Annotated in this window: 62 protein-coding genes (2 of these 62 cut by a window edge); 23 read left to right on the top strand and 39 right to left on the bottom strand. The window is 70.5% G+C overall.

Annotated features, from left to right (window positions below; genetic code table 11):
- Nucleotides 1–700 carry the 3' portion of a transglutaminase TgpA family protein gene (locus tag AD72_RS16340; RefSeq protein WP_051898680.1) on the top strand. It extends 1,280 nt beyond the left edge of the window, so only the last 700 of its 1,980 coding nucleotides appear in the window; its start codon lies off the left edge, out of view; it ends in the stop codon at nt 698–700.
- Nucleotides 690–1,274 (top strand): hypothetical protein, encoded by a 585-nt coding sequence (locus AD72_RS16335; protein WP_037346082.1) that lies wholly within the window; start codon nt 690–692, stop codon nt 1,272–1,274. Before AD72_RS16340 ends, AD72_RS16335 begins: the two co-directional genes overlap by 11 nt.
- Before the next feature lie 16 nt (nt 1,275–1,290).
- Here the strand turns inward: AD72_RS16335 and AD72_RS16330 are convergent, their stop codons facing one another.
- The 4 genes from AD72_RS16330 to AD72_RS16315 all read right to left on the bottom strand — a co-directional run bounded on the left by AD72_RS16330 (nt 1,291) and on the right by AD72_RS16315 (nt 4,830).
- Nucleotides 1,291–1,683 (bottom strand): DUF3040 domain-containing protein, encoded by a 393-nt coding sequence (locus AD72_RS16330; protein WP_031467380.1) that lies wholly within the window; start codon nt 1,681–1,683, stop codon nt 1,291–1,293.
- A 118-nt stretch (nt 1,684–1,801) separates the two neighbouring features.
- A complete protein-coding gene (locus tag AD72_RS16325; protein ID WP_051898679.1) occupies nt 1,802–3,079 on the bottom strand; it encodes a DNA polymerase IV in 1,278 nt (425 codons plus the stop codon).
- Between the two features lie 31 nt (nt 3,080–3,110).
- Nucleotides 3,111–4,112, bottom strand: a complete 1,002-nt coding sequence (locus AD72_RS16320) for an MBL fold metallo-hydrolase (RefSeq protein ID WP_051898678.1) — start codon at nt 4,110–4,112, stop codon at nt 3,111–3,113.
- Between the two features lies 1 nt (nt 4,113).
- A complete protein-coding gene (locus AD72_RS16315) occupies nt 4,114–4,830 on the bottom strand; it encodes a class I SAM-dependent methyltransferase (protein ID WP_031467377.1) in 717 nt (238 codons plus the stop codon).
- 23 nt (nt 4,831–4,853) lie between these two features.
- Here AD72_RS16315 and AD72_RS16310 point away from each other — a divergent pair, with 23 nt between their 5' ends.
- Nucleotides 4,854–5,636: a ParA family protein gene (locus AD72_RS16310; protein ID WP_031467376.1), complete on the top strand. Its 783-nt coding sequence runs from the start codon at nt 4,854–4,856 to the stop codon at nt 5,634–5,636.
- Between the two features lie 8 nt (nt 5,637–5,644).
- Entirely contained in the window at nt 5,645–6,712 is a 1,068-nt protein-coding gene (locus AD72_RS16305; protein WP_031467375.1) for a quinone-dependent dihydroorotate dehydrogenase, read from the top strand.
- Here AD72_RS16305 and AD72_RS16300 read toward each other — a convergent pair.
- The 8 genes from AD72_RS16300 to rimO all read right to left on the bottom strand — a co-directional run bounded on the left by AD72_RS16300 (nt 6,628) and on the right by rimO (nt 13,754).
- Nucleotides 6,628–7,926, bottom strand: a complete 1,299-nt coding sequence (locus tag AD72_RS16300) for a uracil-xanthine permease family protein (protein ID WP_031467374.1) — start codon at nt 7,924–7,926, stop codon at nt 6,628–6,630. The genes AD72_RS16305 and AD72_RS16300 overlap by 85 nt on opposite strands.
- A gap of 134 nt (nt 7,927–8,060) precedes the next feature.
- Nucleotides 8,061–8,861, bottom strand: a complete 801-nt coding sequence (gene pspM / locus AD72_RS16295; protein ID WP_051898677.1) for a phage shock envelope stress response protein PspM — start codon at nt 8,859–8,861, stop codon at nt 8,061–8,063.
- A 9-nt stretch (nt 8,862–8,870) separates the two neighbouring features.
- On the bottom strand, nt 8,871–9,719 hold the full coding sequence (locus AD72_RS16290) for a PspA/IM30 family protein (protein WP_031467372.1): 849 nt from the start codon (nt 9,717–9,719) through the stop codon (nt 8,871–8,873).
- A gap of 181 nt (nt 9,720–9,900) precedes the next feature.
- Nucleotides 9,901–10,599 (bottom strand): hypothetical protein, encoded by a 699-nt coding sequence (locus AD72_RS16285; protein ID WP_031467371.1) that lies wholly within the window; start codon nt 10,597–10,599, stop codon nt 9,901–9,903.
- Between the two features lie 16 nt (nt 10,600–10,615).
- Nucleotides 10,616–11,089, bottom strand: a complete 474-nt coding sequence (locus AD72_RS16280) for a helix-turn-helix domain-containing protein (protein WP_031467370.1) — start codon at nt 11,087–11,089, stop codon at nt 10,616–10,618.
- Nucleotides 11,090–11,221: 132 nt separating this feature from the next.
- Nucleotides 11,222–11,749 (bottom strand): CinA family protein, encoded by a 528-nt coding sequence (locus tag AD72_RS16275; protein ID WP_037346079.1) that lies wholly within the window; start codon nt 11,747–11,749, stop codon nt 11,222–11,224.
- 6 nt (nt 11,750–11,755) lie between these two features.
- A complete protein-coding gene (pgsA, locus tag AD72_RS16270; protein WP_031467368.1) occupies nt 11,756–12,355 on the bottom strand; it encodes a CDP-diacylglycerol--glycerol-3-phosphate 3-phosphatidyltransferase in 600 nt (199 codons plus the stop codon).
- Nucleotides 12,348–13,754: a 30S ribosomal protein S12 methylthiotransferase RimO gene (gene rimO / locus AD72_RS16265; protein WP_031467367.1), complete on the bottom strand. Its 1,407-nt coding sequence runs from the start codon at nt 13,752–13,754 to the stop codon at nt 12,348–12,350. Before rimO ends, pgsA begins: the two co-directional genes overlap by 8 nt.
- A 107-nt stretch (nt 13,755–13,861) precedes the next feature.
- Here rimO and AD72_RS16260 point away from each other — a divergent pair, with 107 nt between their 5' ends.
- The 3 genes from AD72_RS16260 to AD72_RS16250 all read left to right on the top strand — a co-directional run bounded on the left by AD72_RS16260 (nt 13,862) and on the right by AD72_RS16250 (nt 15,821).
- Nucleotides 13,862–14,362, top strand: a complete 501-nt coding sequence (locus AD72_RS16260; RefSeq protein WP_156365229.1) for an amino-acid N-acetyltransferase — start codon at nt 13,862–13,864, stop codon at nt 14,360–14,362.
- Nucleotides 14,363–14,436: 74 nt separating this feature from the next.
- Entirely contained in the window at nt 14,437–15,129 is a 693-nt protein-coding gene (locus AD72_RS16255; RefSeq protein ID WP_156365227.1) for a hypothetical protein, read from the top strand.
- A 32-nt stretch (nt 15,130–15,161) separates the two neighbouring features.
- Nucleotides 15,162–15,821: a hypothetical protein gene (locus AD72_RS16250; RefSeq protein ID WP_156365226.1), complete on the top strand. Its 660-nt coding sequence runs from the start codon at nt 15,162–15,164 to the stop codon at nt 15,819–15,821.
- Nucleotides 15,822–15,896: 75 nt separating this feature from the next.
- On the opposite strand, the gene AD72_RS16245 is transcribed toward AD72_RS16250, so the two are convergent.
- Nucleotides 15,897–16,478: a snapalysin family zinc-dependent metalloprotease gene (locus tag AD72_RS16245; RefSeq protein ID WP_063890759.1), complete on the bottom strand. Its 582-nt coding sequence runs from the start codon at nt 16,476–16,478 to the stop codon at nt 15,897–15,899.
- Nucleotides 16,479–16,670: 192 nt separating this feature from the next.
- Here AD72_RS16245 and AD72_RS16240 point away from each other — a divergent pair, with 192 nt between their 5' ends.
- Nucleotides 16,671–17,099: a phospholipase gene (locus tag AD72_RS16240; protein WP_031467362.1), complete on the top strand. Its 429-nt coding sequence runs from the start codon at nt 16,671–16,673 to the stop codon at nt 17,097–17,099.
- Nucleotides 17,100–17,106: 7 nt separating this feature from the next.
- On the opposite strand, the gene AD72_RS16235 is transcribed toward AD72_RS16240, so the two are convergent.
- Entirely contained in the window at nt 17,107–19,674 is a 2,568-nt protein-coding gene (locus AD72_RS16235) for a DNA translocase FtsK (RefSeq protein WP_231644861.1), read from the bottom strand.
- Between the two features lie 124 nt (nt 19,675–19,798).
- Here AD72_RS16235 and AD72_RS16230 point away from each other — a divergent pair, with 124 nt between their 5' ends.
- The gene (locus tag AD72_RS16230; RefSeq protein ID WP_037346077.1) at nt 19,799–20,608 is read left to right on the top strand and encodes a lysophospholipid acyltransferase family protein; all 810 of its coding nucleotides are present in this window, start codon (nt 19,799–19,801) and stop codon (nt 20,606–20,608) included.
- Entirely contained in the window at nt 20,605–21,546 is a 942-nt protein-coding gene (locus AD72_RS16225; RefSeq protein ID WP_031467359.1) for an EamA family transporter, read from the top strand. Before AD72_RS16230 ends, AD72_RS16225 begins: the two co-directional genes overlap by 4 nt.
- Here the strand turns inward: AD72_RS16225 and AD72_RS16220 are convergent.
- Genes AD72_RS16220 through AD72_RS16210 form a run of 3 tightly spaced genes read right to left on the bottom strand, consistent with a single transcriptional unit; the run spans nt 21,543 to nt 25,053 of the window.
- Nucleotides 21,543–23,243, bottom strand: coding sequence for a ribonuclease J (locus AD72_RS16220; RefSeq protein WP_031467358.1), 1,701 nt, complete (start codon nt 23,241–23,243; stop codon nt 21,543–21,545). The two genes, AD72_RS16225 and AD72_RS16220, sit on opposite strands and share 4 nt — an antisense overlap.
- Nucleotides 23,240–24,262, bottom strand: a complete 1,023-nt coding sequence (gene dapA / locus AD72_RS16215) for a 4-hydroxy-tetrahydrodipicolinate synthase (protein WP_037346074.1) — start codon at nt 24,260–24,262, stop codon at nt 23,240–23,242. Before dapA ends, AD72_RS16220 begins: the two co-directional genes overlap by 4 nt.
- Nucleotides 24,259–25,053, bottom strand: a complete 795-nt coding sequence (locus AD72_RS16210; RefSeq protein WP_031467356.1) for an NAD(P)H-dependent oxidoreductase — start codon at nt 25,051–25,053, stop codon at nt 24,259–24,261. The genes dapA and AD72_RS16210 overlap by 4 nt, the downstream gene beginning before the upstream one ends.
- Before the next feature lie 98 nt (nt 25,054–25,151).
- Here AD72_RS16210 and AD72_RS16205 point away from each other — a divergent pair, with 98 nt between their 5' ends.
- Nucleotides 25,152–26,141 carry a GlxA family transcriptional regulator gene (locus AD72_RS16205; RefSeq protein WP_031467355.1) on the top strand — a complete coding sequence of 330 codons (990 nt, stop codon included), beginning with the start codon at nt 25,152–25,154 and terminating at the stop codon, nt 26,139–26,141.
- On the opposite strand, the gene AD72_RS16200 is transcribed toward AD72_RS16205, so the two are convergent.
- From AD72_RS16200 to thyX, 3 genes are read right to left on the bottom strand one after another with little or no spacing between them, the layout of a single operon-like run.
- Nucleotides 26,136–26,759 carry a TIGR03085 family metal-binding protein gene (locus tag AD72_RS16200; RefSeq protein WP_031467354.1) on the bottom strand — a complete coding sequence of 208 codons (624 nt, stop codon included), beginning with the start codon at nt 26,757–26,759 and terminating at the stop codon, nt 26,136–26,138. The two genes, AD72_RS16205 and AD72_RS16200, sit on opposite strands and share 6 nt — an antisense overlap.
- Nucleotides 26,749–27,153 carry an ACT domain-containing protein gene (locus AD72_RS16195; RefSeq protein WP_031467353.1) on the bottom strand — a complete coding sequence of 135 codons (405 nt, stop codon included), beginning with the start codon at nt 27,151–27,153 and terminating at the stop codon, nt 26,749–26,751. Before AD72_RS16195 ends, AD72_RS16200 begins: the two co-directional genes overlap by 11 nt.
- A gap of 13 nt (nt 27,154–27,166) precedes the next feature.
- Nucleotides 27,167–27,919, bottom strand: a complete 753-nt coding sequence (thyX, locus tag AD72_RS16190) for an FAD-dependent thymidylate synthase (RefSeq protein WP_031467352.1) — start codon at nt 27,917–27,919, stop codon at nt 27,167–27,169.
- A gap of 146 nt (nt 27,920–28,065) precedes the next feature.
- Between thyX and AD72_RS16185 the strand changes: the two genes are divergently transcribed.
- Both AD72_RS16185 and AD72_RS16180 read left to right on the top strand, forming a co-directional pair.
- The gene (locus AD72_RS16185; RefSeq protein WP_031467351.1) at nt 28,066–28,560 is read left to right on the top strand and encodes a toxin-antitoxin system HicB family antitoxin; all 495 of its coding nucleotides are present in this window, start codon (nt 28,066–28,068) and stop codon (nt 28,558–28,560) included.
- Nucleotides 28,557–29,540, top strand: coding sequence for a DUF4097 family beta strand repeat-containing protein (locus tag AD72_RS16180; protein ID WP_231644860.1), 984 nt, complete (start codon nt 28,557–28,559; stop codon nt 29,538–29,540). The genes AD72_RS16185 and AD72_RS16180 overlap by 4 nt, the downstream gene beginning before the upstream one ends.
- Before the next feature lie 41 nt (nt 29,541–29,581).
- On the opposite strand, the gene AD72_RS16175 is transcribed toward AD72_RS16180, so the two are convergent.
- Entirely contained in the window at nt 29,582–30,796 is a 1,215-nt protein-coding gene (locus AD72_RS16175; protein WP_031467349.1) for a winged helix-turn-helix domain-containing protein, read from the bottom strand.
- Nucleotides 30,797–30,845: 49 nt separating this feature from the next.
- Between AD72_RS16175 and AD72_RS16170 the strand changes: the two genes are divergently transcribed.
- Complete coding sequence (locus AD72_RS16170; protein WP_031467348.1) at nt 30,846–31,400, top strand: GNAT family N-acetyltransferase; 555 nt, start codon at nt 30,846–30,848, stop codon at nt 31,398–31,400.
- A gap of 114 nt (nt 31,401–31,514) precedes the next feature.
- Nucleotides 31,515–32,051, top strand: a complete 537-nt coding sequence (locus AD72_RS16165; RefSeq protein WP_343123717.1) for a hypothetical protein — start codon at nt 31,515–31,517, stop codon at nt 32,049–32,051.
- Here the strand turns inward: AD72_RS16165 and AD72_RS16160 are convergent, their stop codons facing one another.
- The 8 genes from AD72_RS16160 to AD72_RS16125 form a co-directional block, all read right to left on the bottom strand.
- A complete protein-coding gene (locus tag AD72_RS16160; RefSeq protein ID WP_031467346.1) occupies nt 32,052–32,489 on the bottom strand; it encodes a hypothetical protein in 438 nt (145 codons plus the stop codon).
- On the bottom strand, nt 32,486–33,253 hold the full coding sequence (gene dapB / locus AD72_RS16155; RefSeq protein ID WP_031467345.1) for a 4-hydroxy-tetrahydrodipicolinate reductase: 768 nt from the start codon (nt 33,251–33,253) through the stop codon (nt 32,486–32,488). Before dapB ends, AD72_RS16160 begins: the two co-directional genes overlap by 4 nt.
- Nucleotides 33,250–34,614, bottom strand: coding sequence for a M16 family metallopeptidase (locus AD72_RS16150; RefSeq protein ID WP_031467344.1), 1,365 nt, complete (start codon nt 34,612–34,614; stop codon nt 33,250–33,252). Before AD72_RS16150 ends, dapB begins: the two co-directional genes overlap by 4 nt.
- 9 nt (nt 34,615–34,623) lie before the next feature.
- Nucleotides 34,624–36,903, bottom strand: coding sequence for a polyribonucleotide nucleotidyltransferase (locus AD72_RS16145; RefSeq protein ID WP_031467343.1), 2,280 nt, complete (start codon nt 36,901–36,903; stop codon nt 34,624–34,626).
- Nucleotides 36,904–37,127: 224 nt separating this feature from the next.
- Nucleotides 37,128–37,397 carry a 30S ribosomal protein S15 gene (gene rpsO, locus AD72_RS16140; protein ID WP_020498397.1) on the bottom strand — a complete coding sequence of 90 codons (270 nt, stop codon included), beginning with the start codon at nt 37,395–37,397 and terminating at the stop codon, nt 37,128–37,130.
- 118 nt (nt 37,398–37,515) lie between these two features.
- Nucleotides 37,516–37,971, bottom strand: a complete 456-nt coding sequence (locus AD72_RS16135) for a 2'-5' RNA ligase family protein (RefSeq protein ID WP_051898674.1) — start codon at nt 37,969–37,971, stop codon at nt 37,516–37,518.
- Between the two features lie 4 nt (nt 37,972–37,975).
- Nucleotides 37,976–38,482, bottom strand: coding sequence for a helix-turn-helix domain-containing protein (locus AD72_RS16130; protein WP_031467341.1), 507 nt, complete (start codon nt 38,480–38,482; stop codon nt 37,976–37,978).
- Nucleotides 38,483–38,553: 71 nt separating this feature from the next.
- Entirely contained in the window at nt 38,554–39,516 is a 963-nt protein-coding gene (locus tag AD72_RS16125; protein WP_031467340.1) for a bifunctional riboflavin kinase/FAD synthetase, read from the bottom strand.
- Nucleotides 39,517–39,744: 228 nt separating this feature from the next.
- On the opposite strand from AD72_RS16125, the gene AD72_RS16120 reads away from it, so the two are divergent.
- Nucleotides 39,745–40,428: a thermonuclease family protein gene (locus tag AD72_RS16120; protein ID WP_055731203.1), complete on the top strand. Its 684-nt coding sequence runs from the start codon at nt 39,745–39,747 to the stop codon at nt 40,426–40,428.
- 22 nt (nt 40,429–40,450) lie between these two features.
- On the opposite strand, the gene truB is transcribed toward AD72_RS16120, so the two are convergent.
- Entirely contained in the window at nt 40,451–41,341 is an 891-nt protein-coding gene (gene truB / locus AD72_RS16115; protein WP_051898681.1) for a tRNA pseudouridine(55) synthase TruB, read from the bottom strand.
- Nucleotides 41,342–41,355: 14 nt separating this feature from the next.
- On the bottom strand, nt 41,356–42,675 hold the full coding sequence (locus AD72_RS16110; protein WP_031467337.1) for an MATE family efflux transporter: 1,320 nt from the start codon (nt 42,673–42,675) through the stop codon (nt 41,356–41,358).
- Between the two features lie 132 nt (nt 42,676–42,807).
- Between AD72_RS16110 and AD72_RS16105 the strand changes: the two genes are divergently transcribed.
- Entirely contained in the window at nt 42,808–43,662 is an 855-nt protein-coding gene (locus AD72_RS16105; protein ID WP_051898673.1) for a class I SAM-dependent methyltransferase, read from the top strand.
- Nucleotides 43,663–43,714: 52 nt separating this feature from the next.
- On the opposite strand, the gene rbfA is transcribed toward AD72_RS16105, so the two are convergent.
- The 6 genes from rbfA to rimP all read right to left on the bottom strand — a co-directional run bounded on the left by rbfA (nt 43,715) and on the right by rimP (nt 49,647).
- On the bottom strand, nt 43,715–44,152 hold the full coding sequence (rbfA, locus tag AD72_RS16100) for a 30S ribosome-binding factor RbfA (protein ID WP_031467335.1): 438 nt from the start codon (nt 44,150–44,152) through the stop codon (nt 43,715–43,717).
- A gap of 22 nt (nt 44,153–44,174) precedes the next feature.
- Nucleotides 44,175–44,489 (bottom strand): DUF503 domain-containing protein, encoded by a 315-nt coding sequence (locus AD72_RS16095; protein WP_031467334.1) that lies wholly within the window; start codon nt 44,487–44,489, stop codon nt 44,175–44,177.
- A gap of 37 nt (nt 44,490–44,526) precedes the next feature.
- The gene (infB, locus tag AD72_RS16090; protein WP_031467333.1) at nt 44,527–47,472 is read right to left on the bottom strand and encodes a translation initiation factor IF-2; all 2,946 of its coding nucleotides are present in this window, start codon (nt 47,470–47,472) and stop codon (nt 44,527–44,529) included.
- 164 nt (nt 47,473–47,636) lie between these two features.
- On the bottom strand, nt 47,637–47,906 hold the full coding sequence (locus AD72_RS35660) for a YlxR family protein (RefSeq protein ID WP_082468977.1): 270 nt from the start codon (nt 47,904–47,906) through the stop codon (nt 47,637–47,639).
- Between the two features lie 80 nt (nt 47,907–47,986).
- Nucleotides 47,987–49,096, bottom strand: coding sequence for a transcription termination factor NusA (gene nusA / locus AD72_RS16085; protein ID WP_037346068.1), 1,110 nt, complete (start codon nt 49,094–49,096; stop codon nt 47,987–47,989).
- Nucleotides 49,093–49,647, bottom strand: a complete 555-nt coding sequence (rimP, locus tag AD72_RS16080) for a ribosome maturation factor RimP (RefSeq protein ID WP_051898672.1) — start codon at nt 49,645–49,647, stop codon at nt 49,093–49,095. The genes nusA and rimP overlap by 4 nt, the downstream gene beginning before the upstream one ends.
- 190 nt (nt 49,648–49,837) lie before the next feature.
- Between rimP and AD72_RS36630 the strand changes: the two genes are divergently transcribed.
- Together AD72_RS36630 and AD72_RS16070 are read left to right on the top strand one after the other, a co-directional pair.
- Nucleotides 49,838–50,317 carry a hypothetical protein gene (locus AD72_RS36630; protein ID WP_031467330.1) on the top strand — a complete coding sequence of 160 codons (480 nt, stop codon included), beginning with the start codon at nt 49,838–49,840 and terminating at the stop codon, nt 50,315–50,317.
- Nucleotides 50,314–50,754 carry a ferritin-like domain-containing protein gene (locus tag AD72_RS16070; RefSeq protein ID WP_031467329.1) on the top strand — a complete coding sequence of 147 codons (441 nt, stop codon included), beginning with the start codon at nt 50,314–50,316 and terminating at the stop codon, nt 50,752–50,754. The genes AD72_RS36630 and AD72_RS16070 overlap by 4 nt, the downstream gene beginning before the upstream one ends.
- 31 nt (nt 50,755–50,785) lie before the next feature.
- On the opposite strand, the gene AD72_RS16065 is transcribed toward AD72_RS16070, so the two are convergent.
- Together AD72_RS16065 and AD72_RS16060 are read right to left on the bottom strand one after the other, a co-directional pair.
- The gene (locus AD72_RS16065) at nt 50,786–51,412 is read right to left on the bottom strand and encodes a hypothetical protein (protein ID WP_037346066.1); all 627 of its coding nucleotides are present in this window, start codon (nt 51,410–51,412) and stop codon (nt 50,786–50,788) included.
- Between the two features lie 4 nt (nt 51,413–51,416).
- The gene (locus AD72_RS16060; protein WP_031467327.1) at nt 51,417–52,451 is read right to left on the bottom strand and encodes an aminotransferase class V-fold PLP-dependent enzyme; all 1,035 of its coding nucleotides are present in this window, start codon (nt 52,449–52,451) and stop codon (nt 51,417–51,419) included.
- A gap of 34 nt (nt 52,452–52,485) precedes the next feature.
- Here AD72_RS16060 and AD72_RS16055 point away from each other — a divergent pair, with 34 nt between their 5' ends.
- The 4 genes in view from AD72_RS16055 to AD72_RS16040 are tightly spaced (at most 34 nt apart) and all read left to right on the top strand, a layout consistent with a single transcriptional unit that may run on beyond the window.
- Nucleotides 52,486–52,896 carry a YjbQ family protein gene (locus AD72_RS16055; protein ID WP_031467326.1) on the top strand — a complete coding sequence of 137 codons (411 nt, stop codon included), beginning with the start codon at nt 52,486–52,488 and terminating at the stop codon, nt 52,894–52,896.
- A gap of 34 nt (nt 52,897–52,930) precedes the next feature.
- On the top strand, nt 52,931–54,214 hold the full coding sequence (locus AD72_RS16050) for an MFS transporter (protein ID WP_031467325.1): 1,284 nt from the start codon (nt 52,931–52,933) through the stop codon (nt 54,212–54,214).
- A 4-nt stretch (nt 54,215–54,218) separates the two neighbouring features.
- Nucleotides 54,219–54,896, top strand: a complete 678-nt coding sequence (locus tag AD72_RS16045; RefSeq protein WP_031467324.1) for an HAD family hydrolase — start codon at nt 54,219–54,221, stop codon at nt 54,894–54,896.
- A 15-nt stretch (nt 54,897–54,911) separates the two neighbouring features.
- Nucleotides 54,912–55,115 carry the start of a DUF8017 domain-containing protein gene (locus AD72_RS16040; RefSeq protein WP_031467323.1) on the top strand. Its footprint extends 633 nt past the window's final position, so 204 of the gene's 837 nt are visible here — the first part of the coding sequence; it begins with the start codon at nt 54,912–54,914; its stop codon lies beyond the right edge, outside the window.

The raw sequence follows: 55,115 nt of genomic DNA, 5'->3' as shown, positions 1-55,115 counted from the left end.
GGTCCTCCGGCTCGGGGACCGGCTCACCGCGGGCAAGGGCAGCACCTTCGACAAGGTGCGCGCGATCTGGTCGTACTTCGTCGCACCGGGCAATTTCAGCTACTCGCTGCGCACCAGGCCGCAGAAGCTCGGTGATCCGCTCGCGGACTTCCTCTTCCACGGCAAGCAGGGCTTCTGCGAGCAGTTCGCCTCGGCCATGGCGGTGCTGGTGCGCAGCCAGCACATCCCGGCCCGGGTCGCGGTCGGGTTCACCCCGGGCACCAAGGAAAAGGACTACCGCTCGGTCACCACCCAGGACGCGCACGCCTGGGTGGAGGTGTACTTCCCCGGCTACGGCTGGATGACCTTCGACCCGACCCCGCTCGCCGACGGGCGCGGGGTCACCCCGCCCTATCTGCAGCGCGCGCAGAGCGTGGCGGCACCCGACAACAGCGCGGGGCCTGCCCCGTCCTCGGAGGTGCCCTCGGTCTCCCCCGGCCCGCCCGCACCGTCCAGGGACCAGCTCTCCATGAGCCCGGTGCTGCCGCCCGCGGAGGACGACGACTGGTGGCCGCCACTGGCCAAGGCGTTCACCCTCAGCGCGCCCAGTGGTGCCCTGTGGGTGCTGCTCGCCCTGCTCGTCCTGGCCGGCGGGCTGACCGGAGCGGTGCGGCTGCTCGCCAGGCGGCGCAGGACGAACGGGGGCAGGCATGCGCGCTGAATCACTGATCCGGGTGCTCACCGCGGGCGCGGCGGTGGCCTGGGCCCTGGCCGCGCTGCTCGCGCTGAGCTTCGTGTCCTGGTGGCTGGTGCTCCTCGCGCTGCTCGGGCTCGTGTTCGCGGCACCGGCGATGCTGCGCAGACAGCGGATGCGGCGACGGCTGCGGATCGCGGGCTCGGGCGCGCCGGATGCCGCGGCCGCGGGATGGCAGGAGGTACTGGACGCCTCGGCCGACCGCGAGGTGAAGCTTCCCGAGAACCGCTCGGTCCGTGCCATCGCCGCACGGATCGCCGATACCCACGAGCTGGACGAGGCCGCGAAGCAGAAACTGCGGTTGATCGTGACCGAACTCGAACGCAGCTGGTATGCCCCCGCCTCCGCGAGCACCAGGCCCGATCCCGGACTGGAGCAGGCGGTCCGGGAGGTTCTGGGAGCCCTCGCGCTCGCTCATCCGCTCCGGCCACGGGATCGGTTCTGGCCGCGTTCGGTGCTACGGCGCCCGGTTCCCACGGGCCCGGACCGGGCCGGATCGAACCGCGCGACGCCGGATCAGGGCACCGCCTCGGCGGGCTGACCGGCGGGCAGTCGGGTCAGCGGTCGTCGAACCGCTTGCGCAGCCGGTCCTCCATCCGCTTGGCGAGTGGGCTCTTGGCGCGGCCCTTGGTGGCGCCGCCCTTCGCCGATTCCGCCTCGTCCTGGGAACCGGCACGCAACGCGGTGATCGTCAGCACGACGCCGACGAACATCACGACGAATCCGACCACACTCACGATCGGGATCTCGGCGACTCGCAGCGGAATGACGAGCCCACCGAGCAGCAGTCCGAGACCGACGACGGCGAGCACTCCGCCCTGTAGTCGCCGACTTCGCGACGGTTTACTGAGCTTCGCCCCCCGTACGTTCGACGCGAACTTCGGGTCCTCGGTGTAGAGCGCTCGCTCGATCTGGTCGAGCTGCTGCTGCTCATGCTCGGAGAGTGGCACGACTCCTCCTCCGGCACTGCTCCACGTCGCCGGGCCCATGCTCCCGGCGGGTGACCTTCACGGCTGTTACCACCAGTCTACGAGTCTCGGCCCGGGCGGACTACCCGATCCCCGCAACTCATCGCGAGTCGTGCCGGTTGTTCCCCCGCCGGGCCCCTCCGGAGAGTAACGAGGCGGGGCGCACCACCGCGCCACCGAACCGTTCGTTGGCCTTGTCCGCGGCCACCTCGGCCTCCCGCCAGCTGTCCTCGGTCTCCGCGGCGAACTCCAGCTGTGTCGGCTCGTGCTCGGTCTCCCCGAGGCCCTCGGTACGCACCCCGAGCAGCCGGATCGGCCCCGGGGCGACCGCGGTGCTCAGCAGCCGTTCGGCGTGCCGGTACACCTCGCGGGAGGAGTCGGTCGCCGCGTGCATGGTGTATGCCCTGGTGATCGTGCGGAAGTCGGAATAGCGCACCTTGATCGAGATCGTGCGGGCCCGCAGTCCTTTGCGACGCAGGCTCGCGGCCACCCGCCCGGAGAGCCGCAGCAGTTCCCGGCGCAACACATCCGGGTCCTCGTAGTCGTACTCGAAGGTGGTCTCCGCGCCGAGCGACTTCTCCTCGTTGTGCGGGGTCACCCGGCGCTCGTCCACCCCGCTGGCCAGGGTGTGCAGGTGTTCGGCCGCCGCGTTGCCGACCAGTTTGCGCAGCCGGGCGAGCGGAATGTCGGCGATATCACCCACGGTCTCCATCCCGTAGGAATGCAGCTTACGCTCGGTGACCTCACCGACACCCCACAGCGCGGAGACCGGGAGCGGATGCAGGAACTCCAGCACCTCCCCGCGCGGGACCACGACCATGCCGTCCGGTTTGGCCAGCCCGGAGGAGAGCTTCGCGATGAACTTGCTCGGCCCGACCCCGACCGAGCAGCTCACCCCGTGCGCGGCGAAGACCCGGGCACGCAGCTGCTCGCCGAGCTGGGCCGGGGTGCTGCGCAGCCGCCGCAGCGCTCCGGACACGTCCAGGAAGGCCTCGTCCAGGCTGACCGGTTCGACCAGCGGAGTCAGTTCCCGGAACAGTGCCATCACATCCCGGGACACCGCCGCGTACTGCTCGAACTCGGGTTCGAGGAACACCGCGCGCGGGCACAGGGTGCGTGCCCGGGAGGCGGGCATCGCCGAGCGCACCCCGTATTCGCGGGCGATGTAGTTCGCCGAGGACACCACCCCGCGGGCCCCGCCGCCGGCCACCACGACCGGTTTGCCCGCCAGGTCGGGGCGTTCCCGGGTGGAGACCGAGGCGAAGAAGGCGTCCATGTCCACGTGCAGGATCGGGCAGCCCTCGTCGGAAGGCCACGGACGATCCGGTGTCACCCGGTACGCGCTCGACCCGCGCGGCAGCTGCCCACTCCGACCCATGTGGCCAGCTTAAGGCCAGACCCCGACAGTCTCAGCGCAGCGCCGCGCAGGTGCCGAGCAGCCGGGCCAGCGCGGCCGGTTCCCTGGACGGCGGTCCGAGGCCGAGATAGTCGCGGCGCACCGTCTCCAGGGTGATCGCCAGCCGCTCCTGATCGTGCCAGTGCGCGAAGGCCGCGTTACCCCGGTCGTCGAGCAGCCGCCGGGCCGCGGTGCGCACATCGGCACCCGCCGCGAAGGCGCGCCCGCCCGCTTCCACGAGCCAGCAGAAGTAGTCCCGCAGTTCCCGCACCCGCCCGGGCCCGCAGGGTGGCCCGTGTCCCGGCACGTACGTGCGCGCCCCCAGTTCGAGCAACCGGTCCAGCGCGGAGATCCATCCGGTGACCGGCCCGTGCCAGCACACCGGGGCCACCCCGATGAACAGCAGGTCACCGCAGAACACCAGCTCCGCATCGGGCACGTGCACCACGACATCGGAGCGGGTGTGCGCGGGACCGAGGTCGACGAACCGCACCGGCCGCCCGCCGACCGAGAGCTCGAGCGCTCCGGTGAACGGGTGGTCCGGAAGCCGGGTGCGCACCGCGCCGTGCTCGAACGGGCCGAGCATCCCGTGCACGTAACCGCCGAGCCGGCCGGCGGCTCCGGGCAGCCGCGCGCCGAGTTCGGCGAGCCGGTCCATGCGGGCCATGCGCGCCGGGTCGTCTCCGGCCATCGCCTCGATCGCCGCCTCGGTGGCGTACACCGCGGCCGACCCGGGAAGCGCGGCGTTCCCCCACCAGTGGTCGCCGTCCTCGTGCGTGTTCACCGCGGCGGTGATCGGGGTGCCGTCGAGTTCCCCGGTCAGCGCACCGAGGAAGCGCCGCGCCTGGGCCAGGTCCCAGAGCGTGTCCACGACCAGTGCCGCGCCGTCCCCGCGCACCGCGCCCGCGTTCGTCTCACCCCAGGATCCGTTGGGCTGCAGCCAGGCGTACACACCATCGGCCGGTTCGGTGAGACCGGTCGCGAACTCTCCTGCCGCGCCGCGCAGGGTGCCCATCTCAGCGGGGCCGGACGAGCGCGTGCAGCTGGGCGGCCATCTCGCGCAGCGGTGAGGTGCCCGCCGCGGCCAGCTCCAGCTGGGCCAGCGCCTCGGCGACACCGGGATCCTCCGCGGTGGCACCGGGGACGAGATCCGCGAGCACGCCGTAGCCGTGCAGCGAACTCACCTCGAGCCCGGCCTCCTCCAGAGCCGTGCGCAGGGAATCCACGTCGAACCGGCGCGCGAGGATGTCCCCGGCCGGTGCGCCGTCGGGATCGTCGAGCAGCCGGTGTGCCTCGATCACCCGCCCGGCGAGCACCATGCGCAGCAGGGTCGCGTACTTGTTGGCCACCAGCAGCGAGATCGCCCCGCCGGGGGCGGTGACGGCCCGCAACGCGGCGAGAGCGGCACCGACGTCGTCGACCACCTCGAGGATGCCGTGCCCCAGCACCAGGTCCGCCCCGCCGGATGGCACGCAGTCAGCGAGCGCCTCGGTGTCCCCCTGCACGGCGGTGATCAGTTCGGCGACGTCCGCGTCCACCGCCCTGCGGCGCAGATTCGCCAGCGCGTCCGGGCTGGGATCGATCACGGTGACCGCGGCGCCGAACTCGGCGAGCGGTACCGCCCAGCCTCCGGTTCCCCCGCCGACATCGACAACCCGCACCGGCTCGGCTCCCCGTGCCCGTGCGGCTTCCAGCTCGGTACGCAACGCGCGTCGCACGGCATCGGCTCGCATGACCGTGAGTGTATGGTGCCCGCGTGCCAACCCTCGCGATCGCCTCGCTCAAAGGTGGCGTGGGCAAAACGACGGTGACTCTCGGACTCGCCTCGGCCGCCGCGCACGCCGGTGTTCCCACCCTCGTGGCCGATCTCGACCCGCAGTGCAACGCGACCACGGCACTCGATCCCGGCGAGACCGAGGCGAGCATCGCGACCGTACTCGGCGACCCGCGCTCGAGCACCCTGTTGTCCGCCATCGCCGCAAGCCCGTGGAGCGAACACCTGGATGTGCTCGTCGGTGCCGAGGAGACCGAATCGCACAACCATCCCGATCCGCGCTCCTATCGGGTGGGCCGCCTGGAGCGGGTGCTGGGCAGGCTGCCCGCGGCGGGACGGGAGTACGGCCTCGTGCTGGTGGACTGCCCGCCCTCGCTCGGCCAGCTCACCCGCTCCGCGCTGTTCGCCGCGGACGGGGCGCTGCTGATCACCGAGCCGACGATGTTCGCCGTCTCCGGAATGCGCCGGGCCGTGGCCGCCGTGCACGAGCAGGCGCAGCGGTACCGCAAGCCGCGCCCGATCAGCATCCTGCCCAACCGGGTCAAGCCGCGCTCGGTCGAGCACCAGTTCCGGATCACCGAACTGCGCGAGGTGTTCGGCGATCTGCTGCTGGACACGAGCTTTCCCGAACGCACCGCCATTCAGCAGGCCCAGGGTGCCTGCCGGCCGATCCACGCGCTGCGCGGCAAGGGCGCGAAGGAGACCGCTGAGCTGTTCGACCAGCTGCTGCGGCAGGTGCGCGGCCAGTTTTCCGGTCGGCGATAATCGGGGCCGTGAACCTGTACCGCTCCCTGCTGCGCGCGACCCTGTTCCGAATCGGCGGCGGCGACGCCGAACACGCCCACGAGTACACCCTGCGCGCGATCGCCGCGCTCGGTTCCGCTCCTGGTGCGGTGCGCGCCGGGGCCCGGATCTTCGGTGGCGGGGAACCGGTCGAGGTGTTCGGCCTGCGGTTCCCGAACCGGGTGGGGCTCGCGGCGGGGATGGACAAGGACGGGCGTGCCCTTCCCGCGTGGCCCGCGCTCGGTTTCGGCTTCGTCGAGGCGGGCACGGTGACCTGGCATCCGCAGCCGGGCAATGACCGGCCGCGGTTGTTCCGGCTCCCGGAGAGCGAGGCGATCATCAACCGGATGGGCTTCAACAACGCCGGTGCCACGGCACTGGCCGCGCGCCTGTGCCGACTCGGACCGCTCGGCTACCCGCTCGGCATCAGCATCGGCAAGTCGAAGCGAACCCCGGTCGAGGAGGCGGTCGAGGACTACACCTGCTCGCTGCGCGCCCTGTACCGCTACGGCGACTACTTCGCGATCAACGTCTCCTCGCCGAACACCCCGGGACTGCGCGGGCTGCAGGACGCGGCCGCGCTCGACGGGCTGCTCGCGGCGCTGCGGGCCGAACTGGACCGGCTGGGTGCCCGTAAACCGCTGCTGGTCAAGATCGCCCCGGACCTGTCCGAGCAGGCGCTGGACGAACTGCTCGAGGTGCTCGCCGCGCGCGAGGTGGACGGGGTGATCGCCACGAACACCACGCTCGCCAGGGACGGGATCGTGGCCGCCGAACAACAGCTCGCCGCCGAGCAGGGCGGGCTTTCCGGGGCACCGCTGCGGGATCGCTCGCTGGAGCTGGTGCGGTTCATCGCCGAGCGCACCGGCGGACGGCTGCCGATCATCGGCTGCGGCGGGATCATGGACGCACAGTCGGCGCGGCGGATGCTCGACGCGGGCGCGAGCCTGGTCCAGCTCTACACCGGGCTGATCTACCGGGGTCCGGCATTGGTGCGCGCCGCGGCCCGGGTACGCACCCGGGCGACTGCCCGGCGTACCCCGTCCAGCACGGGGTAACCCGCGAGGATCGCCACCGCGCCCCACACCGGGCCGTTGATGCGCAGGTCACCGAACACCAGCGGAAGCACGCTGGACCCGCCGACCACGGCGATGATCAACAGCACCAGGGTCACCGGAGCCGCGAGCACCACTCCGGACATCCGCCAGATGCGCAGCGCGATCCGCACGATCATGCCCGCGACCACGATCGAGGCACCCGCGACGACCCCGTAGGGCACCGAGGCCAGTGCCGCGGTGAACTTCGGGCAGAACGCGAGCGCGGCGACCACCACCCCGCCGATCGCGCACGGGGCGGTCGCGTACACCTTGCTCGCCGCGAGCACACCGAGGTTCCCGAGCGAGTTCGTGACCGGGGCACCGCCGGAGAGCCCGGCGACGACACTGGTCAGCCCGCCCGCGATGACCGCGTCCCCCACGCGCCCGTCCAGGTTGCGCCCGGTGACCGCGGAGACGGCCTTGATGTGCGCGACGTATTCCGCGGCGAGCACCACCACGGCGGGGATCGCGGCGACCACGACGTTCGGGTGCACGACCGGGGTGTTGAAGACCGGGAGACCGAACCAGGGCGCCTCGGAGACAGCGGCGGTCGCCTCCGCGGAGAGACCCCCGAGGGGCAGCGCGGCCAGCCAGGAGATCAGCAGCCCGATCAGTACCGCGAACCGCCGCACCACTCCCCTGCCGAGCAGCATCACCAGCAGGATCGCCAGCACCGTGATCGCCGTCAGCACCGGCTGGCCGATCACGAACACCACCGAGACCGGGGTGACGCTCATCCCGACGAGCAGCACGATCGCACCGGTGACCACCGGCGGGAGCAGGCTCTCCAGGAACCGGATACCCAGTGCCTTGACCGCGATCCCGAGCGCGGTGAGCAGCAGCCCCGCCGCGAGCACGCCGCCGAGCTGCGCGGCGACCCCGTCCTGGGCGGAGGCGGCGAGCGGGCCGAGGAAGGCGTAGGAAGGCCCGAGATAGCCGGGCACCTGATTGCCCGCGAGTACCAGGAACAACAGCGTGCCGATCCCGGAGAACAGCAGCGTGGTGGAGATCGGCATCCCGGTCAGTTTCGGCACGAGCAGCCCGGCGAACGAGATCGCGGCCACGTGCTGCAGACCGAGGGCGCAGGCGAGCGGGCGGGAAATGCGTTCACGCGGGCCGAGCACGGGCGCGGCTGGGGACAGCTCGCGATCGCTGTGCACCGGCCACAGTGCCACGCGTCCCTCCTCCGCAGTCCCCGACATCGCCCGATCCGGGGAGGTTAGTCAAACTCCCCGACCGGACGGACTAACGGAATGATAACAAATCAATCGGGAGGGGCGCCTATTCCCCGGATAGTTGGAATTTCACCTCAGCGCGGGAAATGCCGTGAAAGTTCCTGCAAGGCACTCGCCAGGCCGGAAAGTTCATCGGTCGCCTCGGTCACCGCGGTGGAGCTCGGCCGAGTGGCACTCGCCGCGACGGTCCGGGCGGCGGCCGCGACCAGCTTTCCGTACTCGTCCACGCCTTCGTGCAGCTGCCCGGCCAGGGTCTCGATCGGTTCGTCCAGGGCCGCCCGGTCCGCGGGTGCGGTGGCCGCCCTGCTCCGTTCGATCGCCTGCAGCCGGGCGGCGAGCCCGCGCAGGTTCTCCGCGGCGGTGGCGGCCGCGCCCGCCGCCGAGTCGAGTGAGCCGCCCGGGACGACCGGGACAGCGCCGCTCGGGGTGCGCAGCTCGCCGAGCAGCTCGTGCAGGGTCTGCTCGGCGGCGTCCAACCTGCGCATGGGCTCATGGGCGCGCGAGGAGTTCGGCGGCAGCGCCTGCCGTTCCCGCGCGGGCTCGGGAAGCGGGACCTTGTACAGCCGCCGGGTGCGCATCCCGGAGGACAGCGTTGCGATCAGGGTCAGCGCACCGAATCCGGCGAGACCGTATGCGAAGGCGCCGTCGTTGACATAGGCGAACTCGAGCGCGGCACCACCCCCGGACACGGCGGTGAGGCCGCCCCAGGTGGTCGTGGCCCGCACCGCACGCTTACGGGCCCGCAGGGCCTTGGCCCGGGGGTCCCGCCACGCGTTGAACCGGCGCCGGACCTCGTCCACGACGGGACTGGCCCGAACCTGATCGCCGACGACCTGACTGACGAGCTCACCAAAGGGGTTTCTGGCCGAGCCCATGACGGGTCGCTATGCCTTGTCGGCTTCGTTGTTCGTCTGCTGCACCCGCTTGGCGATCTCGGCCTGGATGTCCGCCGAGGGGGCCGCCGCCTTGTTCGCGCCGGACTCACCGCTGGTGACCTGCCCGGCCACCGGACCGCCCTTGACCGAGGCACGGATCTGCTCGAGCCGTGAGCTGCCCGCCATCTTGTTGGTGGCCGCCTCGACCTCCATCATGCGGCCCTGCACGGTGTTCTTGGCCAGATCCGCCTGGCCGACCGCGGTGGCGTAGCGCTTCTCGATCTTGTCCCGGACCTCTTCGAGCGAGGGCGTGTTGCCCGGCGCGGCCAGCTCGGACATCTGGCTCATCGAGGCGGCGACCTGCTCCTGCATCTTCGCCTGCTCGATCTGCGACTTCAGCTTGTTCCGCTCGGCAAGCTTCTGCTGCAGGTTGTAGGAGTTCTGCTCGACGGCCTTCTTCGCCTGCTCGGCGGCCTGAATGGCCTGGTCGTGCAGGGACTTGAGCTCCTCGATCCCCTGCTCGGCGGTGACCAGCTGGTTCGCGAAGCCCTCGGCGGCCTGGTCGAACTGGGCCGCCTTCTCCTCGTCACCCTTGGCCCGGTGCTCCTCGGCGAGCACGACCGCCTGGCGCGCCGAGGCCTGGAGCTTCTCCACCTCACCCAGCTGGCGGTTGAGCTTCATCTCCAGCTGTCGCTGGTTGCCGATCACCGAGGCCGCCTGCTGGGAGAGCGCCTGGTGCTGCTTCTGCGCCTCCTCGATGGCCTGCTGCAACTGCACGTTCGGGTCGGCGACCTCGTCAATCTTCGCGCCGAACGCGGCGAGGAAGTACCTCCACGCCTTGACGAAAGGGTTGGCCATCTGCTCTACCCGCCTCTACTGTCTCGTGTCCGCGACGGTGCCCATCCGCTCGCGTGCACCCGTCGCCCGTACCTGAACAGGCAACGACCCGTCTGCTGTGCTGGTTCCATCGTCTCAGGTTACGGTGCGCCATGGCCACCGAACCCCGCCGAATTCAGGGCGAACCCTACCGTGCCCGGGGTCATCCCTGACCGGCGACAGGTCCAGTATCCCCCGTGGCGCGCTCCTCCGCCGCCCTGATCGGTTCACCCGGCCCCGGATTCAGCCGGTTCACCTCGGCATACGCACCGCGGATCGCGGTCACATGAGCGCGCAGCGTGGCCACGGCCGTTCCGTCGGCCCCGATCGGATTCACCCCGTTCGCCTGGAGTCCGCCCAGTTCGGCAACGGTGGCCTCGAGCTCGAGCACGGCCGGCTCCATCGCCTCGAGCAACCGGTCCCGCTCCGCGATGCGCGCCTGCACCGCGCCGAGCCTGCGCCGGGCCGCCCCGGTCGCCGCCTCGGCCTGCGCACCCGGCATCCGGCGTTCCCGGTCGGCGAGCCGCTCGTACTGGGCGCGCAGCCGGTTGGGTTGTTCCTCGGCCATGCTCGCGTTGAGTTCGGCGACCGTGGCCGCATCGGCGTGCACCGTGTCCAGCACCACCTGCGCATCGGCGAGCAGCGCGGGCAGTTCGGCGGCACGCGTGGACAGCTCACGTACCGCCCGCTCGGCGCGTTCCTCCCAGACCTGGGCGGTACTGCCGATGGGCGCGCGGTGGCGCACCGCGGCCTCGCCGACCTGATCGGGGCGGGAACGCAGCATGCGCACGATGAACGCCGAGAGACCGGCGATCGCGAGCAGCCCGAGAACCACGATGACCACGGTCAGGGCGACAGGCATGGCTGATCAGCCGCGCTCAGGCGGCGACGAAAACACCCGAGCGCACCCGGGACGAGTAGCCGCCCTCGATCGCCGTGGTCGGCAGCTGGGTACCGAGCTGGCCGGAAAAGCGCAGGTCCGCGAAGTCCCCGGACATGGCCGGGGTGAGGGTGCCGCCCTCGATACCGGAGCCGACCCCCTTCTCCATCCGGCCCTCGAGCGCGGGAGCCGCGTCCGCTTCGGCGGGCACCGGCTCACGCGGGCTGTCCACGCCGGCCAGCGCGTCCACGTCGCTGGCCACGTTGTGCAGCAGCTCGGACAGCGGCAGTTCGAGTGCCTCGCAGATGGAGGCGAGCAGCTCGCTCGAGGCCTCCTTGCGGCCCCGCTCGACCTCGGAGAGGTAACCGAGGCTCACGCGCGCCTCCCGGGAGACATCGCGCAACGTGCGGCTTCTGCTGGTACGCGCATGGCGCAGGCGATCACCGATCGCCTCACGCAGCAGAATGGTCATGGCGTGCCTCCCTTCCTTGGATGATGTGCATCCGGTGCCCCGCGGCGCCGATGCCCATCGCTGGCACCACGTTACCGAGAAAACACAGTGGCTTACCAACACCGTCCGCGCCTTCCGCCAGAAGCGAACGACTCAACCGGCCTCGGTTGTTCCCTCGGTCACCACGTCCAGGATACCGCCCAAACGCCGGATCGCGGCGCGTACAGCGGCGGCCCGGACCTCTTCCCGCCCACCGGGAAAGGTGTGCGTTCCCTGGTGACAACCATGCGGACCGGCGATCGCGATGTGCACGGTCCCCGGGGCGACCCCGTCCTGCCAGCTCGGCCCGGCGACCCCGGTCAGCCCGACCCCGTAGTCCGCCCCGCAGCGGCGCGCGGCACCGGTCGCGAGCTGTTCGGCCACCTCGGGGTCCACGGCCCCGCGCTCGGCGAGCAGCTCCGCGTCCACCCCGGTCAGCGTGGACTTGAGCTCGGTCGCGTACACCACGAGCCCGCCACGGACCACGGCACTCGCCCCCGGGACACAGGTCAGCGCCGCGCAGACGAGGCCGGAGGTGAGCGATTCGGCGGTGGCCACGGTCAGGTCACGGGTGGCGAACGCGTCCAGCACCCGCGCTACCTCCCGCTCGGTGAGTCCGAGCCCGTGCAGCACGTCACTCATGCCGGTTCATTCCACCGCTCGTTTCCCCGCCGCGCGCAGCCGCAGCGCCTGCACCACGTAGTCCACCCCGGTAGCCACGGTGAGCACGAGTGCGATCCCCATCACGACCATGCGCACCGGGTCGATCACGGCAGGCAGCGGCAGCAGGTAGAGGCCGATGGCGATGATCTGGCACAGGGTCTTGGCCTTGCCACCCCGGCTGGCCGGGATCACGCCGTAGCGGATCACCCAGAACCGCAGCAGGGTCACGCCCAGTTCCCGCACCCCGATGACGATCAGTACCCACCAGGGCAGTTCGGCGAGCAGGCACAGGCCGATCAGCGCGGCCCCGATCAGCGCCTTGTCCGCGATCGGGTCCGCGATCTTGCCGAAATCGGTGACCAATCCCCTGCTGCGGGCGATGTTGCCGTCCACGTGGTCGGTGATCGCGGCGAGCGCGAACACTCCACTGGCCACGATCCGCCATGCCGTGTCGTGCCCGCCGTTCACGAAGAACACCACGAGGAATACCGGGACGAGCACCAGCCGCGAGACGGTGAGCACGTTCGCCAGGTTCAGCACCGGAACCGGGGCGTTCGTGCCAGCACCGCTCGAGGGTTCAGCCATCGCAGGCCTCGACGATCAGGTCGACACCGTCCGTTCCGGTCACCACGCAGTCCAGGAACTCGCCACGGGCCAGTTCCGCGGACCCGGTGATGTGACATTCCCCGTCCACGTCCGGGGCCTGGTGCGCCGCGCGGCCGAGGCGTTCCCCGGTGTTCTCCACGAGCACCCGTACCCGCTCCCCGATCCGGTCCTCGGCGCGCTGCGCGGTGAGTTCCTCGGCGAGCGAGCCGATGTGCTCGACGCGGGCCCTGATCTCGGCGGCGTCCAGTTTCCCGGAGAAGCCGGCGGCCTCGGTCCCGTCCTCGTCCGAGTAACCGAACACGCCGACCGCGTCCAGGCGCCCCTCGGTCAGGAACGCCTCCAGCTCGGCCACGTCCTCCTCGGTCTCGCCGGGGAACCCGACGATCACGTTGGTGCGGATCCCGGCGCGCGGCGCGTACTCCCGGATCTGCTCGCACAGCTTCACGAACGATTCCCGTCCGCCGAAGCGCCGCATGCTGCGCAGCACCCGCGCGCTCGCGTGCTGGAAGGACAGGTCGAAGTAGTCGGCGACCCCTTCGGTCTCGGCGATCACCCGCAGCAGGTCCGGCCGGGTCTCCGCGGGCTGCAGATAGGACACCCGCACCCGGCCGATCCCCTCGATGGCGGCGAGCTTGGGCAACAGCAGCTCGAGCGCGCGGGTCCCCCCGCTGGCGCGCGGCAGATCCTTGCCGTAGGAGGTGGAGTTCTCGCTGACCAGGTACAGCTCCCGGGCCCCGTGCTGGGCCAGCCACATCGCCTCGCCCAGCACGTCCTCGGGCTCGCGGGAGACGAAGGAACCGCGGAACGAGGGGATCGCGCAGAAGGAGCAGCGGCGGTCACAGCCCGAGGCGATCTTCAGCGCGGCCACCGGTGAGTCGTCCAGCCGGGTGCGCAGGGTGCGCGGCCCCCAGCCGGGGACGGCGACCTCCCTAGCCGCCTCCTGGCGTTCCACCGGGGTGATGGGCAGCAGCGTGCGCCGGTCCGCCGGGGTGTGCGGGGTGATCCGCTTGCCCGCGAGCACCTCGTCCAGCCGGGTGGAGAGCTGGCCGTAGTGGTCGAAGCCGAGCACGGCGTCCGCCTCGGGAAGACTCTCCGCGAGCTGGTCTCCGTAACGCTCGGCGAGGCAGCCGACCGCGACCACCTTGGCACCGGTCTCGGCGGCCGCGAGCACCGTGTCCACCGAATCCTTCTTCGCCGACTCCACGAACCCGCAGGTGTTCACGAGCACGACATCCGCGCCGTCCTCGGCCTCGGTCAGCTGCCAGCCGGAATCGGTGAGCCGACCGGCGAGTTCCTCGGAGTCGACCTCATTACGCGCGCAGCCGAGAGTGAGCAGCGCGACCCGGCGCGATTCGGCAGTTGGTTCGGGAGTAGGCACGACTACCAGGGTAACCGCCCGGCATCGAGGTGAGCGCGGGCATTACCGGCGCGCATCACCCGGGCGCCGGGCCGCGCGATAGGTTCGCTTCCGTGGGCGAAGCCGTGATCATCCGGAGAGCGAGGATCGGCGATGTGCGGTCGATCAAGTCACTGGTCGACGAGTACGCGGGCCGGGTGCTGCTGGTCAAGGAACTGGTCACACTGTACGAGGATGTGCAGGAGTTCTGGGTTGCCGACCAGGGCGGGGAACTCGTCGGTTGCGGTGCGCTGCACGTGCTCTGGGAGGACCTCGCCGAGATCCGCACCATCGCGGTCACCCCGAAGGTGCGCGGAACCGGCGTCGGGCACGCGCTGATCACCCAGCTCATCGACAACGCCCGGGAGCTCGGCCTCGCCCGGGTTTTCGCACTCACCTTCGAGAAGCGGTTCTTCACCGGGCACGGGTTCACCGAGATCCAGGGTTCCCCGGTGACCCACGAGGTGTACGAGCAGATGCGCCATTCGGCCGATGAAGGGGTCGCCGAATTCCTCGATCTTCCCTATGTCAAGCCGAATACGCTCGGCAACTATCGCATGCTGCTGGAGCTCGAAAAACCGGCAGAATAAGTTACACGCACCAGCGACCGCAAAGGTTGCCCCGAAAATAGCGCAACTTTCCCGAGAGCCTCGCGTCTATCGGAATGATCGGACCGAACGGCTCCTGGAGGGGTACGAAAATGCGCAGAACAAGAAAAAGAATGATCGCTGCCGTCGGGGCGGGGGTTCTCGCGGCCGGACTGGCCACGGGCTCGGCGGCGGCCGCGGGAGCACCGAAGGACGGGGCCGACGTCCCCGGTTGCGGTGACTCCTGCAGCAAGGCATTCGATTACGACATCGGCAACGGCTACACCCTGGAGGGCCTGCACACGCCAGCGGGCCCGGCCTCGGAGGGGTTCATCGCCACCCGGCACGACGACCGTCTCGTCTCCTCGATGCAGCTCGACAGGCTGCGGCCGAACGGGATCGAGCATCTCGACGGTTCCCAGTGCGTACGTGAGGGCGCGCGGGCCACCTGCGTGATCGCCGGACAGTACGGCACGTACAGCGAGACCGTGCTGGCGTTACGGGTGAGCAATACCGACGGTTCGATCACGGTGACCGATTCCGTGCTGCACAGCACCTCGTCCTATTCGATCTCCGATCTCGTCGGGGACGGGATCCCGGACGTGACCATGGTCGAAAGCACCTTCGATCCGACTCACGCCACTGCGCCGAGATACCAATTGACCTATTTGCTGCAGGCCGGAAAATTCCACCTGACCGGCTGCACAGCGCCGAGTAAAGATTCGCAACCAATGCCGACCGCTCCACTCAACGGCGTTTGCTTTGCATAATCGAAAGTCGACCGTGACACAAAGGAAATATCATGCGTAAATTCGGCACAAAAGCAGCAGCAGGACTCGCCGCGGGAATGCTCATCGCCGGTCTCGCGGGCACCACGGCACAGGCCGCGCAGGCATCCGGTGAAACCGGACCCGTCCCTGGCTGCGGCTCGGGATGCTCGAAGGTGTTCGACCGCTATCTGGGCAACGGTATTCATTTCGAGGGCTACCGCTCGACCGGCGGGTTCGGCCCCAGCTTCGCGGCCACCCGCCAGGACGGCAAGCTGACCTCCCTGGTGAACCTCACCAGCCAGCAGCCGAACGGGATCGAGTACTTCGAATCCGGCCAGTGCTCCCTCCCGAAGGACGGCACGAGCCTGTGCCTGGTCACCGGTGCGGTCGGGGCGCACAGTGAGGCCGCGATGGCCATGCGGGTGGACACCTCGACCGGCAGGATCGCCGTGACCGATTCGGTGCTGCACAGCACGCCGACTCAGCAGATCGGCGACCTCAACGGGGACGGGATCCCGGACGTCGCGCTGCGGGAGAGCACCTGGGAACCGGACTACGCGCGGGCACCGCAGTACTACCTGACCTACGCGTTGAGCCCGGCGGGCAAGTTGACGCGTAGCGGTTGCTCGGCGCCGACGACGATGTCCACCCCGCCACCGCGGGCCCTGCTCACCGGCTCCTGCTACGCCTGAGCCGGACAAGGTGGCCGAGCTGTCCCGGCGGCGCGGGGGCCGGGACAGCTCGGCGGTCCGGGATGGTGCGCCGGGTCAGCTCCTGACCGTCTCGGCGAAGCAGTCGGCGTAGGCGCCGGTACGCGCCTGCCTGGCGATCGCCGCGCCACCGGCGAAGTTCTGCTCCACCTGCGCGCGCTCGGCCTGGTTCGGATGCGCCACGGTGCACGAGGTCGGCGCGCTGTGCCCGGACATCAAGGTGGAGCACTGACCGTCCCGGTTGTCCGGGAGCCCCAGGATGTGCCCGATCTCGTGCGCCGCGATCCGCGTCTTGTCATAGCCCTGATCCACGGCCTGTTTGCCGATCACGACCTTCCCGGTGCCGACCTTCTCGCCGGGATAGGTACGCGGCCAGCCGTCGTCCTCGGTGATCGTGAAGTCCGCGGCCTGGCCCTGCTGTGCCGCGGCGAGCTGCACATTGCGCACATCGCCGTTCCAGTTCTTCACGGCCGCCTCGATCTCGGCCTGGTAATCCTTCGCACCGCTCGCGTCGTAGTGCAGCGTGGTCGCGGCGAGCTGGTGCGGCGAGGTCCCGGCCGCGGCCGCGATTCCCGCCCCGAACAGGGGAAGCAGCAATACGGCGGCCAGGCAGCACAGCACACGGGTGATCAGGCGCATGACGACTCCTCGTCTCGAGTTCTCGGCCCGCTAGCACCGTGGCACGGGCCCCGATGAGCATCAACCCGTAATTAGTCGGTTGCCTGCCGTACGCACGAGGGTGCGCACCTCCAGCCGTTCGGTGGGTTCCGGACCCGTTCCCGGCCGAATAATCTCGTCCGCGACCAGCCTGATCTGAGGGGAAATGAGCGGATGAAAACTTCCGGGATCCGGCGGGGCCTGCTGAGCTCCGCCATCGTCGCCACCACCGTCCTGCTCGGTGCGGGAACCGCGGGTGCCGAGAGCATCGAAAGCATCACCGACAACTACCTGTTCAGCACCTCGCTGAGCCAGTTCGAGAAAGTCCGCGGCGAGAAGCCGCACGCCGACAAGCTCGACTGGTCCAGCGATTCCTGCTCCTGGGCCCCGGACAAGCCGGTCGGCTTCGACTTCAACCCGGCCTGTCACCGCCACGATTTCGGCTACCGGAACTACAAGAAGCAGAGCCGGTTCGACGACACCGGCAAGAAGCGGATCGACGACAACTTCTACAGCGACCTCAAGGGAATCTGCAACGGCAACGGCGGCTGCAACGCGCTCGCCTGGACCTACTACCAAGCGGTCCGCAAGCTCGGCAGCTGAGCCTCGCCTATTCGCTCTCGTCGCCTCCGGAGCCCGCGTCCGGGTCACCGCCGCCGCGGATGAAGTTCAGCGTCGCCTCCAGGTCCTCCGGCTTGACGAGCACATCGCGGGCCTTCGAACCCTCGGAGGGGCCGACGACGTTGCGCGATTCGAGCAGGTCCATGAGCCGTCCGGCCTTGGCGAAGCCGACGCGGAGTTTGCGCTGCAGCATGGAAGTGGAGCCGAACTGCGAGGTGACGACGAGTTCGGTGGCCTGCAGCAGCACGTCCAGATCGTCGCCGATGTCCTCGTCGATCTGCTTCTTCTCGGCCTTGGCGGCGGTGACGCCCTCGGTGTAGTCGGGGGTGGCCTGGTTCTTGGTGAACTCGACGACCGAGGAGATCTCGTCGTCGCCGATGAACGCGCCCTGTACCCGGATGGGTTTGCCCTCCCCCATGGGCAGGTAGAGCCCGTCGCCCATGCCGATGAGTTTCTCGGCGCCGGGCTGGTCGAGGATGACCCGGGAGTCGGTGAGCGAGGAGGTGGAGAAGGCGAGCCGGGAGGGCACGTTGGTCTTGATCAGACCGGTGACCACGTCCACCGAGGGCCGCTGGGTGGCGAGCACCAGGTGGATCCCGGCGGCCCGCGCCTTCTGCGTGATGCGCACGATCGCGTCCTCGACGTCCCGCGGCGCGGTCATCATGAGGTCGGCGAGCTCGTCGACGATGGCCATGATGTACGGGTACGGGCGGTATTCCCGCTCGCTGCCCGGTGGCGCGGTGATCTCCCCGGAGCGCACCTTCTTGTTGAAGTCGTCGATGTGGCGCACCCGGCTGGCCTGCATGTCCTGGTAGCGCTGTTCCATCTCCTCGACCAGCCAGGCCAGCGCCGCAGCGGCCTTCTTCGGCTGGGTGATGATGGGCGTGATCAGGTGCGGGATGCCCTCGTACGGCGTCAGTTCGACCATCTTCGGGTCGATGAGGATCATCCGCACCTCGTCCGGGGTGGCCCTGGACAGCAGCGAGACGAGCATCGAGTTGACGAAGCTGGACTTACCGGAACCGGTGGCACCGGCCACGAGCAGGTGCGGCATCTTCGTGAGGTTCGTGGTGACGAAGTGGCCCTCGATGTCCTTGCCGAGCCCGATCACCATCGGGTGCTGGTCCTTGGCCGCGGTGGCCGAGGTGAGCACATCGCCGAGGCGGACCATTTCCCGGTCGCTGTTGGGTACCTCGATACCGACGGCGGATTTGCCGGGGATCGGGGCGAGCAGCCGGACGTTCTCGGTGGCCGCGGCATAGGCGATGTTCTTGGTGAGCGCGGTGATCTTCTCGACCTTGACCCCGGGGCCGAGCTCGACCTCGTAGCGGGTGACCGTCGGCCCGCGCACGAACCCGGTGACCTGCGCGTCGATGTTGAACTGTTCGAGTACCCCGGTGATCGCCTCGATCATCGCGTCGTTGGCCGCCGAGCGGCTCTTGGGTTTGTCCCCGGTGGCGAGCAGGCCCAGTGAGGGCAGCTCGTAGTCGCCTTCCACCGCGCGGATGGTCAGCTGCTCGGGAAGGGCCTCTTCCTTCGCCGGTTCGGTCGCCTTGACCTCGGCGGCCGGTTTCTTCGGCTTGGCCTTCGGCGCGGGCGCCGGCTCGGGTTCGGGCTCGGGTGCCGTGAGCCGTTCGGTGTCCTCCTCCTCGGCCATCCGCGCCTGGCGCCGTTTGGCCGGTCGCCGCAGTTTGACCTCGGCGTCCTCGCCGCCGAGCTCGTCGAGCACCGCGGTCTGCTCGGGACCCTCCTCGTCCTCGGGAGCGCGCCCCAGATTGCGGAGGCGGTCCGGAACCTCGCGCACCGGGGTCCCGGTGAACAGCAGCACCCCGTAGGCGAGCACGAGCACCAGCAGCACGATCGTCACCCAGCTCGTCAGCCCCTGGGCCAGGTAACCGCCCGCCACGTGCCCGAGCTGCCCGCCCGCGTACATCCGGTCCTGGTTGCTCACCGGGGCACCGGCGAACAGGTGCAGCAGGCCGAGCAGGGCGAGCAGCACCAGCAGGGTGCCGATGACGAACCGGGGCCGTTTCTCGGGCTGTGGTTCGGTGCGCATCAGGGTCACCGCGACCACCAGCAGCGCCACCGGGACCACCACGGCGAGTGCGCCGAACACGGTGCGCACCCCGATCTCGAGGTAGGTGCCGACCGGTCCGCCCGCCCGCCACCAGACCCCGGCGGCGAGCACCACGCCGATCGCGATGAGCGCGAGAGCGAGCCCGTCCCTGCGGTGCGCGTGCTCGAGTTCCTTGGTCTTGCCGACCGCGCGCGCGGCCTTGCCCGCCCCCTTGGCGAGCAGCCCCCAGCTCGACCGCAGCCCGCGGGAGAACGCACCCTGGCCGGACCGTTTCCGCGGAGCCGGACGCGAGCGAGTGCTCGGCTTGGCGGTGCTCTTCGTCCCGCCGCCGCTCTTGGTGCCCCCGCCGTTCGCGCTACCGCGCGGTTTCGCCCGGGACTTGGTCGATGTGGCCGTGCTGGTGCCCCCGCCACTGCGGGATCGGCCACTGCCCCCACGCGAGGAGGCACTGCCACGACCGGTCACGGTTTTCGACGCCATGCTTCCACGGTATCTCGTGTGTCACCCTCAACACGGCAGCCACACGCGCCACGGCCGTCACACCGCGGCCGGATAGGCGGCCCTGCCACGGCCCGGGCACCTGTGTCTGGGATGCTGCACAGTCATGGTCAGTGTTCTGAGCTCTCCGGCCAAGTCGCCGCGCCGGGTCCCGCGCACCTGGAAGACATTGATGGCCATTGACCGCGCGGTGGTCGGGTTGAGCGGGAAACTGCAAGTCAGCGGAGGCGTGGCCGCCGGACTGCGCGACCGGGCGGTGCTGCTGGCGCCGAATCACATCGGGAACTTCGACCCCATGGTGCTGACCGCCGCCTGCCGCGAGCTCGGCCTCGCGCCCGCGTTCCTGCTCACGGCGGGAATCCTAGACACCCCGGTGGTCGGGCACGCCATGCGCGCGAGCGGGCATCTGCGGGTCGATCGCCGCAAGCAGAGCATCAAGGACGCCTTCGACGTGGCCATCGAACGGCTACGCAGCTCCCCCGGCCCGGTGGTGTGCTACCCGGAGGGACGCATCGGACTGGATCCCGGCCTGTGGCCCGAGCGCGGGAAGACCGGTGTGGCCCGGATGGCGCTCGCCGCGGACGTCCCGGTGATCCCGGTGGCGCAGTGGGGCGCGCACGAAGCGATGATCTGGGGCTGCGACATCGTCACCTCGTTCCGCGACGTCACGCCGATCATGCGTTCCTTCGCGAGCTCGATGCTGCGCCGCCCCTCGTTCAAGGTGCACTTCGGCGAACCGGTCGACCTCAGCGGTCTGCGCGACGGGCGCGCGGGCGACGCGCGGCGGGCCCACGAGCGCATCATGCGCGCCATCGTGCGCGATCTCGTTCCGCTGCGCCAGGCGGAGCCGGACGCCCCGCGGTTCCGGGACCCGAGCCGGCCGACGACGGTGGTCAGCCCCTGGCGCCCGGAGTGACCGCGGGGGCGAACCGCTTGCGCGGGCTCACCCTCGCCTTCATCTCCTCGATCAGCTTCGCGACATCCGGGCCGCTGGCGACCGCCGCGGTGGGGGCCGGGCTGACCGCGGCACAGACGGCGACGGTGCGTATCGGCCTCGCCGCGGTGCTCGTGTTCCTCGCGGTGGCCGCGTTCCGCCCGCGCGCCCTGCGGTTCACCCGCGGGGATCTGCCGGTGCTGCTCGGCTACGGGCTGTTCGGGGTGGCGGGCGCGCAGCTGCTGTTCTTCCTCGCGATCGCCCGGATCCCGGTCGGCATCGCGATGCTGCTCGAATTCCTCGCCCCGCTCTACGTCGCCCTGTGGATCCGGTTCGTCCGGCGCACCAGGCTGGCGCGCGCCGTATGGCTGGGCATCGGGCTCGCCCTTGCCGGTCTGGTGCTCGTCGCCCAGCCCTGGCAGGGGTTCGCGCTCGATCCGACCGGGGTGCTCGCCGGGTTCTGCTCCGGACTGTCCACCACCGGATACTTCCTGATCGGCGAGCACGCCGCGAACACCAAGGACCCGTTCGGCGTGCTCGCGGTCGGTCTGGTCATCGGCGCGGTGATCGTCGGCGCGGTGGCGCCACCGTGGAACCTGCCCTTCGGCCTGCTCGACAGGCCGGTCGAGCTGGGCGGCGCCCAGTTCCCGCTCTGGCCGGTGCTGCTGGCGATCGTCCTGTTCTCCACGGTGCTCGCCTATCTGGGCGGGATCTTCTCCCTTCGGCACCTGTCCCCGGCCGCGGCGAGCGCACTCGGCCTGCTGGAACCGACGACGGCCACGGTGCTCGCGTGGTGGCTGCTCGGCCAGGCGCTCTCGCCCGCTCAGGTGGCCGGTGGGCTCGTGGTGCTCGGCGGCGCGGCGCTGGTCCAGTTCGCCACCGGGAAACACGTGCCCCCGGAGGCGGAACCGGTCTGCTAGACCCCGATGACGGTGGGCACGATCATCGGGCGGCGGCGGTAGGTGTCGTTCACCCAGCGGCCCACGACCCGGCGCACCGCCTGCGCGATCCGGTGGGTGTCGGTGATGCCTTCGGACTCGGTGCGGGAGAGCTCCATCTCCACCAAGGGCAGCACCGCGTCGAGCGCCTTCGGATCGTCGGAGAACCCGCGCCCGTTCAGCGTCGGCGGGGCCACGGCGCGCCCGGTCTGGGAGTCCACGGCCACGTTGATCGCGACGAATCCGCCCTCCCCGAGCACGAGCCGGTCGGACAGCGTGGACTCGCCGACATCGCCGACGGAGAGCCCGTCCACGTAGACGTGTCCCACCGGAACGGCGCCGACGATCTTGGCGATCCCGTCCACCAGGTCGACGACCACCCCGTCCTCGGCGATCACCACGCGCTCGGCCTCCACGCCGGTGCGCACGGCCAGTTCGGCGTTGGCGCGCAGGTGTTTCCACTCCCCGTGCACCGGCATGACGTTGGTCGGGCGCACCGCGTTGTAAAGGAACAGCAGCTCACCCGAGGAGGCGTGCCCGGAGACGTGCACCTTCGCGTTGCCCTGGTGCACCACGTGCGCGCCGAGCCGCACCAGCCCGTTGACCACGGTGAACACCGCGGTCTCGTTGCCGGGGATCATCGAGGAGGCGAGCAGCACGGTGTCCCCGGGCCGGATGGAGATCGAGCGGTGCTCGCCCTTGGCCATCCTGGCCAGCGCGGAAAGCGGTTCACCCTGGGATCCGGTGGACACGAAGATGGTGTCCTTGGCGGGCATGGTCAGCGCGGTGTCGATGTCCACGATCAGGCCCTCGGGCACCCGCAACAGTCCGAGATCCTCGGCGATGCCCATGTTGCGCACCATCGAGCGGCCGACGAAGGCGATCCGGCGACCGTGCTCGGCGGCGAAGTCGAGCACCTGCTGCACCCGGTGCACGTGCGAGGCGAAACAGGCGATGATCACCCGCTGCTCGGCGCGCGCGATGACATCCCCGAGCACCGGGCCGATCTCGCGTTCCGGGGTGACGAAGCCGGGCACCTCGGCGTTGGTGGAGTCCACACAGAACAGGTCGACGCCCTCGTCCCCGAGCCGGGAGAACCCGGCAAGGTCGGTGAGCCGCCCGTCCAGCGGCAGCTGGTCCAGCTTGATGTCCCCGGTGTGCAGCACGGTGCCCGCCGGGGTGTTGATCGCGACCGCGAGCCCGTCCGGGATGGAGTGGTTCACCGCGAAGAACTCGCAGCCGAACACGCCGAACTCGTGGGTCTCCCCCTCGGCGACCTGGCGCAGCACCGGCTGCTGGCGGTGCTCCCGGCATTTCGCGGACACCAGCGCGAGCGTGAACCGGGAGCCCACGATCGGAATGTCCGGGCGCAGCCGCAGCAGGAACGGCACCGCGCCGATGTGGTCCTCGTGCCCGTGGGTGAGCACGATCGCCGCCACATCCTCGAGCCGGTCCTCGATGGCACGGAAGTCCGGCAGGATCAGGTCGACCCCCGGCTGCGCGTCCTCCGGGAAGAGCACCCCGCAGTCCACGATCAGCAGCTTGCCGCCGTACTCGAAGACGGTCATGTTCCTGCCGACCTCGCCGATGCCACCGAGCGCGACGACGCGCAGCGCGCCGTCGGCGAGGGCGGGCGGGGTCTTGCTCGTCAGCCCTGGCGGGTAGGCCCAGTCGTTCACCGGCGAGGTCCTGTCGAGGTGTGTGTGGTCGGGGTGACGTACGCGGCGTTGATGTCCACATTGGCGCGCACCGCGGTCGGCATGTGGCTGGCCGGAGCGTCGTCCAGCGGCACACCCGCCTCGTGCAGGTCGCCCGCGATGGCCGTGTACTGCTCCTCGGTGGCCGCGGGCAACGGCAGCCGCGGATCGCCGACCGACTGGCCGCGCAACCGCATCGCCGTCTTGGTGAACACCACCCCGCCGACCCGGGAGAAGGCGCGCAGCACCGGCAGCAGGCCCTGGTGCACCGAACGCGCCTCGGTGACCTCGCCCGCCTCGTAGCTGTCCAGCATGGTGCGCAGCCGGTGCGCGACCACGTGCCCGATCACCGAGACGTAGCCGACCGCGCCGACGCTGAGCCATGGCAGGTTCAGCCCGTCGTCCCCGGAGTAGTAGACGAGATCGGAGTTCGCGATGACCTCGCTGCCCGCGATCAGGTCCCCCTTGGCGTCCTTGACCGCGACGATGCGCGGATGTTCGGAGAGCCGCATCAGCGTGTCCACCGCGATCGGCACCACCGAGCGGGGCGGGATGTCGTAGAGCATCACCGGCAGCTCGGTGGCGTCCGCGACCGTGGTGAAGTGCTGCAGCAGCCCGGCCTGCGGCGGGCGCGAGTAGTACGGGGTGACCACGAGCAGGCCGTGCGCGCCGGACTTCTCGGCCTCGTGGGCCAGGTGCACGGTGTGCCTGGTGTCGTAGGTGCCGACCGAGGCGATCACCGTGGCGCGGGTTCCCACGGCCTCCACGACCGCGCGCACCAGCTTGGTCTTCTCCTCATCGCTGGTGGTCGGCGACTCGCCGGTGGTCCCGTTCACCACGAGCCCGTCGTTGCCCAGCTCCACGAGCTGGTCGGCGAGCTGCTGGGCCCGGTCGAGGTCGAGTTCGCCGCGCTCGTCGAACGGCGTGCACATCGCGGTGAGCACCCGGCCGAACGGGCGTCCGGGGGACGCTGTCGGGCAAGGGGTCGGCTGTCCGGTCATAGGGCAACGGTACCGCCCTGTCCGCGGCCCGCGTAGTGCGCCTGGTAACCGGTCAAACCGGGCGCCACATCGGGGCGGAGGACGAACCGTTCGTCGTAGTCACCGCCGTCCTGGTGACGGAACGCGATCGGCTCCGCGGTGGGCAGCGCACGCATCCGCGCACGCAGCCGACCGGCATGACGCTCGAACCCCGCCTGGTCGATCCGGTCGGACCCGGGCACCACGAACGGGTCCAGCGGGCGCATGCCGGTGTACCAGAAGAACCCGTGCTGCACCGGGAACAGCACATCGTTCATGTCCCCGTCGATCGCCCGCGGCCCGAGCGCGCTCTCCGGGGCGCCGACGGTCACCACGACCATGCCGCGCTTGCCCGCCAGCCCGCCGTCGCCGTAGCGGCGGGTACGGCCGGTCTCCGGATGGCGCACCCGGTAGGCGTAGCCCTGCACGAGCACCCGGTCCATCCAGCCCTTGAGGATGGCGGGCATCCCGAACCACCACAGCGGGTACTGCAGGATCACCGCGTCCGCGGCATCCAGTTTCTCCTGCTCGCCGCGAATGTCGGCGCGCAGCTTGCCGTCCTCACGGGCCTGCCGCGAGGCCTCGCCCACGTGGAGCCGTCCATCCTCGTTCCCGAAGTCCGCGGCGCTGACCACCGGGTCCCAGCCCATGGCGTACAGATCGGAGTGCACCACCTCGTGCCCCGCCTCGGTGAGCGCCTCCACCCCCGCGTCCCGCAGTGCGCCGTTCAGTGAGCGTGCCTCGGGGTGCGCGAAGATCCACAGAACCCGCATCGATCCGTCCCTTCTCGATTGTCCGATCACCTCGAGCCTGCGCGCGGTGTGTTCACCGAACGAGTGGCCGGATGGCCACTTTGTGAAAAGATCGGGACATGTCCGAGTTCACCGGGAGCGGCCCGCACCGAGTGGCCGTCCTCGCCCGGCCCGGCCTGATCCCCTTCGAACTGGCCACCGCGCACCGGGTGTTCGGGCGCGCGCGGGACGCCGCCGGAGCACCGCTCTACGAGGTGCGCACCTGCGCGCGGGTTCCGGGCCGGGTACGCACCGACGCGGACTTCGACATCACCGCCGAGCACGGGCCGGAACTGCTCGCCGAGGCGGACACCGTGATCATCCCGGCGACCCACGACCCGGACCAGACCGAGACCACCGGGCGGCTGGATCCCTGGCTCGCCGAAGCCTTCGCCTTGATCCGCCCGCACGCCCGGATCGCCTCGGTGTGCACCGGTGCCTTCGTACTCGCCGCGGCCGGGCTGCTGGACGGCGCGGAGGCCACCACCCACTGGATGGCCGCCGAGCGGTTCCGCGCGCTCTATCCGGCCGTGCACCTGGATCCGGACGTGCTCTACACGGACAACGGCCGGGTCCTGACCTCCGCGGGTGATGCCTCGGGGATCGATCTGTGCCTGCACATGATCCGGTGCGACCACGGCGCCGCGATCGCCAACGAGGTCGCCAGGGCCATCGTCATGCCACCGCACCGCGACGGCGGGCAGGCCCAGTTCATCCGCCGCCCGGCACCCGACCCGAGGGACAGTTCCACGATGGCCGCGCGCTCCTGGGCACTGCGCCATCTGGACCGGCCACTGTCCCTGCGCGAACTCGCCGAGTGCGAGGCGATGAGCGTGCGCACCTTCACCAGGCGGTTCCGCGCGGAGGTCGGGCTCTCCCCGGCCCGGTGGCTGCTGGCCCAGCGCCTCGACCGGGCCCGCACCCTGCTCGAGGAGACCGATCTCGCCGTGGACAAGGTCGCCGCGGAATCCGGGTTCGGCACCGCCGCTTCACTGCGCCAGCACCTGCACGCCTCGCTCGGCGTCTCCCCGAGCGCCTACCGCGCCACCTTCCGCGAACCCGCGCTATAGCTTGCGGTCGCTCGAGGTCAGCGCGCGGACCAGGTCCGGATCGCCCTCGAACTCGAGCTGGTACTGATCCCGGCCGAGCGCGAACAGCAGCAGCTCGCCGGGCGCCCCGTTGATCCGCACCGAGGGCGTTCCCTTGCGCGCGACGATCTCGCCGTACCCCTCGGCGTGCATGCGCACCCCGCAGGGCGCCTTGCGCAGTGGCAGCCAGGCCATCCTGCCGACCGCGCCCCACAGCGCGCGGTCCCGCGCGGCATCGGCCGGGCGGGGACGCCAGCCCTGCTGGGCACGGCGCACATCCTCGTGGTGCACGAAGAATTCCGCGGTATTGGCGACCTTGCCCACCGCGGGCAGACTGGTCGGCATCCAGCGCGGTGGTCCGGTACGGACCAGGTTGACCACCTCGGGCCAGCGGGCCGCGTACTCGTTCTGTACCCGGTCCACCCGGCCGCGCAGCGCGGGAACGAGCACTCCCGGGGCCGCGTCCGGGCGGCGCTCGCGCAGTACGAGATGCCCGGCGAGATCACGGACCGCCCAGCCTTCGCACAGGGTGGGCGCGTCCGGCCCGTATTCGAGCATGAGGTCGCACAGCAGTGCCCGCTCGTCGAGATCAACCCGCATCGTTTCGCTCCGTCACCTCGTGTCCGGCCGCCCGCAGCACCTCGAGCGCGCGGCCGAGATCGGACTGTTTCACCAGAATATGGTCCGTGTCGTAGGTGGAGACCGCGAACAGCGAGACACCGGCCTCGGCCAGCGCCCCGGAGAGCGCGGCCATGATCCCGGTGAGGCTGAACTCGAGCGGTCCGTGCACGGTCAGCCGCCGCCAGCCGCCCGCCGTGAGCTGGGCACCGGCCGGGGCCACCGATTCCGGGCACACGATGGAGAGCTCGTCCTCGGTCCGGGTGACCGACACCAGGCCCGTCGCGGCGAACACGCCCGCGGGCGGTTCGGTGTCCACGGCCAGGCGGCAGACCGCGTAGTTTTCCGGGTAGGCCTCGATGCTGAGCTTGCGCATCCGGGAATCCTCCTCAGCCCTCGGCGACCAGTGGACTGGACGCGACCTCAGTGCCGTCGGCCAGGTTGGAGATGGTGAAGTCGGCGAACACGTTCGGCGCGGCCTTCTGCAGCTGGCGCAGGCATTCCACGGCGAGCGCGCGGATCTCCACATCGGCGTGCTCGGAGGCGCGCATCGCGATGAAATGCCGCCAGGTTCGGTAGTTCCCGGTGACCACGATGCGGGTCTCGGTCGCGTTCGGCAGCACCGCGCGGGCGGCCTGGCGCGCCTGCTTCTTGCGCAGCGTGGCCTTCGGCTCATCGGCGAACCGCTTCTCCAGGCCCTCGAGCAGATCCTGGTAGGCCGCGGTGCTCGCCTCGGCCGCGGCGAGGAACCGCTCGTGCAGTTCCGGATCCCCGGCGATCACGTCCGGCTCGACGAACGCCGCATTGCCCTCGGGGACATAGCGCTGGGACAGCTGCGAATAGGAGAAGTGCCGGTGCCGGATCAGTTCATGGGTCAGCGAACGGGAGATCCCGGTGATGTAGAGGGTCACCGAACCGTGCTCGAGCACCGAAAGGTGACCGACCTCGAGGATGTGGCCGATGTAGCCCTCGTTGGTCGCCGTCTTCGGGTTCGGCTTGCGCCAGGACTGGTAGCAGGCACGCCCGGCGAACTCCGCGAGCGCCTGTCCCCCGTCCGCGTCGGTCGACCACGGCACGTCCTCGGGCGGTGTGAACTCCGTCTTGGCGACCAGCTGAACCTTCGGCGACACCGTCTCGGCCACGGCGGCACATCCTTCCTGTCCTGACTCCCCGATCCTCGTCGAGGGTAGCCGGATGCACCGGCCATCCCGCGTTCCCCTGATCGCCGCCGCAACACTGACACCGAAACGACATTGCATGGCGTCAGATCTGATGTCATTATGACGTCATGGACTTGACACCGTATCTCTCCAGCCTTCGCCAGGACCTCGCCACCGCCGCCTCGGCGGGCGACGAGGAATCCCGCAGGCAGGCCCAGGCGCTCGCCGCCGCCATCGAACCGGCCGCCCGGCTCGCGCTGATGAACGCGCTCTCCGACATGGCCGCCGAGATCACCTCCAAACTGGCCGGGAACACCGTCGAGGTGCGATTGGACGGCCGGGATGTGAAGGTGGTCGTCACCGGCCACGAAAGCGAGGCCGAACCCGAGCCCGAACCGGGGCCACAGCCCTTCCCCTCTGCTGACGCCACCGGTGACATCAGCCGCGTCACCGTGCGCATGATGGAGGAGCTCAAGGCCAAGGCGGAGCAGGCCGCCGCCTCCCAGGGACTCTCGCTCAACTCCTTCGTCAGCCAGGCCCTGCAGGGGGCGCTGTCCGGTAACCGGGCCCGCACCCCGGGCGCGAGCTCCGGGGCGGGCATGCGCGGGTGGACGCAATGGTGAGCGGCGCCGGAGAACCGGACGGCCCCGGGGAACCCGAGCTGGACCCGACACTCGGTGATCCCGATCTCAGCGTGTATCCGCGGGAGTACACCGCCGAGGGCCCGGTCGCCGTGGACGTCGAACTGCCCGCCGGGCGGCTCGCGGTACGGGTGGCCGAACCGGGCAGCACCGAGGTGCGCGTCGAGATCCGCGAGTTCGGTTCCGGCGAATCCCCCGGAACCGGGGATCCGGCGTGGTCCTTCACCGGTTCCGAGGGCCTTTCCGGGCTGTTGAACTGGGTGGGCGAACGCATCGGCGAATACGCCGCGGGGAACCTGACCGCGGTGCACGACGCGACGATCGAGTTCGGCGCGGACCGGTTGCGGGTGCGGTCGAGCAAGCAGCTGCCGTTGCGGCTGGTCCCGCTGGACGTGTCGATCCGGGTGCCCGCGGATTCCACCCTGCGGCTGCGCAGCGGCGGCGCCTCGGTCGAGGTCAGCGGCCCGCTCGGGGGCGGGGACATCCAGACCGGTTCGGGCCGGGTCAGCCTGGAATCGGTGACCGGGCCGATGGAGCTGCAGGCCGGTACCGGCCAGGTGCACGTGGGCTCGGTGGCCGCGCGGTTGCGGGTGCGCACCGGGGCCGGTCCGGTCGCGGTCGACGGGCTGTGCGAATCCGCGGCCATCACCACCGGCGGCGGGGATGTGACCGTGGGCAGCCTGCACGGCGAGCTCATGGCGCGCACCGGGAACGGCGACATCACCATCCGCGAGGCACACTCCGGTTCGGTGGAGCTCACCGCCGGTTCGGGCGAGTTGCGCATCGGCGTGCCCTCCGGGGTGCTCGCCGAACTGGACCTGCAGGGCGCACCCGGGCGGATGCACAGCGAGCTGGACATCCAGGCGCAGCGCCCGGAGCCGGACGCGGCGGCCGAACCCGCGGGCACCGTGCGGTTGCGCGGCCGCACCGGCGGCGGGATCACCCTCAGCAAGGCGAGCTGACCAACCGGCGGAACCGCCACCAAGCCGACGACTCCGCTCCGTCAGAGCGAAGCGCGCAGTGGGCGGGCCAGATCCCCCTTCGTGCCGACGACCACCTCACCGAGTTCGAGCCAGTCCGCCATGGTGCGCAGTTCCGCGGCGAGTTCGCGGGAGACGTGCGCGCGGTCGGCCCCGTCCTCGGCGAAGGCGCCGTGCACCAGCAGCGCACCCGCGGCCCGGTCCGCCTTGAGGTCGACCCGCGCCACGAGCGCGTCGTCGAGCAGGAAGGGGAACACGTAGTAGCCGTGTACCCGTTTGTGGGCGGGCGTGTAGATCTCGATGCGGTAGTGGAAATCGAACAGCCGCTCGGTGCGTTCCCGGAACCAGATCAGCGGATCGAACGGGCACAGCAGGGCGCGCGCTCCGGTCCGGCGCGGGATCTTGCCCTCGGGCAGCTTGTACGCGGGCGCCCGCCAGCCCCGCACCTCGACCTGTTCGAGCAGCCCGTCCTCGACGAGCTCGGCCACCGCGGCCTGGCTCAGCGCGGGCGGCAGGCGGTAGTAGTCGCGCAGATCGGGTTCGGTGGCCACCCCGAGCGCCCCGGCGGCCCGCCGCACCAGGGTGCGCGCCGCCTCGTCCTCGGGGATCTCCTGATCGAGCAGGTCCTCGGGCAGCACCCGCTCGGGCAGGTCGTAGTGCCGCTGGAACCCCACCCGGGTGCCCGTGGTCAGCTCGCCGATGGCGAACAGCCATTCGCAGGCGCGCTTGACCTCCGAACGTTCCCACCAGCCGCCGCGCCTGCTCGCCTCGTCCGTGCGCAGTTCCAGCACCCGCTCCAGCTCGCCCGCCCCGACCGGGCCGAGCTCCGCCACGCACGCGCGTACCTTCTCCGCCAGTTCCGGCGCGACGGCGTGCGCGGGCCAGCGTCCGCGGTTGGCTTCGAACTGCCGCATCCGCCAGCGGAACAGCGGCCAGTCCCCGACCGGCAGCAGGCTCGCCTCGTGCGCCCAGTACTCGACGAGCAGCCGTGGCGAACGGGCGCGGTGCTGCCAGGCGGCCTCGTCGAGCAGCCGGGCCGGATAGGGACCGATCCGGGAGAACAACGGCATGTAGTGCGCGCGCACGGCCACGTTCACCGAGTCCAGTTGCAGCAGCCGGATCCGGTCCAGCACCTTGCCGAGGTGTCTGCGGTTCGGCGTCCCCGAGGGCCGGGGTTCGGTGAGTCCCGTCGCGGCGAGTGCGGCCCGGCGGGCGGCGGCAGCGGTCAACGTCGTCACGGCGGTCATGCTGCCAGCCGCCACCGACAGAACCGATAGGGTCACCGCCATGGCGGATGCAGTGGTGCGCGAGGCGACCGATGCGGACGCGCGGGCCATCGCCGGGATACAGGCGCGGACCTGGCGTTATGCCTACGCCGATCTGCTGCCCGCCGAGGCGCTCGCCGAACTCGAACCGGAGTACATCGAGGGGCGCTGGCACGAGGTGATCGCCGCGGAGACCGACACCCTCCTCGCCTTCGAGGGCACCGAACCGGTCGGCTGCTGCGTCTGTGGACCCGCCCCGCACGAGGAACTGCTCGGGGTGGGCGGTGAACTTCCCCGGGACGCCGAAACGGTGGGACTGATCGGCACCCTGCTCGTGGAGCCGCGCTGGGGGCGGCGCGGACACGGCGGACGGCTGCTGGCCACCGCGGCCGGGCGGCTGCGCGCCCGCGGTTGTACACGCGGGATCGCCTGGGTACCCGAGGCCGACCACGCCACGCTGTCCTTCTACGAACGGGCCGGATGGCGGGCCGACGGCCTGGTTCGGACCCTGGACACCGGCGGCGGTCAGGTGCGCGAGGCGCGGCTGACCGGAACCCTCGATCTGCACCTTGAGTAGGGGTTTCCCCAGGGCAATATCGGGGATCAACCCCACCGCGCCGGGCGGTCCGCGTTGGTACCGTGACAGCGGGGTCCGAACCGATAGCGGAATGGGAACAACACGATGATCGGGATGCTGTTGTTGTCGTTCGGCGTCGCGATCGGCTCGGCCCTGATTCCCGTGGTGAACGTGGAGATTTTCGTCCTCGCCGCGGCGACCGCGCAGCACGACCAGGGTCCGCCGTGGTGGGCGGTCGGCGCGGTGGTCGCGATCGGCCAGGTGCTGGGCAAGCTGCTGTACTTCTACGCGGCGCGCGGCGATATGCGGCTGCCCGCGTTCATCCACCGCAAGACCGAGGCGGCGATGGTCGCGGCGCCACGGCGGGAATGCCCGGAGGGTTCGGTGTTCCGGCGCGCCTGGCACACCGCGAAGGTGTGGTTCACCTGGATCCGGGAGAAATGCCACGAACATCCGAAGTGGATGTTCGGCACGCACACGGTCAGTTCGGTGCTCGGTCTGCCGCCGTTCTTCCTGACCACGGTGCTCGCCGGGTTCTCCGGAATGTCACTCGGCGCGTTCCTGCTGGCCAGTCTGCCGGGCCGGTTCCTTCGATTCGCGTTGCTCGCGCTGTTCCCCGGGGTGGTGTTCGGCCACCACCTGTTCGCCTGATCAGTCGGCGAGTTCCAGGGCGCGGCGCATGGTTTCCCTGGCACGGCGGCGATCCCCGGCGACGTCATAGGCGTAGGCCAGCCGGTACCACCCGCGCCAGTTCTCCGGGTCCCGCGCGGCCTCGGCCCGGATCTGTTCGAAGAACTCGTCGGCGGCTTCCCGGTCCACCCGCCCGGAGGGGCGCCGGGGCAGTTCGGAGATGTCGGGCAGGCCGTCCTCTGCTTCGAGCCGTTTGGTCAGCCGCTCCATGCGCATCCCGAAGCGCAGGTTCACCCACGCGATCCACAGTCCGACGAACGGCAGGATGAGCACCCCGATGCCGAGCAGAATGCCCGCGACCTGCCCGGTGCCGATCAACTGGAAGGCGCGCTCGGCCAGCAGGACCAGGTACACCAGTACGACGGCGGTGAGCACCACCGCCATGACTTTGGCTTTCACAGCTCGAGCAGGGGTTCGAGGCCGATGGTCAGGCCCGGCCGGTCGAGGATGGAGCGAACACCGAGCAACACACCCGGCATGAAGGAGCTGCGGTCGAGCGAGTCGTGCCGGATGGTCAGCGTCTCCCCCTCGGTGCCGAACAGCACCTCCTGGTGGGCGACGAGACCGGCCAGCCGCACCGAGTGCACCCGGACCCCGTTCAGGTCCGCACCGCGGGCCCCGTCCACCTCGCTGGTGGTGGCGTCCGGAGCGGCACCGAGGCCGGCTTCACCGCGGGCTCGCGCGATGAGTTCGGCGGTGCGCGAGGCCGTCCCGGAAGGTGCGTCCGCCTTGCGCGGGTGGTGCAGCTCGATCACTTCGGCGGACTCGTAGTACTTGGCGGCGAGCTGGGCGAAGCGCATGGACAGCACGGCCCCGATCGCGAAGTTGGGCGCGAGCAGCACCCCGACCCCGGGAGCCTCGGCGAGCCAGCCGCGCACGGTTTCGAGGCGTTCCTCGGTGAACCCGGTGGTGCCCACCACGGCGTGAATCCCTTGCGCCACGCAGAACCGCAGATTCTCCAGCACCGCGTCGGGATGGGTGAAGTCGACCGCGACCTCGGTTCCCGCCTCGGTCAGCGTGGCCGGCTCGTCCCCCGCGTCGACCGCGGCGGCGAGCACGGTGTCCGGGGCGTCCTCGACCGCCTGGCAGACCTGGGCGCCCATCCGCCCGCGCGCGCCGAGCACGCCGACCCGGATGGGGTTCTGTGACGAGCGTTGACTCATGAGACCACCTCGTGCAGCTGGCTTGGCAGTTCGTCGGCGTGAGCGTACGGGCCGACCACGGAGACGGCGACGCGGCGGCGCAGCAGTGTGGCGGCCAACTCAGCGACCTCCTCCTCGGTGACCGCCTCGATCCGGTCGAGGGTTTCGTCCACCGAGAGGTGTTCCGCGTAGTTCAGCTCGCCCTTGCCGATCCGCGACATCCGGGAGGCGGTGTCCTCGAGCCCGAGCACCAGGCCACCGCGCAGCTGGCCCTTACCCCTGGCCAGTTCGGCCGCGGAGAGCCCGTCCGCGGCCACGGTGTCGAGCACATCCCGGACCACCCCGGCGACCTCGCCGAGCCGCTCGGGCTGACATCCCGCGTACACCGCGAGATTGCCGGTGTCGGCGTAGCAGGCCGCCGAGGAGTAGACCTGGTAGACCAGCCCGCGCCGTTCCCGGACCTCCTGGAACAGCCGCGAGGACATGCCACCGCCGAGCGCCGCGTTGAGCACGGAGAGCGTGAACCGGCGCGGGTCGTGCCGGTCGATCCCGCGCACCCCGAGCATCAGGTGTGCCTGCTCGGTGTCGTCACAGCGCAGCACCATGCGCGGCGGGGTGCTGATCCGCGCCTGGCCACCGCGCGGCGGCCGGGGCGCCCGGTCCCCCTCGACCCGTTCGCCGAGTGCCTTGCGCACCAGCCGGAGCACCTCGCCGTGGCTGATGTTGCCCGCCACGGAGATGACCATCCGCTCCTGCGCGTACCGCCTGCGCCAGAATCCGCGCAGGCTGGTCCGCGACATACCCTTGATCGAGGCCTCGGTGCCGAGCACCGGCCGGGCGAGCGGATGTTCCCCGAGCGACGCGGTGCTGTAGGCCTCGTGCAGCAGGTCCTCGGGATCGTCGTCGCGCATGGCGATCTCCTCGAGCACCACACTGCGTTCGAGATCCATGTCCCGCTGCGCGAACAGCGCGTCGAAGACCACATCGCAGAGCAGGTCCACGGCCAGCGGCAGGTCCTCGTCCAGCACGTGCGCGTAGTAGCAGGTGTGCTCCTTGGCGGTGAACGCGTTCAACTCCCCGCCGACCGCGTCCATCTCCTCGGCGATCTGCACCGCGCTGCGCTTGGCCGTGCCCTTGAACAGCAGGTGTTCCAGGTAGTGCGCGGCTCCCGCGACCGAGGGACTCTCATCGCGCGAGCCGACGCCGACCCAGATACCGACCGAGGCGGAGCGCACCGAGTCGACGGCCTCGGTGATCACCCGGAGGCCGCCGGGAAGCACGGTGCGCTTGATCCTCGGATTGCGGTCGGCGTCCCGCTCGACGACGACAGTGCTGCCCGGCCGCTGCCGGTGTCCCGGCAGCGGCGTGCGTGTCTTGCCCATTCGTGTGGCTCAGTCGGCAGCCGGTGCCGCGGCCTCGGTGCTCTCCTCGGCAGCGGCCTCGGTGTTCTCCGCGGGAGCGTCCGCCGCAGCGGCCGCGTCGGCTGTGTCCTCCTCGCGCACCGGAACCAGGCTGATCTTGCCGCGCTGGTCGATGTCCGCGATCTCCACACGCAGCTTGTCGCCGACCTTGACCACGTCCTCGACCTTGCCGATGCGCTTTCCGTTGCCCAGCTTGGAAATGTGCACCAGGCCGTCCTTGCCGGGCAGCAGCGAGACGAACGCGCCGAACGCCGCGGTCTTGACCACGGTCCCGAGGAACCGCTCGCCGACCTTGGGCAGCTGCGGGTTCGCGATCGCGTTGATCTTGTCGATCGCCGCCTGCGCGGACGGGCCGTCCCCGGCACCCACGTAGATGGTGCCGTCGTCCTCGATGGAGATGTCCGCGCCGGTGTCCTCGGTGATCGAGTTGATCATCTTGCCCTTCGGCCCGATGACCTCGCCGATCTTGTCGACCGGGACCTTCACGCTGGTGACCCGCGGCGCGTACGGGGACATCTCGTCCGGTCCGCCGATCGCCTCGCTGATCACCTCGAGGATCGCCAGGCGCGCGTCCCGGGCCTGGTTGAGCGCCTTGGCGAGCACGTCGGAGGGGATGCCGTCGAGCTTGGTGTCCAGCTGCAGCGCGGTGACGAACTCGGAGGTGCCCGCGACCTTGAAGTCCATGTCACCGAAGGCGTCCTCGGCGCCGAGGATGTCGGTCAGCGCGACGTACTCGGTCTTGCCGTCCACCTCGTCGGAGACCAGGCCCATGGCGATACCCGCGACCGGTGCCTTCAGCGGCACACCGGCGTTGAGCAGGCCCATGGTGGAGGCGCACACCGACCCCATGGAGGTGGAGCCGTTGGACCCGAGGGCCTCGGAGACCTGCCGGATCGCGTACGGGAACTCGTCGCGCTTGGGCAGCACCGGCACGATCGCGCGCTCGGCGAGCATGCCGTGCCCGATCTCGCGGCGCTTCGGGGTTCCGACGCGGCCGGCTTCACCGGTCGAGTACGGCGGCATGTTGTAGTGGTGCATGTAGCGCTTGGTGGTCTCCGGGGAGAGCGAGTCGATGGACTGCTCCATGCGCAGCATGTTCAGCGTGGTGACACCCAGGATCTGGGTCTCGCCGCGCTCGAAGACCGCGGAGCCGTGCGCCCGCGGGATCACGGCGACCTCGGCGGCGAGCTGGCGGATGTCGGTCACCCCACGCCCGTCGATGCGCACCTGGTCGCGCAGGATCCGCTGCCGGACCACCTTCTTGTTCAGCGCCTTGAACGCGCCGCCGATCTCGCCGACCCGCTCGGCGAACCGCTCCTCCAGCTGTTCGAGAACCCTCGCCTTGACCTCGTCGGTCTTGGCGTCCCGCTCGGCCTTGTCGCCGACGGTCATCGCCGCGGTGAGGTCGTCGGTGGCGACCTCGGCCACCGCGTCGTAGACATCCTGCTGGTAGGCCGGGAACAGCGGGTACTCCTCGACCTCCTTGCCCGCGGCCTTGGCCAGTTCGGCCTGCGCCTGGCAGAGCGCGCGGATGAACGGCTTCGAGGCTTCGAGGCCCTCGGCGACGACCTGCTCGGTCGGCGCCTGCGCGCCGCCGGAGACCAGGTCGAGCGCCTGCTCGGTGGCCTCGGCCTCGACCATCATCACCGCGACCTCGCCGGACTCGGTGACCCGGCCGGCGACGACCATGTTGAACACGGCCTGCTCGAGCTGCTCATAGGTCGGGAAGGCCACCCACTGGTTGTCGACCAGGGCGACCCGCACCCCGCCGACCGGCCCGGAGAAGGGCAGCCCGGAGATCTGGGTGGACGCGGAGGCGGCGTTGATCGCGACCACGTCGTAGGCGTCCGCCGGGTTGATGCTCATCACCGTGATGACCACCTGCACCTCGTTGCGCAGGCCGTCGGCGAAGGTCGGGCGCAGCGGCCGGTCGATGAGCCGGCAGGCGAGGATCGCGTCGGTGGAGGGGCGGCCCTCCCGGCGGAAGAACGCGCCGGGGATCCGGCCCGCGGCGTACATCCGCTCCTCGACGTCCACGGTGAGCGGGAAGAAGTCGAAGTGTTCCTTCGGCTGCTTGGAGGTGCTGGTCGCGGAGAGCAGCATGGTCTCGTCATCCAGGTAGGCGACGACGCTGCCCGCGGCGAGCTTGGCCAGCCGCCCGGTCTCGAAGCGCACCGTGCGCTTGCCGAAACGGCCGTTGTCGATGACCGCGGTGGTCTCGTGCACCGCGCCCTCACCGAACTGTGTCATGAACTTGTCTCCTCATCCGTATCTCGCGCGATCGGCGCAGCGCCGCTCGAATGAGGCCGGCCATCGATCGAAGTTCTCGGGAACCCATGGCCCGGGAACCACTACCGAGGACCGGGCGGCTCGTCGCCTGCTCGCGCGGTTTGTTCCTGGGACACGTCCTGCGACGCGCCCGCATATATGAAAACGGGGAAGCGGCTCGCGCGCCACTTCCCCGCCTCATGCTGTTACCGGCGCAATCCCAGTCGCCCGATCAGCGAACGGTAGCGCTCGATGTCCACACTGGACACGTAGTTGAGCAGACGGCGGCGACGGCCGACCATCAGCAGCAACCCGCGACGCGAGTGGTGGTCGTGCTTGTGTTGTTTCAAGTGCTCGGTCAACCCGGTGATCCGCTTGGTCAGCAGCGCGACCTGCGCCTCAGGGGAACCCGTGTCGGTCCCGTGCAGACCGTATTCGGTCAGGATGTCCTTCTTTTCCTGCGTGGACAGGGCCACTGATACAACTCCTCTTGCTTCGTGCCGCGTTCTGTTCGATACCGGTACCCAGCCGCCGCGGACCGCAGCCGTACCGAGGTGTCGACACACCGTCTGTCAGGGTAGCAGGGGCACACGGTCACTTCGCGCACAGGGGGAAGCGGTCCAGCACGGTGTACTGCCCGCCCTCGCTGGCCACCAGCGCGGCCTCGCGGGCGGTGAACCAGGGACCGGAGTACCCGGCGAGCGGGTCGCCCCGCATCGCCCTGGACAAGGTCAGGTGCGGATGGAACCGCCGCCCCGCGCCGCAGGCCAGGGCCAGTTCGCGCAGCACACCGGGTTCGGCCTCGTCCACCGCGGCGAAGTACACCGCGCCGAACCGCCCGGAACCGGCCAGCCGCAGCCGGGGCGCGGGCCTTCCGGCCAGCCCGGTGCGGAGCCGTTCCGCCCTGGGACCCGGTTCCTCCTCGCCGTGGAAGCACAGCGTGATGTGCCAGCGCGGCCGCGGCGTGACCGGTTCCGGGAGGCCGTGCAGCGCGTGTTCGAGATGCCGGGCCGCCGCCTCGTCCGGGAACACCGCGCTGAACAGCCGCATCCGGTCAGTCCTGGTCGAGTTCCGCTCCGGCCGCGCGCAGCAGCAACCGGGACAGGCCGGTGTGGGTGCCGTCCAGCCGGGCGGCCGCCTCGGTGAGCTCGGTGCTGCTCGCGACCGCGCGCAGCACGGCGAAGGCGACCTGTTCCTCCCCGCCGCCTTCGACGCCGCCACCTTCCACCGAGATCGCGTCCGTGGTCACCGCGGGCCGGGAATCGCGCACCTCGTCGAGGGCCTGGCGCTGCGCGGCCCGCTCCCCCGCGGCGACCGCGGGACGGGACACGGCGCGCTCGAGCATGATCAGCCTGGCGAGCACCGCGGGGTTGCCGATCTTGGCCCGTCGCCCGCTCATCACCTGGGAGAGCATCGGCGGGGAGATGCCGAGCACCTCGGCCAGCTGTGCCTGCGAGATGTCGAACACGACGACGAGCCTGCGTACCCGGTCCCCGAGCGGTTCGCCGTACCACTCGCGCTGCAGTGCGATGTTGCGTGCGACCGTCTGGCTCTCGTCCATTCCTGCACCACCCCTCCTCGCTCCTCGGCCCCGCCCGGACGTGCTCCCGCGGCCGGCCCCGCCCCCGTGGCTCAGCCGTTCGCGGCGTCGTCCGCGAGGATCTCCGCGGTGCGCCTCGTGTCCTCGTGCATCGTCTCGATCAGGGCCTCCGGGGAGTCGAAGCGCTCCATATCGCGTACCCGGGCCACGAAGTCCAGGTGCACCCGCTGCCCGTACAGGTCCTCGTTTCCGTCCAGCAGGAACGCCTCCACCCGCCGTTCCTTCCCGGAGAACGTCGGGTTCGTGCCGACCGAGACCGCGGCCCGCTCCCGTTCGGTGCTTCCCGCCCGGCCGAACCAGCACGCGTAGATCCCGTCCGCGGGCACCGCGGCGAACCGCGGAAGGGAGAAGTTCGCCGTGGGGAAGCCGAGTTCGCGCCCCCGGCCGTCGCCGCGCACCACGATCCCGTCCAGCCGGTGCGGCCTGCCGAGCGCGGCGGCCGCGGCGGCGATGTCCCCGGCATCGATGCACGAGCGGATGTAGGTCGAGGAGAAGGTGACCCCGGCGTCCCCGTTCGGCCGGGAGGCGAGCAGTTCCGCCGCCTCGACCGAGAAACCGAACTTCCCGCCGAGCTCGCGCAGCGTGTCCACGGTCCCGGTCGCCTTGTGCCCGAAGGTGAAGTTGGCCCCGACCACCACGGCCGCCGCGTGCAGCTTGTCCACCAGCAGCTCGTGCACGAAGACCTCCGGCGAGAGGTGCTGCAGCTCCGGGGTGAACGGAAGCACGCAGAACACGTCGATGCCCAGCTGCTCGACCAGTTCCGCCTTGCGCCGCAGGGTGGTCAGCTGCGCCGGATGACTCCCCGGGCGCACCACCTCGGAGGGATGCGGGTCGAAGGTGAGCACCACGCTCGGCAGTCCGCGCTCGGCGGCGAGCTCACGCGCACGCCGCAACAGCGACTGATGCCCGAGGTGCACCCCGTCGAACACACCGATCGTGAGCACGCACCGTCCCCAACCGCCTGGCAGATTCTCGAGTCCACGCCAACGCCTCACAACGGCAGAGCTTACGCGAAGCCACGATCGGGGCGATCAGCCCAGCGGACGGCGCGCGCGCATGCCGGGTGATTCGGCGTCGAAACACGTAACGTAATCAGACTATGGAGCGAAAGCGGGACATCATTCACCGTCCTCCGGACCCTGGAACCCTGTGAGGCCACGTTGTCCATGGCACGAAGACACCGTCTCCCCCGCTCCCTCCTCGCCGCCGGTTCACTACTCACCGTGTCCTTGGCGGCCTGTGGTGGCCCGATCCAGCAGGCCGCCGCGCCGTCCTCGAGCAGCGCACCGTCCAGCCCGGCGCCCAGCACGCACACGATCACCGCCGTCCCGAGCGGCGACACCGTGGTGCTCGACGGTGCTCAGCAGATCCGCCTGTTCGGGATCGTGGCCCCGGAGTTCACCACCCCGTGCGGGCCGGAGGCGCAGGGCTTTCTCGACCGGTACCGGGGAACCCGGGTGAGGCCCGATCCCGGCGAGGGAACCCCCGATCAGTCCGGCGCCGTACTGGCGAACCTGATCACCGAGGACGGCCGCGACCTCGGACTCGAACTCGCCCGCAACGGCTGGGCCACCTTCGACGGCGCGGGCGGCGCGGCGAGCCGTGCGGCGGCGGTGAACGACGCGGTCCGCGCAGCCAAGGCGGCCGCCCTCGGCCAGTGGTCGCCGACCGGCTGCGCCGCCCGGACCACCACCGAGGCACCGGTCGCCACCGTGGAACCGCCACCGGCCGAGGAACCCGAACCGGAGACCACGGTCGAGGAACCCGATACCTATGTGCCGGACACCCCCGACATCCCGGAGCCGCGCACGCCGAAGAAACACCACACCGGCAACACCGGGCATCCCTGCCTTCCCGGCGAACGGGATGGTGACGGGGACGGCTACTGCGGGGAGGGCAAGCACTGATTTCCCGGCCGGGACCAGGTTTTCAGGCCGGATCCAGCACCACCGCGGTCTTGCAGTGCGGCCCCGCGTCCTTCGCGATGGCGATCGCGTGCGCGTGCTCGTCGAGTACCCCGTAGGTGCCCGCGATGCCCGCCGCCGGGGTGCGCTGGCCGTACCGGATGGCGCGCGCGGTGGTCTCGTCGACCCGGTGCGCCGGGAAGGCGTGCGCCACCGCGGCGTCGAGATCCAGGGAAAGCGCGAGTTCCTCGAGCGGCCTGGCGTGTTGGAGGGTGAACGGCCCGACCACGGTGCGGCGCAGGGCGTTCAGATGCCCGCCGACCCCGAGCGCCGCGCCCAGATCCCGGGCGAGCGCGCGCACATAGGTCCCCGAGGAGACGTCCACGGATACGGTGCACTCCACTCGGGTCCCGTTGCGCGCGAAGGATTCCAGGCTGAATCGGGACACCGTCACGGTGCGCGCGGCGAGCTCCACCTGTTCGCCCTCGCGCACCCGCGCGTAGGCCCGTTTGCCGTCCACTTTGACCGCGCTCACCGCGCTGGGCACCTGCTGGATGGTCCCGGTCAGTTCCGCGATCGCGGCGCGCACCGCGTCCTCGGTGACCGCGGAGGCGTCCGTCTCGGTGCGGATCTCCCCCTCGGCGTCATCGGTGACCGTGCCGGCCCCGAGCACCATGCTCGCGGTGTAGGACTTCGCGTCCAGGGCGAGGTGGCCGAGCAGTTTGGTGGCCCGGCCGATACCGAGCACCAGCACCCCGGTCGCCATCGGATCGAGGGTCCCGGCATGCCCGACCGCGCGGGTACCGAACACCTTCCGCGCCCGCGAAACCACGTCGTGCGAGGTCATCCCGGACGGCTTGTCCACGACGGCGAGTCCCGCCTGCTGCTTGACATCCACGAGGGCGCATTCTCCCATCCGGCCGGGCGCCATCATGCGGGCGCGCCGACCACCGCCCATTTCCCGGACCGCGCGCGCAACGTCACCGCGAGCATGCGCAGCACCATGAACAGGGTGAGCCCGGTCCAGATCCCGGCCAGCCCCCAGCCGAGCGCCAGGGAGATCCAGATCAGCGGGAGATAGCCGAGCACCGCGCAGGCCAGGGTCGCGGTGCGCAGGAAGGCCGCGTCCCCGGCGCCGAGCAGCACCCCGTCGAGCGCGAACACGATTCCCGCGATCGGTTGCAGCGCAACGAAAAACCACCAGGCCGAGGGGATCGCACCGAGCACCCCGGCGTCCGAGGTGAACGCGAGCGGGAGGACCTGACTCGCGGCGGCGAACACGATACCGAGCAGGATCCCGAACAGCGTGGAGTACTTCGTCACCCGCCAGCCGACCGCGCGCGCCCCCTCCGCACGGCCCGCGCCGAGTTCCGCACCGACCAGTGACTGTGCCGCTATGGCAAGGGAATCGAGCACGAGCGAGAGGAAAGTCCAGAGCTGCCAGACGATCTGGTGCGCACCGACCGCCTCGGTCGAGGTGCGCGCGGCCACCGCGGTCGCGGAAAGGAAACAGGCCTGGAATCCGGCGCTGCGCAGCACGAGATCGCGACCCATGCGCAGCTGCTCGCGGATGACCGCGCGCACCGGGCGCAGCGCGACCCGTTCGGCGAGCAGGGCCCGCAGGAACAGCGCCGCCCCGGTGTACTGGCCGAGCACGTTCGCCAGCGCGGAACCGCTCAGTCCGAGCCCGGCCGGATAGACCAGCAGCACGCAGCCGACCGCGGAGAGCACGTTGCCGATCAGCACATAGCGCAGCGGCCGCATGGTGTCCTGCACTCCGCGCATCCAGCCGTTTCCGGCCATGGTGAACAGGATCGCGGGTGCGCCGAGCACCGCGATCCGCAACCAGTCCGCCGCCTCCCCCGCGACCCGTTCGCTGCCGGAGAGCCCGAGCGCGATCGGTTCGGCGAGCAGTTCCCCGAGCACGAGCACGAGCAGCCCGACGATCAGGGCGAGCCAGCTCGCCTGTACCCCTTCACCGACGGCATCGGAGCGGCGGCCCGCACCGAACAGCCGCGCGGTGCGCGAGGTGGTTCCGTAGGACAGGAAGGTCAGCTGGGTGGTGAGCACCGAGAGCAGCGTCCCGCCGAGCGCGAGCCCGGCGAGCGGCAGCGCCCCGAGATGGCCCACGACGGCGGTGTCGATGAGCACGTACACGGGTTCGGCGGCGAGCACCCCCAGCGCGGGAACCGCGAGCCCGAACACCCTGCGGGCGGACACGGGCGCGGAAGACGAGGCAGTCTCGGACACAGCGGCCGACTTTACCGGTGCGCTCTCCTGTGAGTGATCTCGCACGGCAGCCGCTTGCCGGGTCCGATACCCAAGAGTAACTTCTGGTACCGCCCGCGTGGATGTGACTACCCAACGTTAGAAGGTGCCACCGTGACCGGTGTCGATCAGAGCACGTTCATCGATGTCTTCTCCGCGAACGCCGGGACGTACGACACCGGGGTCGAGTTCTTCAAACCGCTGGCGGCCAAGCTGATCGAGCACGCCGGGGTGCGCCCCGGGCAGCGGGTACTCGACGTGGGCTGCGGCCGGGGTGCGGTGCTCTTCCCGGTCGCCGAGCGGGTCGGCACCTCGGGTTCGGTGATCGGCATCGATCTCGCCGAGGGCATGGTCGAGGCCACTGCGAAGGAAGCGCACGAACGCGGGTTCGGGAATGTCACGGTGAACCGGATGGACGGCTCGGATCCCGATTATCCCGCGGGAAGCTTCGATCAGATCCTCGGCAGCATGAGCATCATCTTCATCCCGGAACTCGCCGACGCGTTCGGCCGCTACCACGCGCTGCTGCGCGACGGCGGCACGCTCGCGTTCACCGCCCCGGGCTTCGGGAGTTCCCCGCTGGACTGGCGCATCGGCCCGTTCGACATGCAGACCATGATCGACGAGGCCATGCCCGAGCGCCGTACGGAACTGCGGGCCAGGCTCGACGAGGCCATCACCGCGTTCCCCTCACTGCATCCGGATCACCTGCTCGGCGATCTGCGCACCGCCGGGTTCACCGATCCGCTCGCGCGCACCGATTCCATCACCGTCACCGCGGGATCCGGGAAGTCCTTTGTGGACTGGACGTTCAGTCACGGCATGCGGACGTTCTGGGACATGATCCCGGACGAGAAGCGGCGCGCCGAGTACGCCGCCGAACTGGCCGCGCGGATCGACGCCGAGCGCGGGGACGCCGACTCGATCAGCTACGAGGTGCAGACCCGGGTGTTCCTCGCGACGAAGTGACACGAAAGGCGCCCACCTCCGGTTTCCCGGCGGCGGGCGTCCTCGGTCCGAGCTATTCCTCGTCGTTGCGGCGATAGGGATCCGGATCGCCCGCCGGTTGCGCGGTACCCGCGAGGCGCGCGACCTCCGCGTCCGCCTCGTGTGCCTTGGCCAGCAGCTCCTCGATGCGCGCGGCCCCTTCGCCGACGGTGTCCTGCACGAAGGTCAGGGTCGGTGTGAACCGCACCCCGGTGCCCGCGCCGACCTTGGTGCGCAGCACGCCCTTCGCCGATTCGAGCGCGGCCGCGGCGGACACGTTGTCCGGCCGGGAACCGAGATCCTCGGGCATCACCGTGTAGTAGACCGTCGCGTCCCGCAGATCGGCGGTGACCTTGGCATCGGTGATCGTCACCCTGGCCAGCCGGGGATCCTTCACCTCGTGCTCGAGCGCGGAGGCCACGATCTGGCTGATCCGCTTGGCGAGCTTGCGAGCGCGTGCCGGATCGGCCATCGCGCTCCCCTCCTTCACATCGTCACGGTGTTCCTGCGGGCGCCTCGTCCTCCGGTCCGAGGACGCGCACCCTGGTACTGAGCAGCTCCAGTTCCGGTCGCCCCGCAACCAGCCGCTCACAGGCTTCGAGTACTTCCCGCAGATGGGTGTGGTCGCCGGAGACCGAGGCGACGCCGAGCAGCGCACGCCGATGCAGATCCTGATGACCCGCTTCGGCCACGCTGACCTCGAACCGCCGCCGCAGCTCGGCGAGTACGGGGCGCACGAGTGCGCGCTTCTGCTTCAGCGATCGCACATCGCCGAGCAGCACGTCGCACTCGAGCGCACCGACATACATGCCTACACCCACATTCGCCGGGTTCGACGCGTGCGCGTCAGCTCCTCGGCTTCTCGCGCAGCTCGTAGGTTTCGATGACGTCCCCGAGCTTGAGGTCCTGGTTCGGATGCAGCGTCATACCGCACTCGAACCCGTCCTTGACCTCGGTCGCATCGTCCTTGTACCGCTTGAGCGAGCTGATCGACAGGTTGTCCTTCGCCACCACGTTCTCGCGCAGTACCCGCGCCTTCGCGTTGCGGCGGATGAACCCGGAGGTGACCAGACATCCGGCGATCAGGCCGATCTTCGAGGAGCGGAACAGCTCGCGCACCTCGGCGCGGCCGAGCTCGACCTCCTCGTACTCCGGCTTGAGCATGCCCTTCAGGGCCGCCTCGATCTCCTCGATGGCCTGGTAGATCACCGAGTAGTACCGGATGTCGATGCCCTCGCGCGCGGCGAGCTCGGTCGCCTTGCGCTCGGCCCGCACGTTGAACCCGAGGATGATGACGTTGTCCGCGGTCGCGAGGTTCACATCGCCCTCGGTGATCGCGCCGACGCCGCGGTGCAGCACGCGCAGCTCGACTTCCTCACCCATGTCGATCTTCATCAGTGCGGCCTCGAGCGCCTCGACGGTACCCGAGTTGTCACCCTTGATGATCAGGTTCAGCTGCGAGGTCTCCTTCAACGCGGAGTCGAGGTCCTCGAGGCTGACCCGCTTGCGGCGCTGGGCGAGCTCGGCGTTGCGCTCCCTGGCCCGCCGCCGGTCGGCGATCTGCCGCGCGACCCGGTCCTCGTCGGCCACGAGGAAGGAGTCACCGGCGCCCGGCACCGAGGTGAACCCGATGACCTGGACCGGCCGGGACGGCGTCGCCTCGGTGACGTCCTGGTCGTGCTCGTCCACCATCCGGCGCACGCGACCGTAGGCCTCACCGGCCACGACCGAATCACCGACGCGCAGGGTTCCGCGCTGCACGAGCACGGTCGCCACCGGACCACGGCCCCGGTCGAGGTGCGCCTCGATCGCGACGCCCTGGGCCTCCATCCGCGGGTTCGCCCGCAGATCCAGCGCCGCGTCCGCGGTGAGCAGGATCGACTCGAGCAGCCCCTCGATGTTGACGTTCTGGCGCGCCGAGATGTCCACGAACATGGTGTCCCCGCCGTACTCCTCGGGAATCACCTCGTAGTCGGCCATCTGCTGGCGGATCTTCTGCGGGTTCGCGCCTTCCTTGTCGATCTTGTTGACCGCGACCACGATCGGCAGCTTCGCCGCCTTGGCGTGGTTGATCGCCTCGACCGTCTGCGGCATGACCCCGTCGTCCGCGGCGACCACGATCACCGCGATGTCGGTGGAGTTCGCACCGCGGGCACGCATGGCGGTGAACGCCTCGTGACCGGGGGTGTCGATGAAGGTGATCAGCCGCTGGTTCCCGTCGACCTCGGCACTGACCTGGTAGGCGCCGATGTGCTGGGTGATCCCGCCCGCTTCGCCCTCGATGACGTTGGACTTGCGGATGGTGTCCAGCAGTCGCGTCTTACCGTGGTCGACGTGACCCATGACGGTCACGACCGGAGGCCGCACCTGGAGGTCCTCGTCGCTGCCCGCGTCCTGGCCATAGGTGATGTCGAAGGACTCGAGCAGTTCGCGGTCCTCCTCCTCGGGCGAGACGACCTGCACGTTGTAGTTCATCTCGGTGCCGAGCAGCTCGAGCACCTCGTCGGAGACCGACTGGGTCGCGGTGACCATTTCACCGAGGTGGAACAGCACCTGCACGAGCGAGGCCGGGTTCGCGTCGATCTTCTCCGCGAAGTCGGTCAGCGAGGCGCCACGGGCGAGCCGGACGACCTCGCCACTGCCCTTGGGCAGGCGCACGCCGCCGACCGACGGCGCCTGCATGTTCTCCATGTACTCCTGGCGCTTCTGCCGCTTCGACTTGCGCCCGCGCTTGGAGGGGCCACCGGGCCTGCCGAACGCACCGGCCGCGCTGCCGCGACCGCCACTGCGACCGCCTCGGAAACCGCCGCCGCCACCGCCGGGACCACCACCGGGGCCGCCGGGACCGCCGCCACCGGGACGGAAGCCGCCGCCACCGCCACCGGGACCACCACGGCCCGCGGGAGCTCCGGCACCGCCACGGCCACCGCCGGGGCCGCCACGGCCGCCGCCACCGCGGCCACCGCCGGGTCCACCACGGCCACCGGAGGCCGGACGCGCCGGCTTCGGCGGCATCATGCCCGGGTTGGGCCGCGGGGGCATGTTGCCCGGGCTCGGCCGCGAGCCACCGCCCTGCGCGGCGGCCGGACGTTCGCCACCGCCGCCCTGCGGGTTCGCGGGACGCTGCCCGCCACCGCGCTGGCGGTCACCGCCGCCCTGGCGCTGGGCCGGCGGTGGTTTGGGCGTCGGGGTTCCACCGCCGACACCGAAGGGGTTGTTGCCGACCCGGGGCGCGCGCGGCTTGGGAGCCTGCGGACGCGGCGGGACGACGGCGCCCTGACCACCCTGCGAACCCGGGCCGCCCTGTCCCTGCTCGGGCTTCTTGTCGGCCGGAGCGGACTGATCGCCCTGGGCGGTCGGCTCGGACTTCGCGGCGGCCGCCGGGGGCTGCTGCGGTGTCTCGGGCTTCGGGCCTGGTTTGGGACCCGGCTTCGGGCCGGGCTTGGCGGCCGCCGGATCGCTGGGTTTGGGGCCGGGTTTCGGACCCGGAACGGCCGACGGTTTCGGAGCCTCGCTCGCCGGAGCGGCGGGGGCTTCGGGGGCCGCCGGTTTCGCGGGAGCCTCGGACGGTGCGCTCGCCTGGTTGGCGGCCGCGTCCTGCTTCGGCGCGGATTTCGCGGCGGAACCGTTGCTCGCTCCCATGGAGTCGCGCAACCGCCGCGCGACGGGCGCCTCCACCGTGGAGGACGCCGACTTCACGAACTCGCCCATGTCCTTCAGGGTGGCGAGTACTTGTTTGCTGGTGACTCCGAGCTCCTTCGCGAGCTCGTGCACCCGGGCCTTGCCTGCCACTGCTCTCCTCATCTGGGGAGGCCGGGCGGCACGAGCCCGCTCGACCTCGTCCTACTGTCGTGCGTTCATGGCTTCAGCTTCACGGCTGACTCATGACGGGTCGACCTACTTTCAGTCCTTGCACGGGTACGGGCATTTCCCGCACCGCTGTCCTCGCTCCGGGTTCAATCACCCGTACCGAGGTACGCCGCGACCGGAGCCACGGCTAACCGCCTTCGCACACGCAGTGCCCGTTCGAAGGCGTTGCGCCGCTGTGCGAGGCGGAGGCACTCCCGATCCGGGTGCAACCACGCGCCCCGGCCTGGAAGCCTGCGCCGGAGGTCGACGACCAATTCGTCGTCTCCCGCCACGACACGCAACAGCGCCGAGCTCGCCGCACGCTGCCGACACCCGATACAGGTGCGAATCGGCCCGAACGACTCGGGCACTGTCATCCCCTGGCCGGTGCGATTGTCACCCAGTCGACCGCCAGGGCAGCCCGAGACAAGCTCGCGGCGCCGAGCACTACCCAAGTCTAGCCCCTGCCGGAATCCTGTGGCGAACCGGTTAACGGCTGGGCGCTCTCGGCAGGTGAAGCGGGCGGCTGGCTCAGCGTTTCCGGGGTCGGATCGTCCGGGTGCGCGAGCACCGCGTCCTGCTCGGACTCGACCGCGGCGTCCGAGCGGATGTCGATCCGCCAGCCGGTCAGCCGGGCCGCGAGCCGCGCGTTCTGGCCCTCCTTGCCGATCGCGAGGGAGAGCTGGAAGTCCGGGACGATCACCCGCGCGGTCTTGGTGCGCGGATCCAGCACCCGCACCGAGACGACCTTCGCCGGGGACAGCGCGTTGCCGACGAACGCCTCCGGGTCCTCGGAGTAGTCGATGATGTCGATCTTCTCCCCGGCCAGTTCGCTCATCACGTTGCGCACCCGTGCACCCATCGGGCCGATGCAGGCGCCCTTGGCGTTGACCCCGGCCACCGTCGAGTGCACGGCGATCTTGGAGCGGTGCCCGGCCTCGCGGGCGACCGCGGAGATGGCCACCGTGCCGTCCGCGATCTCCGGAACCTCGAGCGCGAACAACCTGCGTACGAGGTTGGGGTGAGTGCGGGACAGGGTGATCTGGGTGCCACGCATCCCGCGCGAGACACCGACCACGAAGCACTTGATCCGGCTGCCGTGGGTGTAGCGCTCACCGGGCACCTGCTCGGCGGGCGGGAGCACGCCCTCGGTCTCCCCGCCGATCCCGACCACGACCATGCCGCGCGCGTTCGCCCGCGCGTCGCGCTGCACGACCCCGGCGATGATCTCGCCCTCCTTCGCGGAGAACTCGCCGTAGGTCTTCTCGTGCTCGGCGTCGCGCAGCCGCTGCAGGATCACCTGCCGTGCGGTCGTCGCGGCGATCCGGCCGAACCCTTCCGGGGTGTCGTCGTACTCGGTGACCAGTTCGCCCTCGGTGTCGCGTTCCTCGACGAGCACCCGCACGATCCCGGTCTTGCGGTCGATGTCGATCCGCGCCCCCTGCCGGTGTCCCTCGGTGTGCCGGTACGCGGTCAGCAGCGCCGACTCGATGGCCTCGATCACCGTGTCGAAGGGGATGTCCTTGTCCCGCTCGATCGCCCGCAACGCGGCGATATCCACGTTCATTCCGACCCCTCCTGGTCCTGTAGGCCGAGCAGCTCGAGCTCGGCGGTCGGCGGTTTGCGGAACTCGACCTCGACAACGGCGCGCTGGATCTCGGTGTATCCGACGGTCCTGACCGACTTGGCGTCGAACAGCAACCGGACCTCGCGCTCGTCGGCCGCGCCGACCCGGGCCTTCGCCGAACCGCCGTCGGCGAAGGTCAGCTTCACCAGACGGGCCCGGGCGCGGCGCCAGTGCCGTGGCTTGGTCAGCGGCCGGTCAAGTCCGGGTGAAGTGACTTCCAGGGTATAGGACCCCTCGAGTACGTCCTCATGCTCGTCGAGTGCCTTGGACACCGCTCGGGAGATACTGGCGACCTCGTCCAGTTCGATCCCGCCCTCGGCGTCCACGATCGCCTTCACCTGGCGTTTCCGGCCCATCTGGGCGAGCTCGAGGTCGTCGAGTTCGTAACCGATGCCGGTGACCGCCGACTCGACGATCGGTTCGAGGCGTGCCTTCAGCTCGGCAAGCCCACCGCCTGCCTTCTGCCCCCCTGCCCCGCTCTTGCTCGACACCTGTCACCTCTCGTCGTTCCTGCGTTGTCCCACGCTGCACCGGCCGTCGCGGCACCGGCAACTTACCGGAACCCTACCGGCGAACCTCGCATATCCACGTTAGGCACTCGTCGGAAAAGGGGATGCGCTCACCTGTCCCGGTCACCTGGCAGGATTACCTCTCGTGAGGAGTGCGCGATGGGATGATTCAGTGACATCGGCGAACAGACCGGATCGCCGTACGGCGATCCGGCTCGCGGGGGCGGGTGCCGGGGTGCTCGCGGCCGGCGGGCTGCTTTCGGCATGCACGGGTGGTGATTCGACACCGGATCCGCTGATCGCGCTCGCCGATTCCGCGCATCAGGACGCGGCACTGGCCGAGGCCGTGTTCGCCGCCCACCCCGATCTGGCCGCGGCCCGCGCGATCGGCAAGGCCCGCCGGGCGCAGGAGGCGGCACTGCGCAAGGAGATCGGCCGCGCCGCCGGGACCACCACGAGCACCACCGCCTCGAACTCGCCGGGGCCCGCCGCGCCGAAGGACCGGACGGCCGCGGTCGGCGCGCTCACCTCGGCCCTGTCCAAGGCCCAGGACGCGGCCGGCGCGCTCGTCCCCACGGTGCCGACCTACCGCGCCGGACTCGTGGGCTCGGTGGCCGCGGGCTGCGCCGCGCTCCGGGAGTTGTTCACATGAGTACGCCATCCGAGGACGAGATCGACGCGCTGCAGCAGGCGCTCGCCGCCGAGCACGCCGCGGTGTGGAGCTACGGGCTGGCCTCCGCGTTCGTGGCCGCCGGTGAGCAGCAGACGGTGACCAAGGCAGCGGCGACGCACCGCGCCGAGCGGGACAGCGCGGAACGGCTCATCCGGGACGGGGGCGGGCAACCGGTCGCCCAGCAGCCCGGCTACGCCACACCGAAACCGGTCACCGACGCCGACTCGGCGATGCGGCTGCTCGCGGTCGCCGAGCGCGACTGCGCCGCGACCTGGCGCGCGGTACTGGAGCGGACCGAGGATGTGCCGCTGCGCGAGACGGCCCTGCACGCGCTGACCTACAGCGCGGTCGCGGCGACCCGGTGGCGCAAGCTCACGGGGCAGGTACCCAGCGCGGCAGCGCTTCCCGGGACGTAGCAGCGCGGCAGCGCCTCCCGGGAGGCAAACCTCAGCCCTTGGCCAGCGCGGCCTTGCTGACCTTGGTCAGGAACGCGTCGCCGTGCTGGGAGCTGTCGAAGAAACCGCTCTCCACCACGATCATCGTGTTACCGCGCACCTTCGAGGCGTAACCGCTGCCCTTGACCGTCTTCGGCCCGCCGGGCAGCCGGACGCCCGCGGTGACCAGGTCGGTGACGTTGCCGGTGCCGTCCGAGTCGGTGAGCCGCTTGAGCCCGTTCGCATCGCCGGGGCTGGCCATGGTCACCGTGGACACCGAGGAGAGCACCTTGCCGTGCTCGGTTTCGCTGGCGTAGAGCACCTGGTGCAGCGCGGTGCAGTTGTGCTCCTTGAAGTACTTCTTCGCGGTCCCGTAGGAGCGTTTACGGCAGTCGTCGCCGTCCACCGGCCCGCCGACCCGTTCGAATCGCGGTTTGTTCGCGGCCGAACTTTCCGGCGTGTTCGACTGGCCGGCCGCCTGCTCCGGTTCCTGGCCCGAGCCGTCCCGGTTGGCCAGCCACCAGACCACCCCGGAGATCACGGCGATCGCGACGAGCGCGGCCAGCTTCGCCCCGTTGCCGAACCGGCGTGTGCCCTGGACCCGCCTGATCGGACCGGTCTGCTCCTCGGATACCTGCACCCGTTCACCGTATCGGGCGAGTCACGGCCTCGAGCACCGCGGCCACATCCTCCTCGGTGTTGTAGAGGTGGAAGGCGAACCGGCTGCGCCCGGCGCGGATCGCCGCGCGGATCCCGGCCACGCGCAGTCCTTCGGTGCGTTCCCCGAGATCCGCCGAGACCACCGCGGTGCTCCCGGGTGCCATGCCGAGCCCGGCGCGCAAGGCGTTGGCCAGGCCGATGTTGTGTTCGGCGACGGCGTGCATGTCGAGCCCGGAGAGCCAGGGCAGCACCGCCGCCGCACCGGCCTGGGAGAACCACACCGGGGACAGGTCGAAGCGCCGCGCGGTCCCGGCGAGGCGCAGCGGCAGGCCGTAGACGGTCTCCCAGGGGGATTCCCCGGCGTACCAGTTCGCGTGCACGGGGTTCAGCCGTTCGGGTTCGCGGACCGCGAGCCAGGCGGCCCCGCGCGGGCACATCAGCCATTTGTACCCGGCACAGACCACGTAGTCGGCCCAGTCGAGGCGCAGCGGGAGCCAGCCGGCGGCCTGGGTGACATCGAGCAGCAGCCGTGCCCCCGCGCGTTCCACGGCCTCGCGCAGCGAATCGAGTTCCAGGATCCGGCCGTCCGCGGACTGCACGAGACTCACCGCGACCAGATCGTGACCGTCCACTTCGGACAGTAACCGGTCCGGGGCGGTTTCGGTGACCGTGATCCCGCGATGGGCCTGCGCGGCGAACGGGAACGTGGTGCTGGTGAACTCCCCTTCGGTCACCAGCACCCTGGTCCCCTCGCCGAGGCTCGCCGCGACGGTGGCCACCAGTTCGGCGACGCTCGAGCCGATCGCCACGCTGTCCGCGGGGACTCCGGCCAGTTCGGCGAAGGCGGACCGGGCGGTGGCCACCGGGGCGTCGAAATCGTGCGCCGAGAATCCCCCGCTCGCCCAGGTGTCGATCACCTCGTGTGCGGTGGCCGCGGCCGAGCGCGGCGGGATCCCGATACTCGTGGTGTTGCAGTAACCGAGCGGGACGTCGAATTCCTGGCCGAAACAGCGTCGCATGGCACGAAATCCTGTCACGGGTACAGTCGCCGATGTGTACAGCACCGAGCTCGACATCCGCACCGGCGATCACGCCGTGGTGCGCGACCTGACCCGGGACTGCGAACGCGCGCTGCGCGAGGCGGGCGCGGTGGACGGGCTGCTGCACGTGTGGGTTCCGCATGCCACCGCGGGGCTCGCGGTACTGGAGACCGGGGCGGGAAGCGACGAGGACTTGCTCGCCGCGCTGGACGAGTTGCTCCCGCGCGACGACCGCTGGCGGCACCGGCACGGTTCGCCGGGACACGGGCGCGATCACGTGCTGCCCGCTTTCCTTCCGCCGTATGCCACGGTTCCGGTACTCGGCGGGGTCCTCGCGCTCGGCACCTGGCAGTCGGTGTGCCTGGTGGACACGAACATCGACAACCCGGTGCGCAGTGTGCGATTGAGTTTTCTGGCCGGTTGACGCGCTGCCGCGGTCCCGGTAGACGTATGGGTTCGTGTCAGAGCTGCCACGACCGCCCCGCTCCCGGTTCGCCACGGTCATCGCGGCCGGGGTCGCGGGCACCACGGTCGAGTTCTATGACTTCTTCCTCTACGGAGCGGCCGCGGCCACCGTGCTCGGCCCGGTCTTCTTCCCCGGTTCGGACGGGCTGCTCGGGGTACTGCAGGCGCTGGTCACCTACGCCGTCGGGTTCGCGGCCCGGCCGATCGGCGGACTGGTCGCCGGGCATTTCGGGGACCGGATCGGGCGCAAACGGCTGCTGTTCCTCAGCCTGCTCACGATGGGGCTGGCCTCGGTACTGATCGGTGTCCTCCCCGCCTACGAACGGATCGGGGCGGCAGCGCCGATCCTGCTCACCGTGCTGCGCCTGGTGCAGGGTTTCGCGCTCGGCGGGGAGTTCGGCGGCGCGGTGCTGCTGGTCGCCGAACACGGTCCGGCCCGGCGGCGCGGGTTCTGGACGGCGTGGCCGCAGGCGGGCGGCCCGCTCGGGAATCTGCTCGCGACCGGGGCACTGGCCGCGGCGGCCGCACTGAGCGGGACGCACTACACCTCGATCGGCTGGCGGATCCCGTTCCTCGCCTCCATCGTGCTGGTGCTCATCGGGCTGTGGGTGCGGATGCGGGTGACCGAATCCCCGTTGTTCACCGAGGCGCTGCGCACCGCACGCCCGGAGCGGGCACCGCTGCTGCGGGTGCTGCGGGAGCAGCCGCGCGCCCTGTTCGCCATCTTCGCCGCGCGGGTCGGGGAGAACGCGGCCTTCTACGTGTTCACGATCTTCCTGCTGGTGTACGCGGGGACGCTCGGGCTGCCGAAATCCGCCGCGACCGCCGCGGTCACCATCGGCTCGCTCGTCCAGGTCGCCGCGATGCTGCTCGGCGGGCTCGCCTCGGACCGGCTGGGCAGGCGCCCGGTCGCGATCACCGCGGCCATCGCGGCGGGCGCGTGGACGGCCGCGTTCTTCCCGCTGGTCGCGACCAGGGACTTCGGCCTGCTCGTGCTCGCGGTCTGCATCGGCCTCGCCTGCCACGGAGTGCTCACCGGGGCGCAGTCCGCGTTCTACGCCGAGCTGTTCACCACGACGGTGCGGTATTCGGGTGTCTCGCTCGGATACCAGTCGGCCACCGTGCTCGCCGGGGCCGCGGCACCGCTGGCCGGAACCGCGATGCTGCGCTCGACCGGGTCCCCGGCCCCGATCGCGATCACTCTCGCCGGGTGTCTGCTGCTGACCGTGCTCGGGATGATCAGCGCCCCGGAGACCGCGCGCGGGACGCTACGGTGAACGCATGCGGTTGATTCTCTGGGATATAGACCAGACCTTGCTCGATCTGACCGGTCAGGGAAGCCGGTGGTACGCGAACGCGCTGCGGGCGGTCACCGGTGCCGAGCTGACCCACACGCCCGAGTTCGCGGGCAGCACCGAGCGCGCCATCACCACCGGGGTACTGCGCGAGAACGGCGTGCCGCCCAGCGATGAGCTCGTCGAGCGGATGTTCGCCGCACTCATCGAAGAGGTCACCGCGGAGGCCGACCGGCTCGCCGAACTGGGGGTCGCCCTGCCCGGCACGCACGAGGTACTGGCCGCGCTCGCCGAGGAGCAGGCGGTGCAGAGCCTGGTGACCGGGAATCTGCGCCCGGTCGCCGAACACAAGCTCGGGGCCTTCGGGCTCGGGGAACACATCGACATCTCGCTCGGTGGATTCGGCGATCTGTCCACCGAACGCGCCGATCTGGTCGCGGCGGCCATCCGGAACGCCACACACGCGCACGGCGAGCCGGATCGGATCGTGGTGCTCGGTGACTCACCGGCGGACATCGCGGCCGCGCACGCCAACGGGGTGCTCGCGGTCGGGGTCGCCACGGGCAAGTTCGGCGCAGCCGAGCTGGCCGATGCCGATCACGTACTCACCGACCTCTCCGCGACCGAACAGGTGGTGCACGGGCTCACCCGCGGATTCGGCTGAACTACGCTGGCCCGCATGAATCAGCACGGCGACTATCCGCGGTCGGGTTACGGCGGTCTCGGGTATTTCTCCCCAGCCCCGCAACCACCCAAGCGCGGCCGTGGAAAAGTCCTCGTACTGTCCGCGCTCGGGCTCGTCGTGGTGCTTGCCGCCGTGCTGATTCCCTTGCTGTTGCTGAATTCCGGGGATTCCCGCGAGCAGGCGGCACCGTCCTCGGCG

The organism is Sciscionella sediminilitoris, from assembly GCF_000737195.2.
GTDB classification, from domain to species: Bacteria; Actinomycetota; Actinomycetes; order Mycobacteriales; family Pseudonocardiaceae; genus Sciscionella; species Sciscionella sediminilitoris.
The sequence above is the reverse complement of the archived record's forward strand: the minus strand, read 5'-3'. Positions and strand labels throughout refer to the sequence as shown.

Bases quoted from the DNA above. Each gene is read 5' to 3' on its own strand.
- AD72_RS16335 (WP_037346082.1), top strand. From the start codon at position 690: ATGCGCGCTGAATCACTGATCCGGGTGCTCACCGCGGGCGCGGCGGTG.
- AD72_RS16325 (WP_051898679.1), bottom strand. From the start codon at position 3,079: ATGGGTCGGAGTGGGCAGCTGCCGCGCGGGTCGAGCGCGTACCGGGTG.
- AD72_RS16320 (WP_051898678.1), bottom strand. From the start codon at position 4,112: ATGGGCACCCTGCGCGGCGCGGCAGGAGAGTTCGCGACCGGTCTCACC.
- AD72_RS16315 (WP_031467377.1), bottom strand. From the start codon at position 4,830: ATGCGAGCCGATGCCGTGCGACGCGCGTTGCGTACCGAGCTGGAAGCC.
- pspM (WP_051898677.1), bottom strand. From the start codon at position 8,861: ATGGGCTCGGCCAGAAACCCCTTTGGTGAGCTCGTCAGTCAGGTCGTC.
- AD72_RS16290 (WP_031467372.1), bottom strand. From the start codon at position 9,719: ATGGCCAACCCTTTCGTCAAGGCGTGGAGGTACTTCCTCGCCGCGTTC.
- AD72_RS16285 (WP_031467371.1), bottom strand. From the start codon at position 10,599: ATGCCTGTCGCCCTGACCGTGGTCATCGTGGTTCTCGGGCTGCTCGCG.
- AD72_RS16280 (WP_031467370.1), bottom strand. From the start codon at position 11,089: ATGACCATTCTGCTGCGTGAGGCGATCGGTGATCGCCTGCGCCATGCG.
- AD72_RS16275 (WP_037346079.1), bottom strand. From the start codon at position 11,749: ATGAGTGACGTGCTGCACGGGCTCGGACTCACCGAGCGGGAGGTAGCG.
- pgsA (WP_031467368.1), bottom strand. From the start codon at position 12,355: ATGGCTGAACCCTCGAGCGGTGCTGGCACGAACGCCCCGGTTCCGGTG.
- AD72_RS16255 (WP_156365227.1), top strand. From the start codon at position 14,437: ATGATCGGACCGAACGGCTCCTGGAGGGGTACGAAAATGCGCAGAACA.
- AD72_RS16250 (WP_156365226.1), top strand. From the start codon at position 15,162: ATGCGTAAATTCGGCACAAAAGCAGCAGCAGGACTCGCCGCGGGAATG.
- AD72_RS16245 (WP_063890759.1), bottom strand. From the start codon at position 16,478: ATGCGCCTGATCACCCGTGTGCTGTGCTGCCTGGCCGCCGTATTGCTG.
- AD72_RS16240 (WP_031467362.1), top strand. From the start codon at position 16,671: ATGAAAACTTCCGGGATCCGGCGGGGCCTGCTGAGCTCCGCCATCGTC.
- AD72_RS16235 (WP_231644861.1), bottom strand. From the start codon at position 19,674: ATGGCGTCGAAAACCGTGACCGGTCGTGGCAGTGCCTCCTCGCGTGGG.
- AD72_RS16230 (WP_037346077.1), top strand. From the start codon at position 19,799: ATGGTCAGTGTTCTGAGCTCTCCGGCCAAGTCGCCGCGCCGGGTCCCG.
- dapA (WP_037346074.1), bottom strand. From the start codon at position 24,262: ATGACCGGACAGCCGACCCCTTGCCCGACAGCGTCCCCCGGACGCCCG.
- AD72_RS16210 (WP_031467356.1), bottom strand. From the start codon at position 25,053: ATGCGGGTTCTGTGGATCTTCGCGCACCCCGAGGCACGCTCACTGAAC.
- AD72_RS16205 (WP_031467355.1), top strand. From the start codon at position 25,152: ATGTCCGAGTTCACCGGGAGCGGCCCGCACCGAGTGGCCGTCCTCGCC.
- AD72_RS16200 (WP_031467354.1), bottom strand. From the start codon at position 26,759: ATGCGGGTTGATCTCGACGAGCGGGCACTGCTGTGCGACCTCATGCTC.
- AD72_RS16195 (WP_031467353.1), bottom strand. From the start codon at position 27,153: ATGCGCAAGCTCAGCATCGAGGCCTACCCGGAAAACTACGCGGTCTGC.
- AD72_RS16185 (WP_031467351.1), top strand. From the start codon at position 28,066: ATGGACTTGACACCGTATCTCTCCAGCCTTCGCCAGGACCTCGCCACC.
- AD72_RS16170 (WP_031467348.1), top strand. From the start codon at position 30,846: ATGGCGGATGCAGTGGTGCGCGAGGCGACCGATGCGGACGCGCGGGCC.
- AD72_RS16165 (WP_343123717.1), top strand. From the start codon at position 31,515: ATGCTGTTGTTGTCGTTCGGCGTCGCGATCGGCTCGGCCCTGATTCCC.
- dapB (WP_031467345.1), bottom strand. From the start codon at position 33,253: ATGAGTCAACGCTCGTCACAGAACCCCATCCGGGTCGGCGTGCTCGGC.
- AD72_RS16150 (WP_031467344.1), bottom strand. From the start codon at position 34,614: ATGGGCAAGACACGCACGCCGCTGCCGGGACACCGGCAGCGGCCGGGC.
- AD72_RS16145 (WP_031467343.1), bottom strand. From the start codon at position 36,903: ATGACACAGTTCGGTGAGGGCGCGGTGCACGAGACCACCGCGGTCATC.
- AD72_RS16135 (WP_051898674.1), bottom strand. From the start codon at position 37,971: ATGCGGCTGTTCAGCGCGGTGTTCCCGGACGAGGCGGCGGCCCGGCAT.
- AD72_RS16130 (WP_031467341.1), bottom strand. From the start codon at position 38,482: ATGGACGAGAGCCAGACGGTCGCACGCAACATCGCACTGCAGCGCGAG.
- truB (WP_051898681.1), bottom strand. From the start codon at position 41,341: ATGGGAGAATGCGCCCTCGTGGATGTCAAGCAGCAGGCGGGACTCGCC.
- rbfA (WP_031467335.1), bottom strand. From the start codon at position 44,152: ATGGCCGATCCGGCACGCGCTCGCAAGCTCGCCAAGCGGATCAGCCAG.
- AD72_RS16095 (WP_031467334.1), bottom strand. From the start codon at position 44,489: ATGTATGTCGGTGCGCTCGAGTGCGACGTGCTGCTCGGCGATGTGCGA.
- AD72_RS35660 (WP_082468977.1), bottom strand. From the start codon at position 47,906: ATGACAGTGCCCGAGTCGTTCGGGCCGATTCGCACCTGTATCGGGTGT.
- nusA (WP_037346068.1), bottom strand. From the start codon at position 49,096: ATGAACGTGGATATCGCCGCGTTGCGGGCGATCGAGCGGGACAAGGAC.
- AD72_RS16070 (WP_031467329.1), top strand. From the start codon at position 50,314: ATGAGTACGCCATCCGAGGACGAGATCGACGCGCTGCAGCAGGCGCTC.
- AD72_RS16060 (WP_031467327.1), bottom strand. From the start codon at position 52,451: ATGCGACGCTGTTTCGGCCAGGAATTCGACGTCCCGCTCGGTTACTGC.
- AD72_RS16045 (WP_031467324.1), top strand. From the start codon at position 54,219: ATGCGGTTGATTCTCTGGGATATAGACCAGACCTTGCTCGATCTGACC.